Raw genomic sequence first — 51,790 nt, 5'->3', positions numbered from 1 at the left:
AGCGCGCCGGCGGCGCCGTCTGCGCGCTGGGCGCGACGGTGGCGCGCTCGCTGTTCGGCCGCCGCGATCCGTTGGGCGAGCGGCTGCGCATCAAGCAGTTCTCCTGCGTGATCGTGGCGCTGCTGGCGCCCAAGGGCCAGGGCGCGATGGGCAACGACCAGGACGACGTGGTGCTGCTGCCGCTGCACACGCTGCAGCGCCGCGTGACCGGCAACCAGCGCGTGAACACGCTGCTGATCTCCATGCAGGAGGGCAGCGACGCCACGGCGCTGCAGGCGCGCCTGCGGCTGTTGCTGCGCGAGCGCCGCAAGCTGGGCGCGGCCGAGGAGGACAACTTCAACATCCTCGACACGCGCCAGCTGGCCGAGACGATGTCCGGCGCCACCCGCGTGATGACCACGCTGCTGGCGGCGGTGGCGGCGGTCAGCCTGCTGGTGGGCGGCATCGGCATCATGAACATCATGCTGGTGAGCGTGACCGAGCGCACGCGCGAGATCGGCCTGCGGCTGGCCATCGGCGCGCAGGAGCGCGACGTGCTGCTGCAATTCCTGATCGAGGCCATGGTGCTGGCCGCGCTGGGCGGCCTGGCCGGCGTGCTGCTGGCGGCGCTGGCGACGGTGCTGATGGCGCGCGGCCTGCAGCTGCCGTACCTGTTCAATCCCGGCGTGAACCTGCTGTCCTTCCTGTTCTCGGCCGGGATCGGCGTGGTGTTCGGCTACGTGCCGGCGCGCCGCGCCGCGCGCATGGACCCCATCGAGGCGCTGCGCCACGAATAGCGGCGGGCCTACAAGGGCAACGCCGTCTCGTACTTCACTTCGCGCAGCGCCACGCTGGTGTTGACCTGCGCCACGCCGTTCAGCTTGACCAGCACATTGTGCAGGAAGTCGTGGTAGGCATCCATGTCCGCCACCACCACCTTGACCATGTAGTCCGAGCTGCCGGTGGTCTCGTAGCATTCCACCACCTCCGGGCGCAAGCGCATGGAGGCCTCGAACTGTTCGACCACGCCTTCTTCATGCCGCGCCAGCGAGATATGCAGCAGGCACACCACCGACAGCCCCAGTTTGCGGCGGTCCACCAGCGCGGTGTAGCGGACGATGTAGCCGTTGTCCTCCAATTCCTTCTGCCGCCGCCAGCACGGGCTGGCCGACATGCCGATCTTCTCCGCCAGCTCGTTCGACGAAATCCTGCCGTTTTTCTGCAGTTCCGCGAGGATTTTCACCGAGGCGGGGTCGATAGAAGTATTTTTCATGTTTTAGGTCAAATTTCGAAAGATTCTCGCCATTCTAGCCCCGCGCGCGGCAAAGATAGAAATAATTTTTCGATAGTCGCGGCATATCCTGTCTCATCAAAAAAAACATAACGAGACCATGAATACCTTGACCATTCCCGTGCCATTCCTGGCCGATCCGCACTACGCGCTGGACGACAACCTGACCCGCGCCGAAGGCCGCGTGTTCCTGACCGGCACCCAGGCGCTGGTGCGCCTGCTGTGCATGCAGAAGCTCAGCGACGAGGCGCGTCAACTCAACACCGCCGGTTTCGTCAGCGGCTACCGCGGCTCGCCGCTGGGCGCGGTGGACCAGGAACTGTGGCGCGCCAAGGACCTGCTGCAAGGCCACCACATCGAATTCCTCCCGGCGATCAACGAGGAGCTGGGCGCGACCGCCGTCATGGGTTCGCAGCAGGTCGAGGCCGACCCGACCCGCAAGGTCGATGGCGTGTTCGCCATGTGGTACGGCAAAGGGCCGGGCGTGGACCGCGCCGGCGACGCGCTCAAGCACGGCCACGTCTACGGCTCCTCGCCGCATGGCGGCGTGTTGGTGATACTGGGCGACGACCACGGTTGCGTGTCGTCGTCGATGCCGCACCAGAGCGAGCAGGCGCTGATCGCCTGGGGCATGCCAGTGATTAATCCGGCCAACATCCAGGAGTACATGGAGTTTGGCCTGTACGGCTGGGCGATGTCGCGCTACTCGGGCGCGTGGAGCGGCTTCAAGGCCATCTCGGAAACGGTGGAGGGCGGCGCGGTGGTCGAGCTGCCGCCGTTGCCGCGGTACGTCGTGCCCACTGATTACACCGCGCCGCCGGACGGCCTGCACAACCGCTGGCCGGACCTGCCGGGCCTCGCGCTGGAGCAGCGCGCCGCCGCCAAGCTGGAAGCGGTGCAGGCCTTCGCCCGCGCCAATTCCATCGACAAGCTGGTGGTGCCGGCGCCGCCCGCCACCATCGGCATCATCAGCGCCGGCAAGGCCTACCTCGATTTGCTGGAGGCGCTGGAGCGCATGGACCTGCCGCTCGAACGGCTGGAGCAGCTGGGCGTGCGCCTGTACAAACCCGGCCTGACTTATCCGCTGGAGCGCACCCGCCTGTCGGCGTTTGCCGAGGGACTGGCCGAGATCCTGGTGGTCGAAGAGAAGGGCGCGGTCATCGAGCAGCAGGTCAAGAACCTGTTCTACAACCTGCCGCACGAGCAGCGTCCCATCGTCATCGGCAAGACCGACCGCCATGGCGACGCGCTGTTGTCTGCGCTGGGAGAGCTGCGGCCGTCGCGCATCGCGCCGGCGCTGGTGCGCTGGCTGGCGCCGCATTTCCCGCAGCTGGACCTGGCGCGCATGCTGCCGGACTTCTGCGCCGCCGAGCTGCTGTCGAACGGCGCCGACGGCGTCAAGCGCACGCCGTATTTCTGCTCCGGCTGTCCGCACAACACCTCGACCCGCGTGCCGGAAGGCAGCCGCGCGCTGGCCGGCATCGGCTGCCACTTCATGGCGACGTGGATGAAGCGCGATACGAATTACCTGTCGCAGATGGGCGGCGAGGGCGTGAGCTGGGTCGGCTCCTCGCGCTTCGTCGGCGAGCCGCACGTGTTCCAGAACCTGGGCGACGGCACCTTCTACCATTCGGGATCGCTGGCGATACGGCAGGCCATTGCGGCGCGCACCAACATCACCTACAAGATCCTGTACAACGACGCGGTGGCCATGACCGGCGGCCAGCCGGTGGACGGCAGCCTGTCGGTGCCGCAGATCGTGCAGCAGGTGTGCAGCGAGGGTGCGAAGAAGGTCGTGGTGGTGACCGATGCGCCGGAAAACTACCAGGGCGTGACGCTGCCGGAAGGCGTGACCGTGCATCACCGCAGCGAGCTCGATGCCATGCAGCGCATGCTGCGCGAGATCGCCGGCGTGACGGTGCTGGTGTACGACCAGACCTGCGCCGCCGAGAAGCGCCGCCGCCGCAAGAAGAACAAGCCGGGCAAGGTGGTGTTTCCCGATCCGGCGCGGCGCATGGTGGTCAATCCCGCCGTGTGCGAAGGCTGCGGCGATTGCGGCGTGCAGTCGAACTGCCTGTCCATCCTGCCGCTGGAGACGGAGCTGGGACGCAAGCGCCAGATCGAGCAATCATCCTGCAACAAGGACTACTCCTGCGTCGAGGGCTTCTGCCCGAGCTTTGTCTCGGTGCTGGGCGGCGCGCTGCGCAAGCCGGAAAGCGTGAAGCTGTCGCTGGCCGACCTTGAGCAGGCGCTGGCCGCCTATCCGCAGCCGGCGCGCCACGCGCTGGCCAAGCCGTTCGAGATATTGGTGGCCGGCGTCGGCGGCACCGGCATCGTCACCGTCGGTGCGCTGATCTCGATGGCCGCCCACCTGGAAGGCAAGGGCGCCTCCACGCTGGACTTCATGGGCTTCGCGCAGAAGGGCGGCGCGGTGCTGTCCCATGTGCGCGTGGCCTCGTCGCCGTCGCGCCTGAACCAGGTACGCATCGACCTGCGCCAGGCCGACGCGGTGTTCGCCTGCGACCTGGTGGTGGCGGCCATGCCGGACAGCCTGTCCGTCATGCGCCACGGGCACACCAGGGTGGTGGCCAACGAGCGTGAAATCCCGACCGCCGAATTCACCCGCGAGCGCGACGCCTCCATCAACAAGGACGGCCTGCTGGAGAAGCTGGCCGCGTTGGCCGGCGCGGAGAACCTGTCGCAGCTCGACGCGCAGGAAACGGCGGCCCGCTTCCTCGGCGATCCGATCGGCGGCAACATCCTGTTGATGGGCTATGCGTGGCAACTGGGGCTGGTGCCGGTCGGCTTGGAGGCGCTGATGCGGGCGATCGAATTGAACGCCGTCGCCATCGACATGAACAAGCGCGCCTTCATGCTGGGCCGCCTGGCCGCCGCCGACCGCGCGGCGCTGGACCGCCTGGTGCAGCCGTCGCAGGTGATCCGGTTCGCCGCGCCGAAGTCGCTGGCCGAAACCGTGGCCTTCCGCGTCGACTGGCTGACCAAGTACCAGAACGCCGCCTACGCGCGCCGCTACTTCGATGCGGTGACCGCCGTCGAACTGCGCGAGATCGCGCTGGAAGGCAGCGGCTCGCGCAAGCAGTTGAGCAAGGCCGTGGCGCGCAACCTGTTCAAGGTCATGGCCTACAAGGACGAGTACGAGGTGGCGCGGCTGCATGCCGATCCCGCCTTCCGCGCGCAGATCGCCGCGCAGTTCGACGGCGACTACAAGCTGGCCTTCCATCTGGCGCCGCCGCTGCTGGCGCGCCGCAAGCCCGGTTCCGGCGTGCCGGCCAAGATGACCTTCGGCGCCTGGATGATGCCGGCCTTCGGCGCGCTGGCGCGGCTCAAGTCCCTGCGCGGCACGCCGCTCGACGTCTTCGGCTACACGCAGGAGCGCAAGCGCGAGCGCGCGCTGCGTGACCGCTACCTGGCCTTTGCCGGGGAACTGGCGTCCGGCCTGCGGGCCGACAACAAGGAGGTCGCGCTGAAGCTGGCGCAGTTGCCGGACCAGGTGCGCGGCTACGGCCACGTGAAGCTGGCGGCGCTGGACAAGGCCGATGCGCAGTGGACCGAACTGGCGGCACGCTTCCGCGCCGCCAAGGTGGTGGAACTGAAGCGCCAGGCCTGATCAGTTCCTGGCCGGGTCGTAGGACAGCTCGGCTTTGTAGCCTTCCGGCGCGATCGAGGTATCGAAAGGATAGCTGCCGTAGTTCTGCTGGTCGACCAGTCCGAGGTTGACCAGGATGGTGTGCGGCAGGTCCTTGCCGCGCCCTTCCAGCACGTTGACGGCGGCGTTGATCGCCACCCGCGCCTGGCTCACGCCCTTGGTGTCGGCGGCGGCGTAGATGTCGCCGCTGCGGATCAGGCGGGCGATTTCGTCGGTCAGGTCGAAGGCCACCACGCGCAGCTTGCCCTTCAAGCCGGCCGCCTTGACCGGCTGGACCGCAGCCGGCGCGCAGCCGGTGCAGCCGAGCAGGTAATCGAGCTTGGCGCCGTGCTTGGCCAGCATCTGTGTCGCCAGCTGCGCCTGGATCTTGCGGTCGCTGTCGCCGTAGCGGATGTCGATGATGTTAACCGGGATCGCCGCTTCCGCCGCGGCGATCCGCGTGCCGTCGACTTCTCCCTTGACCCAGCCCGCGCCCATCGGGCCGGGCAGCAGGCCGACGTTGACCGACTTCAGCCCGCGCCGCTGGGCGTCGCGCACCATCCAGCGGGTCGCCTCCGTCCCCATCGCGCGCAGCGAGGTGGTCACCTTGATCGCCAGGTCGTCGCTGCGGCTGTCGTTGGCCAGCTCGAACACCGGGATGCCGGCGGCGCGCGCCTTGGCGATCGAATTGTTATTGGCCGTCATGCCGATCGGCGAGATGACGATGGCGTCGTATTTGGCCGCGATGGCCTGGTCCATCTGCTGCAGCTGGCCTTTGATGTCGTCGTAGCCGGTGGCGGGCAGGATGTCGACCGCCACGCCCAGCCGGCGCGCCTCGCTGATGACGCCATAGCTGCAGCCGACCCAGTACGGATCCTTCAGATGCGGGAACAGGAAGGCGATGCGCCAATGCTTGCTGGCCTTGGGCGCCATCGCATAGCTGCCGGGGACCACGCGGCCGCTGGCCAGCGCGTCGTCGGCCGAGCCGTTGGCTTGCAGCGGGCGGAAGATCGATACCACCGGCACTGGCGCGAATTTGGCGACGGGCGCCGCCGGGGCTGCGATGGCGGGCAGGATGCCCAGTGCGCCAAGGCTGGCCAGTATTCGTAAACGGCGTTTGAACATACGATGTTTTTCTTCCGATTCGGCGGATGGAGCTTGTTTAGTACAATTCTAACCGCATCGGCTGGCCCGGGGGCCAAGCTGACAATTGTCATGTCAAAGTTGTGGCATTTGCGTCTGGTCCGCCGCCTGGTCTCGCGGCACACTGTCGTCATTCCAACCCGGAGACTTCAATGAAACCTGTATTTTCGACCATGCTGTTCGCCTGTGGCCTCGGCCTGACCCTCCCGGCGCTGGCCGACACCTGGCTGATACGCGACGCCCGCGTGTTCGACGGCGCGCAGATGCACGCCAAACGCTCGGTGCTGGTCAAGGACGACAAGATCGCCGACGCCGACTTCCACGGCGCGGCGCCGGCCGGCGCCCACGTCGTCGAAGGCGCCGGCCGCACGCTGCTGCCAGGCCTGATCGACGCCCACGTCCACGCCTACCGCCACCTGGAGCTGCCGCTGATGTTCGGCGTGACCACGCAGATCGACATGTTCACCGCTGTGGAAACGATGCAGGCGATGGGCGCGAAGATGCGCGCCAACGCCAACCATGGCCAGGCCGACCTGTATTCGGCCGGCACGCTGGCCACCGCGCCGGAGGGCCACGGCACCGAATACGGCGTGCCGATCCCCACGCTGACGCGTCCCGGGGAGGCCCGGGCTTTCGTCGACGCCCGCATCGCCGAGGGCTCGTACTTCATCAAGATCGTGATGGAGAGCGGTTGGCCCGGCCATCCGATGAAAACGCTGGACCTGCCGACGGTCAAAGCGCTCATCGAGGCTGCGCATGCGCGCGGCAAGCTGGCGGTGGTCCACATCAGCAAGCTGGCCGACGCCCGCGCCGCGCTGGACGCTGGCGCCGACGGCCTGGCCCACCTGTTCAATGGCCACGACATGAGCGGCGAGGAAGTGGCAGCCTTCGTCCGGTTGGCGCAGCAGAAGCACGCCTTCATCATCCCGACCCTGAGCGTGCTGGAAAGCGTCGCCGGCCTGCGCGAGGAGGACGTGATGGGGGATGCTGGCCTGGCGGCCCTGCTCACCAAGGAGCAGATGGCGCCGTTGAAGTCCCCGTACGGCGCCCAGCCCAACCCCGCGCTGATGGCGGCGCCGCGGCAGCTGGTGGCGGCGCTGGGCAAGGCCGGCGTGCCGGTGCTGGCCGGGACCGACGCCGGAAACGCCGGCACCCAGCACGGTGTGAGCCTGCTGCACGAAGTACGCTCGCTGGTGGAGGCCGGGCTGACGCCGCAGCAGGCGCTGGCCGCCGCCACGTCGGCGCCGGCGCGCGCCTTCAGGCTGGCCGACCGCGGCCGCATCGCCAAGGGCTACAAGGCCGACTTGCTGCTGGTGCAGGGCGACGCCGGCAGCGATATCGGTGCGCTGCACCACATCGTCGAAGTGTGGAAGGACGGCGACGCCGCCAGTCCGCTGCGCAAGGCACAGCAGGACAAGGTGGCGCAGGAGCTGGCGCCGCGCACGCAGCCTCCGGTGGCGTTGCCGGAAGGCGGACGTATCAGCCAGTTCACGGCCGACAAACTGGCCAGCCCGATCGGCATGGGCTGGATGCCGTCCACCGACCAATTCGCCGGCGGCAAATCCACCGTCGACTTGAAGGTGCGGGAGGCCGGCACGGTGGTGGTGAGCGCGAAGGTGGTGCCCGGCTTTGCCTATCCCTGGGCCGGACTGGCCTTCATGCCCGGCGCGCAGGTCATGCAGCCGGCCGACCTGCGCGGCGCCAAGGTGCTGCGCTTCCGCGTCAAGGGCGACGGCCGGCGCTACAATGTCGCCGTCCTGTCGAGCGGGTTGACCATCCCGGTCAACCAGGGCTTCGAGACCTCGGACGAATGGAAAGAGGTGGCGCTGCCGTTCGACCGCTTCAACGGCATCGACTTCGGCGCCGTGACCATGATCGCGTTCAACGCCGGCCCGGCGGTGGGCGACTACCAGTTCCAGATCGCCGACGTGCGGCTGGTGAACGAATGACAGAACGGGGGAGAGCTTGGGCATAGCACAGAATGTAGTGAACGCGCTGCGCGCACCATGGGTGCCGCCGGCCGTGGGCAAGGGCCCGTACCTATGGGCGTGGTCGTTCCTGTTCATCCTGTGGAAGTACGTCTACGTCGCGCCCAGCCCGGCCGAGGTGGTGTGGCTGGCGCTGACGGTGCTGGTGTTCTTTCCCGTGTATTTCCTCAGCTTCTGGCGCTGCAACCTGCAGGTGGTGCCGCTGCTGCTGTTCGTCGTGCTGCTCGGGGTGTTGTGGGCGCCGTACAATTCTGGCGCCAGCACCTTCTTCATCTTCGGCTGCGCCATGTGCTCGCGCTTCGAACGGCGCGGCTATTCCTACCTGGGGATCGCGCTGGTGCTGCTGTGCGCCTGCGTGATGACCCCTTATGTCACGTTGAAGATCAACTTCCTGGCGCCGGCGCTGATCGTCGGCGGTCCGGTCGGATTCGCCAGCGTCATCGAGGAAAGCATGCGGCGCTCGCGCGACCAGCTGGTGCGCAAACAGGAGGAGGTGGCGCACCTGGCGCGCATCGCCGAGCGCGAACGCATCTCGCGCGACCTGCACGACCTGCTGGGGCATACGCTGTCGATGATCGCGCTGAAGGCCGAGCTGGCGGGCAAGCTGCTCGAGCGCGACCCGGCGGCCTGCCGCGACGAGATCCGCGATATCGAGCAGGCCGCGCGCAACGCCTTGAGCGAGGTGCGCTCGGCGGTGACGGGCATCCGCCAGACCGGCTTCGCGCACGAGCTGGCGACGGCGCGCGCCAGCCTGGCGGCGGCCAATGTCGGCTTCACCGAGCAGGTGCAGCCTTGCGTGCTGCCGGCCGCGCTGGAGAACGTGCTGTCGCTGGCGCTGCGCGAGGCGGTGACGAATATCCTGCGCCACGCCGGCGCCTCGCACTGCGAGGTGAGCATGACGCTGGAGTCGGGCATGCTGCTGCTGCGGGTGCGCGACAACGGCCAGGCGCTGGAGCGGGGCGGCGCCATCGTCCACGGCTCGGGCCTGCACGGCATGAAGGAGCGCGTGACGGCGCTGGGCGGGCGGCTGGCGCTGCGGGTCGACCGCGGTCTGGCGCTGGAACTGAGTTTGCCGATGGGAGGAACAGCATGACGATGATATCCGTGGTGATCGCCGAAGACCAGGCGCTGGTGCTGGGCGCGCTGGCCGCGCTGCTCAAGCTGGAGGGCGATCTCGATGTGGTGGGCCGCGCCGCCAACGGCCAGCAGGCGCTGGCGCTGTGCGAATCGCTGCGGCCGGACATCCTGCTGACCGACATCGAGATGCCGCTGATGACCGGGCTGGAACTGGCCGCCGCGCTGGCCGCGCAAAGCCTGCCGACGCGGGTGATGATCGTGACCACCTTCGCCCGCAGCGGCTATCTGCGGCGCGCGCTGGGCGCCGGCGTGCGCGGCTACCTGCTCAAGGACGCCCCGGCCGAGACGCTGGCGGCGGCCATCCGCACCGTGCACGCCGGCGGCCGCGCCATCGCGCCGGAACTGGCGCTGGAGAGCTGGAGCGGCAAGGAAGATCCGCTCAACGAGCGTGAGCGGCAGGTGCTGCGGCTGGCCGGCGAGGGTTGCAGCAGCGGCGACATCGCGCGCCGGATCCACCTGTCCGAGGGCACGGTGCGCAACTACCTGTCGGAGGCGATCAGCAAGCTCGATGCCGGCAACCGCGTCGAGGCCTTCCGCCTGGCCCGCGATGCCGGCTGGCTGTAATAGAATAGCGCGACTTTTCCCCACCTTAGGAGTTTCCATGCATCGTCATCTCGCAGCGCTGCTGCTGGCCCTGGCCGCGCTCGACGCCGCCGCCAGTGAATCGGCCAGCGGCACCTTCACCGCGACCCAGTCCTGCGAGGCGTTCGCCTCCTTCGCCAAGCGCACCAATCCGGGCGAGGCCAAGGTCGCCGCCGGCACCGCCTACACGGTGCGCGAGATTAACAAGGTCGAATACGACTGGCTGCGGGTGGAGGTGCCCGGCGCCCAGCCGTCGTTGCGCTGGGTGCAGCGCAGCTGCGGCACGCCGGCGCTGGCCGAGCAGGCGGTCAAGGCGCCGTCCGGCGGCAACGGCGGCGGTGAGTCGTGCAGCATCGCCAACAAGCAGGACAGCTATGTGCTGGCGATCACCTGGCAGCCCGGGTTCTGCGAGCACGTGCCCTACAACGGCAAGAAGCCGGAATGCGACGCCATGAACAGCGGCGCGCTGGAAGCCAAGACCCTGAGCCTGCACGGCCTGTGGCCGAACAAGAAAGAATGCGGCACCCGCTACGGCGGTTGCGAGGGCCCGGCTTTCGCGCTGACCAAGGAAACCATCGACAAGGTGGCGCCGTGGATGCCCAACTTCTACTTCGAGCGCACGTTCGGCGCGTACGAGTGGAACAAGCACGGCAAATGCCAGGCGCTGCCGCCGGACGAGTATTTCGTCAAGGCGGTGTCGGCGGTCAAGGTGGTGAACGATTCGGAGGTCGGCAAGATCGTGCTCGGCAGCGCCGGCAAGAGCTTCCGTGTCGGCGAGTTCTTCGACCGCGTCAAGGCGCGCTATGGCGAGCGCGTGGCGGCCAGCATCACGCTGGTGTGCACCCAGCGCAAATACCTGCAGGAGATCCGGGTGGCGCTGCCGCTTGATTTCAGCACCGGCGGCGAGCTGCCGCAATTGGTCGGCAACGCCGCCCCGGCGGCGCCGCGCGAGATCGGCTGCGACGACCAGGTGCTGGTCGAGGCGGCTGGCAGGAACTAAAAGGCCAGGTCCGCGCTCAGGCGGCCGGCAATTCCTGCAGTCCGCTCCAGGACAGCGACGCCGCTTCCGTCACCAGCACCGAGACCCCGGGCTGGATGGTTTCCGCCAGGCGGTGGACGGCGTCGCGCACCTCGTTGATGGTTTCGCCGCCGTGGTACATGAAGGTGCCGGGCGGCAGGTGGTAGGCGCGCCCATCGTCGGCCCTGACGCCGGCCGCGATATTGTATTTCGACAACTCGTGACTCAGGCGCACGATGGTGTCGGCGGCGGCATCGGTGAAGGAGACTTGGATTATGTAGTTGATCATGGTCGGGCCTTGGTTGATGAAGTTGCATCATGCAGCAAGGCCCAGGCAAAAGCAATCCAAAGAAAAGCCCCGAGCAGGCGGGAAACCTGTCGGGGCTTATGTCAAGTGGCCGGAGAAAGCTTGTTGACTGAAGAGCATGATAATGGGGGATGCTTAAGATTGCCTTAATTGCCATTCCGGGCAGGGGCTTTGGCCGCGCGCGCGGATGGTGTAGCATGCGGGACGGCGATTTGGCCGGGCGCACAGGCGCCGGCCCGCCGGTATTTCGAGGACAATTATGCAAATCAAAATTAACGACGTGTTGCGCGGCTATATCGAGCCGCTGACCGAGGCCGAATATGCGGCCCTGGAGCGCAGCATCCTGGTGGAAGGCTGCCGCGACGCGCTGGTGCTGTGGGAAGACGTGCTGGTGGACGGCCACAACCGCTACCAGATCTGCCAGCAGCATGGCATTCCGTTCAAGGTCACGGAAAACACCAGCTTCCGCAACCTGGACGACGTCAAGCTGTGGATGATCGATAACAACCTGGGCCGCCGCAGCATCTCCGACTTCCAGCGCGGCGTGCTGGCGCTGCGCAAAAAGGAAATCGTCGCGGCCCGCGTGGCCGAGCTGGCCGCGCAGGCGGCCGCCGAGGACGCGGCCATCGCGCCGCCCGAGGGAGAGGCGCCCAAGGCCAAGCCGGCCGCCATGCCGCTGACCTCGCGCGAGGACATCGCCCGCGCCGCGCGCCTGAGCAGCGCCACCATCAGCCAGATCGAAAAGATCCAGAAGACGGCCACGCCGGAGCTGGTGGAGGCGGTCCGTTCGGGCACGATCTCGATCAACGCGGCCGCCACCGTGGCCTCGCTGCCGGAGGCGGACCAGGTGGCAGCGGTGGCCGGCGGCAAGAAGGAGTTGCAGAAGGCCGCCAAGGAGGTGCGTGAACTGCGCGCCGCCTCGCGTCCGGCCAAGGAACCGAAGGAGGGCGGCGGCGATTACGGCCGGCCGCTGACCGAGGTCGAGGAACTGCGCGCCGAGAACGCCTCGCTCAAGGAAAAGAACGCGGCGCTGCGGGCGGAAATCACCGCGCTGCAGCTGCGTATCTCGGAACTGGTCGACGCCAGCTGAGTTGTAGTTCCCACCACCGCCCGGAGTCCTGTCGATGCGTTCAAGCCTAGCCCTGATGTGTTGTGTTGCGATGAGTACGGCGGTGGCGGCGCCGCCGGTGGCCCAACCGATGGCCAAGGCGGAGGCCGCGCGCCTGAAGGCCGCCGCCCAGCGCGTGACCATCCTGCGCGACAAATGGGGCATCCCCCACGTCTACGGCAAGACCGACGCCGACGCCGTGTTCGGCCTGATGTACGCGCAGGCCGAGGACGACTTCAAGCGGGTCGAGCGCAATTACATCAACGCCATGGGCCGGCTGGCCGAAGTCGAAGGCGAGGCCGAGCTGTATCGCGACCTGCGCATGAAGCTGTTCATCAATCCGGCCGACCTGCAGGCGCAGTACAAGCAAAGCCCGGCATGGCTGAAGCAGCTGATGGTGGCCTTCGCCGACGGCTTGAACTACTACCTCGCCACCCACCCCGGCGTGAAGCCGGCGCTGATCACGCACTTCGAGCCGTGGATGGCGCTCAGCTTCAGCGAAGGCAGCATCGGCGGCGACATCGAGTCGGTGGACATCAAGCAGCTGCAGGAGCTGTACGCCAACGGCGCCAAGCTGCCGCTGGCGCCGCCGGTGCTGCTGTCGGCGCGCGGCGATGGCGTCGACCTGGACAAGGAGCCGGGCGGCTCCAACGGCTTCGCCATCGCGCCCGCGCTGACCAGGGACGGCCACGCGCTGCTGCTGATTAATCCGCACACCTCGTTCTACTTCCGGCCCGAGGTGCAGGTGCACAGCGAGCAGGGCCTGAACGCCTACGGCGCCGTGACCTGGGGCCAGTTCTTCGTCTACCAGGGCTTCAACGACCGGCTGGGCTGGATGCACACGTCCGGCGGCGGCGACGTCATCGACGAATACCTGGAGACCATCAGCGAGAAGGACGGCCAGTTCTACTATCAATATGGCCAGGAGCTGCGGCCGTTGAAGGCGGTCGACATCGCGCTTCCCTACAAGACGGCGGACGGCATGGCCGGCAAGACGGTCAGGGTCTACTACAGCCACCACGGCCCGATCGTGCGCGCAAAGGATGGCAAGTGGATCGCCGTGCGCCTGATGAACGAACCCTTGAAGGCGCTGACGCAATCCTACATCCGCACCAAGGCCCGCAGCTACAAGGACTTCTGCAAGGCCATGGAGCTGCGCACCAACTCGTCCAACAACACCGTGTACGCCGACGCCGACGGCAACATCGCTTACTTCCATGGGAACTTCATCCCCAGGCGCGATCCGCGGTTCGACTGGAAGCATCCGGTCGACGGCAGCGATCCCGCCACCGAATGGCAAGGCCTGCACGCGGTGAAGGACACCATCACGCTGTTCAATCCGAAGAACGGCTGGATACAGAACACCAACAACTGGCCCTACACGGCGGCCGGCGCATACAGCCCGAAGGCGCGCGACTATCCGGCCTATATGTCGATGAATCCCGAGAACCCCCGTGGCATCCACGCGGTGCGGGTGCTGGAGAACAAAAACAACTTCACGCTCGACAGCCTGATCGCCAGCGCCTACGACACGCAGCTGCCGGCCTTCGAGCCGCTGCTGCCGCAGCTGTTCGCGGCCTGGGACGAGCTGCCCGGCGGCGATCCGTTCAAGGCCGGCCTGGCGCCGCAGGTCGCCGCGCTGCGCGGCTGGAACATGCGCTACGCGCTGGATTCGGTGCCGACCTCGCTGGCGATCTTCTGGGCGCAGGACTTGACGGCGACCTACGGCCCGGCCGCCAAGGCGCGCGAGGTGCAGGTGCTCGACTACCTGCAGGCCGCGATCACGCCGCAGCAGCGCTTGCAGGCATTGGAGCGCGCCTCGGCCAAGCTGGCGGCGGACTTCGGCACCTGGCGGACGCCGTGGGGCGAGATCAACCGCTTCCAGCGCCTGACCGGCGACATCGTCCAGCCCTTCGACGACAACAAGCCCAGTTTGCCGGTGGCGTTCGCGTCGGCCAACTGGGGTTCGCTGGCGGCCTACGGCATGACGTCAAAGAGCCAGACCAAAAAGATCTACGGCGAGCGTGGCAACAGCTTCGTGGCGGCGGTGGAGTTCGGGCCCCGCATCAAGGCGCGCAGCATCCTGGCGGGCGGGGAGAGCGGCGATCCGGCCTCGCCGCATTTCAGCGACCAGGCCGCGATGTATGCGCGCGGCGAATTCAAGGACGTGTTGTTTTACAAGGCGGATGTGGAGAAGCACCTGGAACGCAGGTATCACCCCGGCGATTGAGGCTGTTCCTCGGGCGGCGCGGCTTGGGGGGCTTCCGGCGCCGGCACCTGGGCGGGCTCCCGGATCCATGCCAGGTTCTCGACCTTGTTGTTGCGCGGGTTGCCGTCCTTGTGGCGGACGTTCTTCAGGCCCGATGGATTGGGCAGGTGGACCTCGGCCACCAGGTCATGCACCAGGAATTCGCCGGTGCGCTGGCCGTTGCGCAGCTTGACCATCAAGCCTTCCGGCGTGACCTTGGGCCGCAGCGCCGTCACCTTGGGGCCGCCGGCGGCCAGCACGCGGCCATCCTTCGACACCTTGTAGAAGTCGCTGCCGGGCACCGGCTTGGCGCTGGCCACGCCAATCGAGTAGATGGCGCCTATGGCCACTACGCCAATGATGATTAAGAGGAATTCCATGAGCTCTCGGGCGAATTACGCAATGCCCGGATACTAGCACCTAAATCGCATCGAGCGAACGGCGAATATCGGCCTTTAAATCCTCTATATCCTCGATTCCCACCGACAGCCGTATCAGCCCGTCGCCGATGCCCAGCTTGGCGCGCTGCGCCGGCGGGATGGTGGCGTGCGTCATCAGCGCCGGATGCTCGATCAGGCTTTCGACGCCGCCCAGGCTCTCGGCCAGCGCGAACACCGAGCAGCATTCCAGGAAGCGGCGCGCGCCCGGCAGGTCGGTCTTCAGGTCGATCGAGATGATGCCGCCGAAGCCGTCCATCTGGCGCTTGGCCAGCTCGTGCTGCGGGTGCGACTCCAGGCCGGGGTAGTAGACCTTGCGCACTTCCGACTGCTGCTCCAGCCAGCGCGCCAGTTCCAGCGCGCTGCGGCAGTGGCGTTCCATGCGGATCGCCAGCGTCTTCACGCCGCGCAGCGCCAGGAAGCTGTCGAACGGGCCGGCGATGGCGCCCACCGAATTCTGCAGGAAGCCGAGCTGCTCGTTCCAGGCCTGCTGGTGCGGCTCGCCGCCCACCACGGCGATGCCGCCGATGATGTCCGAGTGGCCGTTCAGGTACTTGGTGGTCGAATGCACGACGATGTCGAAGCCGTGTTCCAGCGGGCGCTGCACCAGTGGGCTGGCGAAGGTGTTGTCGGCCACGGCGATGATGCCGCGCTCGCGGCAGATCTTGGCGATCGCCTTCAGGTCGGCCAGCTTGAGCATCGGGTTGGTCGGCGTTTCGACCCACACCATCTTGGTTTCGGGCTTGATCGCGGCCAGCAGGTTTTCCGGGTTGGTCAGGTCGACGTAGGTGAAGTCGTGGCCGGCGCTGCGGCGGCGCACGCGCTCGAACAGGCGGTAGGTGCCGCCGTACATGTCGTCGCCGGCGATGATGTGGCTGCCTGCGTCGGCCAGTTCCAGCACCGTCGAGATCGCCGCCAGGCCGGAGGCGAAGGCGTAGCCCTGCGCGCCGCCTTCCAGGTCGGCCACGCAGCGCTCCAGCGCCCAGCGGGTGGGGTTGTGCGAACGGCCGTAGTCCAGGCCCTTGTGCACGCCCGGGCTGTCCTGCACGAAGGTCGAGGTGGCGTAGATGGGCGGCATGATGGCGCCGGTCGATGGGTCGGGCGATTGGCCGGCGTGGATCACGCGCGTGGCCAGGGCGGCTTTTTTGTGCGGTTGGCTCAAGATAAAGTCCTTCTCAGGTGGTTCAGCAAATCGAAGCGGGTGATCAGGCCATAGAACGCGTCGGCGTCGGCCACCACGGCGGTCAGGCCGCGGTCCAGCGTGCTGCGCAGCGCCTGTACGCTGGCGCTCGGGTGCAGCGTTTCAAGGCGGGAGGTCATCGTCGCGCCGACCAGGCTGGAGAATTGTTCGGCATGGTTGTCGACCTTGAGCAGCAGGTCCGACTCGTCGATGATGCCGACCAGCTTGCCGTTCTCCAGCACCGGCAGCTGCGCCACGTCGGTGCTGCGCATGCGGTTGAAGGCGGTCAGCAGCGTGTCGCCGGGGGCGACGCTGACGACGTCGCCCTCGTCGTGGCGGCGGCCGATCAGGTCGCGCAGGTCGTGCAGCGGTTCGCGCCGCAGCAGGCCCTGGTCGTGCATCCAGCCGTCGTTGTAGACCTTGGACAGGTAGCGCGTGCCGGTGTCGCACACGAAAGTGACCACGCGCTTGGGCGTGGTCTGCTCGCGGCAGTACTTGAGCGCGGCGGCCAGCAGCGTGCCGGTCGACGAGCCGCCCAGGATGCCTTCGGCGCGCAGCAGGTTGCGGGCGCTGTCGAAGCTTTCCTGGTCGGTGATGGTGTAGGCCCTGCGTACGCCGCTCAGGTCGGCGATCGCGGGAATGAAATCCTCGCCGATGCCTTCCACCGCCCATGAGCCGCTGGTGTCGGACACGCGGCCGGTCTCGACGTATTCGGTGAGGATGGAGCCCTTGGGATCGGCCAGCACGAAGCCGACTTGCGGCGCGGCCTTGCGGAAGTAGCTGGTCAGCCCGGCCAGCGTGCCGCCCGAGCCGACGCCGACCACGATGGCGTCCAGCTCATGGCCCATCTGTTCCCAGATCTCCGGGCCGGTGGTGGTCTCGTGCGCCAGCGGATTGGCAGGGTTGTTGAACTGGTCCGCGAAGAAGGCGCCGGGCAGCTCGCGCGCCAGGCGGGCGGCGTAGTCCTGGTAGTAGTCGGGGTGGCCCTTGCCGACATCGGAGCGGGTGGTGCGCACCTCGGCGCCGAGCGCCTTCAGGTGCAGCACCTTTTCGGTGGACATCTTGTCCGGCACCACCAGCAGCACGCGGTAGCCCTTGAGGCGGCCGACCAGCGCCAGGCCCAGGCCGGTGTTGCCGGCGGTGGCTTCGACGATGGTGCCGCCCGGTTGCAGCCGGCCGTCGGCCTCGGCCGCTTCGATGATGGACAGGCCGATGCGGTCCTTGATCGAGCCGCCGGGGTTCTGCGATTCGAGCTTGAGGAACAGCTGGCAGGGGCCGGTGTCCAGGCGGGTGACCTGGACCAGCGGGGTGTTGCCGATGAGTTTGAATAATGCGGGGGTGGGCATACGATTCTCCTTGCGAACTGTCGGCACGGGAGGATTGTGTCCGCCCGTGCTTTTTTGTAAAGAGCGGATGGTAGGCCGCTCGATAAGCGCTGGAAACGAATGTTTTCGAGTTTCTATATGCGAAAAGGACAACGGCCAGTATGCGCCTTTTTGAAGAACGACGGTTTATAATCGCGCTCTTCAAAAGGGGCAGTAGTGGCTAAACTTTATTTCCGATATTCTGCGATGAACGCAGGCAAGTCCACCGCGATGCTGCAAGTGGCGCACAACTATGAAGAGCAAGGCCAGCAGGTGCGCCTGTTCACCGCCGCCATCGACAACCGCTACGGCGTGGGCCAGGTGACGTCGCGGCTGGGGCCGCAGCGGCAGACCGAGGTGTTCGATGCGGACACCAATTTCCTCGACGCCATCGACCGCAAGATCGCCTGCCTGCTGATCGACGAGGCGCAGTTCCTCAGCACGCGGCAGGTGCAGCAGTTGCACCAGCTGGCGCAGGTGCGCGGCATCCCCGTGATCACCTACGGCCTGCGCACGGACTTCCGCGGCGAGCCATTCCCCGGCTCGGCCTATCTGCTGGCGCTGGCCGACGATATCGAAGAACTCAAGAACATCTGCACCTGCGGCAAGAAGGCCACCATGAACATCCGCGTCGACGAGAACGGCAAGCGCCTGAAGGAAGGCGAGCAGATCAGCATCGGCGGGAATGAAAGCTACCGCCAGGCTTGCGGGCGGTGCTTCTACACCGACTGAGCGGATACCAGGCAGGCTCGATTATCCAATCGTGCTAGATAGATAACATTTCTGTGTTCTAATGCGGGTCTTGATTTTCCAAGACGCCGACATCACGCTCGAAGCGGCGACATCATGATTCACGGGCCAGCATGGCTGGAAGGGATATCCATGAGCTACGCACCTATGGACGCCGCACCTGATGCGGATGAGACAGAAGCCGACAGCGAGGCCTTCACCTGGGACATCGAAGAGATCAGCCTGGACGTGGCCAACGGACTCGTGCCCTTCCTGGGCCAGGCGATCAATATCTATGACACCATCACATGCATGATGACGCTCCACGAGAGCACGTCGGCGGAAGACCAGATGCAAGCCAAATTCGACCTGGTCCTGGCGCTGGTGGGGTGGACACCAGGTCCGGGCGGCGGCGTCAAGAAGACGATCCGTTATGTCAACAAGTATCCCGGGCTTTTTGCTCCAAGACTGTTCGACGCTCTGCGTATGGATTGCCACAGGGTCGGCATCCACACCAGTGCGGAACTCTTGCTCGACAAATTATTCGATCCGGTCGGCCTGAAAAACCAGTTGGGTACAATCCAGAGCGCGATCGAAGGTTCGTGGCTTTACGACGACCTGCCCGCCGAAGGACGGCTCGCCTTGAGCACCTGCATGAGCAAGGTGCGCGCCGAGTTGCCGGCTATGATGAAGCTGGTCACACTCAAGTTGGACCACTGGAAGACTGAGCAGCGCAACAATGCGGCGCAACCCAGGCCAGCCTCCGCTCCCGTTTTGCCAACGCTACCCAAGAGCGGCCAAACCACGCACTACGTCGAATTCAACCATCACTGGCCGGACCTGACGCCTGTCGCGGGCGGCGCGTACCGTGCCGAATTCGCTGACGGTACCGTACGTGTCGGCAAGCTGGATGCCAAAGGCCACGCCCGCCTGGAGAATATTCCGCATGGCGTGGTCAAGGTCTATTTCGGAGAAGACCCTACACCGTTCACGCCAGACAGCGTCAAGGACGTTGGAAAGACCACGTTGGAAAAGGTGTTGAACGAGTTGGAAAACCACGACTACGCCATCGAGCCAGACGATGTTGAGTCGCTGCTGTACTGCATGGCTGGAAAGGATGTCCAATCAGACCTGTTTAGGTGAGCTTCATGCAATTTCATGAAAAACGCAGACAACAATTTTTGAGTGAACAGTATTTTCAGGAGGATATTCGATTTTCTCTTGCCATAAGTATTCCAAGTCGATTGCAAGTTCTGCACGCCGCTGATAGCGATGCAGCGGATAGAAGCCGCGTTTCAGAGGATACCGCCTATATCATATGCAAGAACTTTTTCTTGTATTACACGGCAGGCGAGTCGATAGCGGTTTTGCGCGATAGCTTTATTTCGGTTGTTGAGGCATACGAATGTGCAGCACGATATTATCGTGAATATAGAGAAAGCGCTGATGCGCCACTTTTCGGATTTCAAGAAATGGATGATTTTGAACGAATCATTCAACTGGTTGGCTTGGCAATTTTATTGCATCGACGCGAACTCATTCCACGCATCCATTCTTTAATCGCCAATTCCACCTACGACGGCAAAGATGCGATGTATGAAGAATTAATTGGTCATGATTTGCCGGATCGTCCGTTTCTTGATGCCTGGTACCACCAATTGCCATATTTGCATCTTCTTAATGCGACGGACGAGGAAGATCTAGAAGCAAAGATCATTCAGATGGAGAAGTACCTAAAGGTTTGGTACACGTCTATGAAGAAAGCTGGCTGGCACGATAGTCACTTGGGCGTGACGGAAGAAGGTGGCGCCTATTTTGGCTATTGGGCAATCGAGGCCGCCGCAATTGTTTATCTCTATAATATCAATGACAGCAGTTTCCGTGACCACATAGTCTATCCAAAAGACTTGGCGGACTTTGCCAGGGAGTTCGATCAACATGCAATTCCATGAAAAACGAAGGCAGCAATTTTTAGGCGAAAATTACTATGATTTTTTTACGAATTGCATAGAAAAGACAATTTTGCACTGGCGTGATCATATACCGGCCATTGCTGGCTCGGACGTATTTGGTCGTGCGTTGGCAGCGGGTGATGTCGCGAGTCAGACATTTGATCTATTTATCCTTAGATACACTGGCGGTGAGCCGATAGATGAGCTTCGCGATGATTTTACCAAAGTGATTGAAGCTTTCGAGCTAAGTACAAAATGCGAACGGGAATATTCAAAGGATCCACATTTCCCGCCGCTTCGCTTTGCCGAAATCGACGAATACGAACGTGGGATGCAACTCATTGGACTATGCTACCTGTTGCATCGCCGTGACTTGTTGCCGCGATTGGCCGCGATGCTCGATGCGTTTGCGGCCAAAGATACGCTCTATGAAGACCTGTTTGCCTATGAGCTCAAGGACCGTTACGAAGTCGACGAGTGGTACCACGATAAGCCGTATCGCAACCTCATTAACAGCTTTTATCGAGACACGCCGGAAGAAAGTATTGTGGATGTGGGGAAGTATCTGAAGGCTTGGTACGAGTCAATGAAGAAAGCACCCTGGCACGACAGTCATTTTGATACTAGCGAGAATGGTGGCGGATATTGTGGTTATTGGGCCATGGAAGCTGCAGCAGCCGTGTATCTTTTGGACCTGGACGATCAAAGTTTCCGCGATCACATCGTGTATCCCAAAGACTTGGTGGACTACGCCAGAAGGCTCGATAATCAGCCGCCTGCCGTAATCCTCCGTGCGTGAAAATTTACTCGCCGACCATCAACACCTGAACCAGCTGGCTGCCTTCCGGTGTGGACCAGCTGCCCGCCAGCTCCGCGATCAGCTGATTGGTTGTGGTCAGCGTGACGCCGGCGCGCTCCATGCGGCGCAGCGCGATGTCGTCGGCCATCTTGGTCGGCGAGCCGCCCGCATCGGCAACCACCTGCACTTCGTAGCCCATGCCCACCAGGCTTAACGCCGGGTAGACCGTGCACACGTCATTGGTCACGCCGGCCAGGATCAAGCGCTTGCGTCCGGTGGCCTTGACGGCGGCGGCGAAGTGTTCGTCGTCCATCGCGTTGACGATGCCCTGGCGCTTGACGCGATTGGCAAACTCGGCCGGCAAGATGGCCTCCAGCTCGCTCAGCAGCGGACCTTGGGCGGCTTCCTCCATGCTGGAAGTCAGCACGGTCGGCAGCTTCAGGATCTTGGCCGCCTGGGCCAGGATCAGCGCGTTGCGTTTCATTTCGTCGAAGGTGGTGGACTTGACCCAGCCCATCGTGCCGACCTGGTGGTCGATCAGCAAAAGGGCGGCGTTGTCGCTGGTGAATCTCTGGAAGGTCATGGTGATTGCTCCTTGGGGTTGAATGGTGCTTACGCGTGATTTGCCGGCGCAATGGGAGAGTCCAATGTGCCGAAATCGCCGTGTTGATAAGCCGCGATGGCGGCGGCGAGCGCCTCGGGCGACGCGAGCGCCATCGGGCCTTGCCAGTGCACCGGCTGGCGCAGCGGCGCACCGGTGAACACCACGGCCTTGGCGCTGCCCCGAACGGCTGAGAGCGAGATCGCGTGCGGTGCCTCCTGCGCCGGAAACGCCGGCAGCGTGAATTTTTCGAGTTCATACGTTTGCCCGTTGACCGACAATTCGCCGTGGATCGGCATGACGAAGGCGCTCTGGCCGGCCGCAACCGGCACGGTCAATTCGGCGCCGTCGTCAAGGCTGATATCGAGCAGGGTGATCGCGGTCGGCGGGCGCAGCGGGGAGTGCGCCTCGCCGAAGCTGCCGAGCGGTACGCGCACCTTCGCGCCGGGCAGTTGCACGACCGGCACATCCTCCGGCGCCAGGCTGAGTGCGTGCGGCGCGTCGGCCTGGCGTTCGCGGGCGAGGTTGACGAAGATTTGCAGCATATGGACGGTCTTGCCGGTCTCGACGGGAACCTCTTCGTGCACCAGGCCGCGGCCGGCGGCGGTCCAGTGCACGCCGCCCGGCGCGATCAGGTTGCGGTTGCCGAGGGAATCCCGATTGTCGATGCCGGTTTCCGAGTCGAGGAACAAATACGAGACCGCCGAGAAGCCGGCATGCGGATGCGGCGGAAACGTGGGCGCGCTGACCCATGCATGATCGACGCCGAGGATGGGATCGATCGGCTCGGCCGCCGCGCCGCCCCGCAACGAGTACGCGCGGAAGTAGCTGCCGTGATTCATGGGCCGCAGTTGGCCGATGGTGGGCCGGGTCATGTGCTCCTCCTCAGTGATGGTGAGGCATCATCATGCATTGGTGCACATTCAATGTAAATGTGGGAAAATGGATATAACTGATCCATTTTTGACGCAATTTCCATGAAAATATTGAACGACATGGCGCTCTTCGTGGAGGTTGTTAAAGCGATGAGTTTTCGTGGCGCCACCGCCGCGACCGGTGTGCCCAATTCCACCTTGTCGCGGCGCGTCACTGCGTTGGAGAAGTCGATCGGGCTGCGGCTGCTGCATCGGACGACGCGCAAGATCGAATTGACCGAAGCCGGCCAGCTGTATTTCGAACGCTGCAAGCGCATCGTCGACGAAGCCAACCTGGCGCATGAACAGCTGGGCGAAATGCTGGCGCAGCCAAGCGGCGTCTTGCGCGCTTCGATGCCGGAAGGTTTCGCCAACATCTTCCTTGCGCCGTTGATCGCCGAGTTCGCCCGCAGCTATCCCGGCATTCGTTTTGAATTGGATCTGAGCTCGCGGCCGGTTGACCTGGTCACGGAGCCGGTCGATGTGGCGATCCGCATGGGCGAGCCGCCGAGCTCGAACTTGATCGCACGCCGGCTCGCCGTGCTGCCGCGCTATCTCTACGCATCGCCTGCCTACCTGGATGCGGCCGGAGAGCCAAGCCAGGTGGCCGACCTGGCGCGGCATGAATGCCTCAGGCTACGCGCCTCCGAGCCCGACAGATGGTCTTTGCTCCAGGGCGACAACCGGGAGGAGGTCGTGGTGGGCGGCCGCTTTTTGCTCAACAGCGTGAGCATGATTCAGCGCCTCGCCACGCGCGGCATGGGCATCGCCGTCCTGGCCAGGGATATCGCCGCTGACGACGTAGCGGCCGGGCGCCTGCGCCGCGTGCTGCCGGATTGGCAGGCCACGCCGATCCCCGTCTACGCACTGACGGAGACGCGACTGCTGCCAGCGAAGATTCAGCGCTTCATTGATTTCTTGCGGGAGCATTTATTAGCGTCGACGAACGGCTCTGCGGACAGCCTCTGAATCTTCATGTCTTGCCGACGCTTGGGGGGGGGGCAGTAAGATCCCTTATAAAGGAGTCTGCCATGACGTCTGCTACCATACGCCTCGATCTTCGCCTTGAGCCCCGCGAGAAGGACAGGATCGCCAAAGCCGCCGCACTGCGAGGTATGGCCGTGTCGGCCTTCGCACGGGATGCCTTACTACGCGAAGCGGATGCCACCATCGCGGCGGATAGCGTTGTCGTGCTGTCTGAGCAGGAGTCGCGCCGTTTTCTCGTCGCGCTGGATGAACCATTCCGGCCGAACGATCGTCTGAAGAAGGCAATGGATGTGGCGTCCGGTCTAAAGGGGCGCCTCGCGGTGTCTCAATCCGAACAAGGCAAGGGCTATGGGCACATGTATTTGCCTATCGGTTATCCTTGACAGCTTTTTTTGCATGAATCTACAATGTATCTACATTGGGAGGTTCTATGGAATTATCAATTCAGAAATGGGGCAATAGCGCAGCGGTGCGTTTGCCTACCGAATTACTGGCCATACTCAAGGTTACTTTGGGCGACAAGCTCAGCGTGAACGTGCAAGCTGAAGGAGTGCTGTTGAAAGCTGCACGTCCGTCGTTTTCGCTAGCTGATTTGGTGGCCCAGTGCGACCCTTCCGCGCCGGAGCCTGCGGATATGGCGGCGTGGTCCCAGGTCAAGCCAGTGGGACGTGAAGCATGGTGAGCCGCAGTAAATTCGGCCGCGGCGACGTCGTAATGGTCAACCTTGATCCGACTGAAGGGCACGAGCAGAGGGGCATGCGGCCTGCACTAGTGCTGTCTACAGCCGCATTCAATGCGCTGGGAGTCGTGCTGGTTGCGCCGATAACGCAAGGTGGCGACTTCGCCCGCCATGCGGGCTTTGCGGCGGCGTTGAGCGGTACAGGCACGAAGACCCAAGGTGTTGCATTGGTAAACCAGATCCGCATGCTGGACCTGGAAGCACGAAAGGCAAAGCGAGTCGAGACTGTACCGGAGTTTGTAGTTGAAGATGCGCTGGCTCGGCTGCGCGCAATTACTGACTAAAGCCGCCGCCAAGCCATTGCTGCATCAGTTAATATTCGTCGAGGGCAGTGGAGCGCCTGCGTCCGGCACCGCGCCGCCGATGTGGCGCAGCACCGGCGTCTTGAATTCGAAGCGCTTGATCTCGCCGACCATCAGCACGTAGCACAGCACGGTGACGGCGGCGTTGGCGCCGACGAACACCAGCGCGCCGGCGAACGAGCCGGTTTCCTGCAGGATGTAGCCGATCACGATCGGCGTGGTGATCCCGGCCGTGTTGCCGAAGGTGTTGAACAAGGCGCCGCTCATGCCGCCCGCTTCCTTGGGCGAGGTGTCGGCCACCACCGCCCAGCCCAGCGCGCCGATGCCCTTGCCGAAGAAGGCCAGCGACATCACCAGCACCACCAGCCAGTCGGCATCCACGTAGTTACAGACGATCATCGACATTGCCAGAAGCATGCCGCCGACAATCGGCGTCTTGCGCGCCATCGACAGCGACTTGCCGGACTTGATCAGGCGGTCCGAGATCACGCCGCCCAGCACGCCGCCAAGGAAGCCCGCCACCGCCGGCAGCGCGGCCACGAAGCCGGCCTTCAGGATCGTCATGTGGCGCTCGCTCACCAGGTAGACCGGGAACCAGGTCAGGAAGAAATAGGTCAGCGTGTTGATGCAGTACTGGCCGATGTACACGCCCAGCAGCATGCGGTTGCCCAGCAGCTGGCGGATGCAGGACCAGGTGTCGAGCCGGGTGGTGGCGACGGCCTTGTCCTTGCTCTCCAGGTCCACCAGCGCGCCGCCCGCTTCGATGTAGGCCAGCTCGGCCGCATTGATGGCCGGATGGTCCTTCGGCCCGTAGACGGTCTTGCGCCAGATGAAGGACATGACGATGCCCAGCCCGCCCATCACGTAGAACACGCTTTGCCAGCCGAAGCTGTGGACCAGCCAGCCCATCAGCGGCGCGAACAGCACCGTGGCGAAATACTGGGCCGAGTTGAAGATGGCCGCCGCCGTGCCGCGTTCGGCCGTCGGGAACCAGGCCGAGGACAATCGGCTGTTGCCGGGGAAGGAGGGCGCCTCGGCCGCGCCGATCAAGAGCCGCAGGCAGAACAGCGTCGAGACGGCGGCGGCGCCGGTCAGGAAGCCCACGGTGCCCATCAGCATGGTGAAGCTGGACCACAGGAAGATGCTGAAGAAATAGGTGCGCTTGGAGCCGAAGCGGTCCAGCAGCCAGCCGCCCGGCAACTGCGCCAGCACGTAGGACCAGGCGAAGGCCGAGAACACAAAGCCCATCTGCACCGGCGACAGGCCGAGCAGCTTCTTGAGCTCCGGCCCGGCGATGGCGATGGTGGCGCGGTCGGCGTAGTTGATGGTGGTGACGGCGAACAGGATGGCGAGTATCAGCCAGCGGACCCGGCTGGCCTTGGTCGGAAGAGGTGTCATGCGGTCTCCTTGCTATGGTGGTTTTGCAGCGATCATAACGCAGATGTCAGACATCGTACAACTTTAATCGGGACAATTGACGCGCTCCCGCCCCCGTGCGAGGATGCGGCCATGAGCAGCCTGTTTGAATGTAGTACGCTCGCGCCGGCGTGGTTTTGCCAGCATCGCGACATCTTGCTGTACCTGGCGCCGTCCATCGTGCTGGCGCTGCTGATCCGCGCCTTGTCGGCGCGGCATCCCATCTTTTTCCTGTTCACCGTGGCCGGCACCGTGTGCCATGAGCTGGCGCATTTCGTCGCCGGCATGCTGACCTGTGCGCGGCCGGCGGCCTTCACCGTGATTCCGCGCCGGGTGGGGCACGGCTGGGAGCTGGGCTCGGTCAGGCTGACGCGGGTGCGCTGGTACAACGCCGCGCCGTCCGCGCTGGCGCCGTTTGTGGTGGTATTGTTGCCGCTGGTGGTGGCGTGGTGGCGCACGCGCGCCGGCCTGCACTTCCAGTGGATAGACCTGGCGCTGGCGTTCGCCGTGGCGCCGCAGTTCCTGGCCTGCTGGCCGTCGACGGTCGATTGGAAAATTTCGCTGCGGTCCTGGCCTTACCTGCTGATCGCCGGCCTGCTGTGGTGGTCGCTGCGTTACTGGTGGCCGCTGCTGCAATCGCTGTGACGGCCACCATGCGCGCCTAGTGCGCCGCGTTCAGCGGCTTGACCACGGCGTCCACCACGACCTTGCTGCGGACCTTGTGCGCGTCTTCAAACTCCAGCGTCAGCGGGATCTTCTCGCCGTTGGACAGCGGCTGCTTCAGCTGCATCATCATCAGGTGGTAGCCGCCCGGCGACAGCTGGACCGGCTGGCCGGCCGGCAGCGCCAGGCCGTCGATCTGGCGCATGCGCATGACGTCGCCGACCATCTTCATTTCGTGTACCTCGACCACGCCGGCCGCCGGCGAACTGGCGCCGACCAGGCGGCTGTCCTGCGCGGAGGTCAGCGTCATGAAGGCGCCGGTGGCTTTTTGCGCGGCCACGGTGCCGCGCACCCAGGCCTCGCTGACGGTCACCTGCGCGAACGCGGGCAGGGCGGCGAGGAGCATCAGGTAGATCATGCGTTTCATGAGAAGAGTCCTTTCAGGAAGCTGGTTGCTTTTTTAGGTTGCATCAGTTGGCGCAGATCGGCTGCGCATTGCTGGGCGGTTTGCTCGTGCTTGAAGGCCAGGCGTATCTTGCCGGTGGCGTCGAACACGTAGGTGATGGCCGTGTGGTCCATCGTGTACGAGCTGCCGCTGGGGACTTTGCTGTAGAAGATCTTGAAGTCCTTGGCGGCCTTGGCGGTCTGTGCTGCGTCGCCGCGCAGGCCGATGAAGCCCGGGTCGAAGGCGCGCATGTATTCGGCCAGCAGCGCGGCGGTGTCGCGCTCGGGATCGACGGTGACGAACAGCACTTGCATCTTGTTGCCATCGGCGCCCAGCAGTTTCTTGATTTCGACGGCGCGCGACAGGGCGGTCGGGCAGACGTCCGGGCATTGCGTGAAGCCGAAGAACAGCAGCACGTATTTGCCTTTGAAGTCCTGCAGCGAGGCGGGCTTGCCGTCGCCGTAGAACAGGCGGAAGTCCGGACCGATGCTGCTGCCGGTGATGTCGATGCCGGTATACGGCGCGGCATGTGCCGCCAGCGGCAGTGCGGCCGCTGCGGCCAGCGCGGTGAGTAGGGTACGGCGTTGCATGATTAATCCTGTGATTCGTTGAACAGGCGCGGGCCAGCCGTCGCCGGTGCGGCGCGGTGGCATGCGGATTTAACGGGACATCAGGACAGCGTGGGCGGTCCGCGCGGCTGCGCGCTGGACCAGTTGAACAGCGGGGTGGGGGATTGGTAGTGCAGCGCCGGATAGGCGTCGTGGCCGCGCAGCACGGTCAGTGCGGACGACGGCGCGGGCGGCGGCGCGTAGGTGTCGGCGTGGGTGGCGCACAGTGCGCAATGCTTGATCGCGTGCGTGGCCGGATCGCCCGGCGCCGGCTTGGCCGGCGCGGCGCTGCAAATTTCCAGCGCCAGCGGACCGCCCGCCAGCGTGGCCATCGCGTGGCCGATCGCCGGGGCGAACAGGTTCAGCAAGATCGCCATGCAGACGATCAGGCTGTAGCCGCGCCGGTGCTTCAGAAATTTGCCCATGCCGGAATTATAAGACAAAGCCGGCGCCGGCGCTGCTTACCTCAGCGCGAGACGGGGCGCGGCCTGGGCATCGCCCAGCTTGAAGATGCGCACCACCTGCTCCAGGTCGGATGCCTGGTCCTGCAGCGCGTGGGCCGCGGCCGCCGCTTGTTCGACCAGCGCGGCGTTCTGCTGCGTGACCTGGTCCATCTGCGCGATCGCCTCGTGCACCTGGCCGATGCCGGCGCGCTGCTCTTCGCTGGCGCTGCTGATCTCGGCCATGATGTCGGTCACGCGGCGCACGCTGACCACCACTTCCTGCATCGTCGTGCCGGCCCGCGCCACCTGCTGGCTGCCGGTTTCGACCTTGCCGACCGAGTCGTCGATCAGCGCCTTGATTTCCTTGGCCGCCATGGCCGAGCGCTGCGCCAGGTTGCGCACTTCCGACGCCACCACCGCGAAGCCGCGGCCCTGCTCACCGGCGCGCGCCGCTTCCACGGCGGCGTTCAGCGCCAGGATGTTGGTCTGGAAGGCGATGCCGTCGATGACCGAGATGATGTCGACGATCTTGCGCGACGACTGGTTGATCGAGCCCATGGTGTCGACCACCTGCGCCACCACGTCGCCACCCTTGGCGGCGATGCTGGAGGCGGCCAGCGCCATCTGGTTGGCCTGGGCGGCGTTGTCGGCGTTCTGCTTGACGGCGCTGCTGAGCTGCTCCATCGAGGCGGCGGTTTCCTCCAGGCTGGAGGCCTGCTCTTCGGTGCGCGACGACAGGTCGAGGTTGCCGGCGGCGATCTCGTTGGAGGCGGTGGCGATCTGTTCGGCGCCCAGGCGCACCTGGCCGACCACGCCCGACAGGTTCTTGCTGATGCCGTTCAGGGCGCGCAGCACGCGGCCGATCTCGTCCTTGTTGTCGATGGCCAGCTGCACATCCAGGTCGCCCTGGGCGATGCGGGCGGCGGCCGCTTCGGCGCGGGCCAGCGGGCGGGTGACGTTGGCGCGCACCAGCAGGAACAGCACCACCGCGAACAGCGCCAGCGACACCAGGCCCAGCAAGGCGTAGCGGTTGCGCAGCTGGCCCGCTTCGTGGGTGATCTCCTCGGTGTAGGTGCCGCCGACGATCAGCCAGTTCCACGGCTTGAAGGTGTGGAACTCGACCATCTTGTCGCGCGGCGCGGCGCCGGCGCTGTCGGCCCAGCTGTAGGTCATCGCGCCTTTCTGCTGCGTCAGCATGTCCTTGATGAAGGGGCGGCCGTCGCTGCTCTGGCTGTCGATCAGGTTCTCGCCTTCCTTGGCCGGATGCACCAGCGCCGTGCCTTGCGCCTTGCCGGGCGCCGCGTTGAGCACGTAGATGTAGCCGGTCTCGCCGATCTTGATGGCCTTGATCTTCTCCTTCAGCATGGCCATGTTCTTGGAGATGTCCAGGCCGATGAACAGCACGCCGATGACCTGGCCGCGCTCGTCCTTGATGGGATCGTATTGCGTGATGTACTGCTTGCCGAACAGGGTGGCCAGGCCGATGTAGCTGCCGCCGGCGCGCAGCGGCGCGTAGCTCGGGTGGGCGTGGTCGAGCTGGGTGCCGACCGCGCGCTCGCCGTTCTCCTTCTTCAGCGAGGTGCTCACGCGCACGAACTCGTCGCCGTTGGCGGCGAAGATGGTGGCGACCACGCCGGTGTCGGTGGTGAACTTGTCGGGGATGGTGAAGTCCAGGTTCAGCGCGCGGCCATTGTGCTTGAGCGTGGGCGTGGGCTTGCCGCCGATGTCGACCGTGGCGCCGGTGTCCAGCGTGAACTTGCCCTCGCCGAAGCCGGCCGCGAACAGGCGGGCAAAGCTCGACGCCTCATTGGTCATGGCGGTGTTGAAAACCTCGACCGTGTTGGCGATGCCGCCCAAGGTATTGGCGACGTTGGCCTTGGCGCGCTCGGTCAGCATGGCCGACGTGCTCATGTTGATCAGGCTGAGCAGCATGGCCAGGACGACGGCGATCAGGCCGAAAGTGAAAACGGAAATCTTGGTGCCAACGCCCCAGTTGCGGACGTTCATAGTAAAGGTTTGCATGTATTTATCAGTTCAGGGTACTGCGGATTGAGGGCTCGAAGGCGAGCATGCTCCAGCGGAGCGACTGCGTGAGGACATCAGGACGCCCCACGGGTCGAGGCGTATCGGCGCTGCCGGAGTGGTGCTTGGCGGGCCGTCAAAAAACAACAGACCGGCATGATAGCACAGTTTTGCTGCATAGCAACATACATGTCGCCAGGGTATTTCAGGCCGGCTTAAGCTTGCGCGGGGACACTGCAAACTCCCAGCGCCTGTGCCAGGTGCTATCCTGTAGAATGGAATGGCAGGCAGGAGCGCTGCGCAGGACGATATTGATAACACTACGTTTCGGAGTAAGCCGATGAAGAAGCAAATGCTGTTGGTGGCCATATTAGCGGCGCTGTCGGCGCAGGCCGGCGCCGCCGTGCCGGAAAAAGCCGCGGCGGAGACCGCACTCAAACCCCAGCCGGGCCAGGCCCAGGCGGCCGTGTGGGCCTCGCGGGTGCTGACCAAACTGCATTACAAGTCCATGCCGCTGGACGACGCCATGTCGGAAAAGATCTTCGACCGCTATTTTAAATCGCTGGATTCGGAAAAACTGTTCTTCACCCAGGCCGACCTCGACCAGTACGCCATCGTGCGCACCCGCCTGGACGACGCCATCAACGGCGAGAACCTCAGCGTGCCGTTCGCCATCTACAACCTGTACCAGCAGCGCTTCAACGAGCGCATCGCCTACGCGCGCGAGCTGCTCAAGACCAAGCCCGACTTCAGCCTCGACGACAGCTACCAGTACGACCGCGAGAAGGCCGACTGGGTCAAGACCGACGCTGAAATGAAGGAGCTGTGGCGCAAGCGCGTCAAGAACGACTGGCTGCGCCTCAAGCTGGCCGGCAAGGACGACAAGGGCATCCGCGAGACGCTCGACAAGCGCTACGAGAACTACATCAGCCGCTCGCGCAAGCTGACCAACGAGGACGTGTTCCAGATCTTCATGAACGCCTACGCCATGTCGATCGAGCCGCACACCAACTACCTGGGCCCGCGCGCGTCGGAAAACTTCGACATCGCCATGCGCCTGTCGCTCGAGGGCATCGGCTGCGTGCTGCAGACCCGCGACGAATACACGGTGGTGCGCGAAGTGGTGCCGGGCAGCCCGGCCGGCTTGTCGGGCAAGATCAAGGTGGGCGACAAGATCCTCGGCGTGGCCAAGGACGACAATTCGCCGATGACCGAAGTGCTGGGCTGGCGCATCGACGACGTGGTCGCGCTGATCCGCGGGCCGAAGGATTCCACCGTGCGGCTCGACATCCTGCCGGTCGACGCCGGCGTCGACGGCAAGCACACCCAGGTGTCGCTGGTGCGCAAGAAGATCAGCATGGAGGAGCAGTCGGCCAAGAAGTCCATCCTGGAAGTCAAGGACGGCACGGCCAAGCGCCGCATCGGCGTGATCTCGCTGCCGACGTTCTACCAGGACTTCGAGGCCAGCCGCAAGGGCGACAAGGACTACAAGAGCGCGACCCGCGACGTGGCCCGCCTGCTGGGCGAGCTGAAGAAGGAAAAGGTCGACAACGTGCTGATCGACCTGCGCAACAACGGCGGCGGTTCGCTGGCCGAGGCGGTGCAGCTGACCGGCCTGTTCATCGACAAGGGCCCGGTGGTGCAGCAGCGTAACAGCGACAACAAGATCGAAGTCGAAAGCGACACCAACCCCGGCATGGCCTGGGACGGTCCGCTGGGCGTGCTGATCAACCGTGGCTCGGCCTCGGCCTCCGAGATCTTCGCGGCCGCGATCCAGGATTACGGCCGTGGCGTCATCATCGGCGAGCCGAGCTTCGGCAAGGGCACGGTGCAGACCATCTTCGGCCTGGACCGCTTCTCGCAGAACGCCCAGGTCCACTACGGCGAGCTGAAGATGACCATCGCGCAGTTCTTCCGCATCAACGGCGGCACCACGCAGCTGCGCGGCGTCACGCCCGACATCAAGCTGCCGACCATGGGCGATTCGGACACCTTCGGCGAATCGAGCTACGACAACGCCTTGCCGTGGACCTCGATCAAGCCGGCGGTCTACATCCCGGCCGGCGAGCTCAAGGAAATCCTGCCGCTGCTGGACAAGAAGCACGAGGCGCGCGTGGCCAAGGACAAGGACTTCCAGTACCTGGCCGAGGATATCGCGCTGGTCAAGAAGCAGCGCAAGGACAACCTGATCTCGCTCAACGAGGCGGTGCGCCGCAAGGAGCGCGACGCCCAGGAGGCGCGCGCCAAGCTGCGCGAGGCGCGCCTGCTGTCGACCACGCTGGGCGCGGATGATCCGGTGCTGATCCCCGATCCGAAGGACGCGCTGAACAAGGCGATCTCGGCCAAGCCGGCCAACGGCAAGCCCGCGCCATCGCCGAAAGTGGCGGCGGTCAAGGGCGCGCTGCGCACCGACGACGGCCTGCAGGGCGACGAGCGCTCGCTGACGGCCGAGCTGGACGCGGAAAAGGCCGCCAAGGCCGCCAAGGATGTGCTGCTGAATGAAGCGGTCCACATCCTGGCCGACGAGGTGGGCCTGTTGAAAACCGACACCCGCATGGCCTCGCGCGTGCTGCCGTACGCGGCGGACATCGGCAAATAAGGGGAGCATGCAGAGATATTCACGTTGAATATCTCTGCTATTGCCAATATAAATTGGACCTATATGCCGCGATGCAGCATCATTCACCTGTCTCCTCTATCTCCTCCAAGGAAATAGATTTAGCCCGCTAACTTAGCGGGCTTTTTTTTTGCCCAGGCGCGTTAGATCAGGTAAAATATTTTCTTTAAATCAACGTTTAGGCTCCTGCAACGTGACTCCCAGCCAATTCAAGTTAATTGCCGTCGCCCTGGCCGTGGGCGGCGCCTTGGGTGGGGGCGGAGCGGCCTACCTCCTGACGCATCCATCGCATCCAGAAGCAGGCCCGGCCCGGCAGGCCGCCCCGCAAGGGACGCAGCCGCACTGGCGCGCGCGCGTGACCAGCATCGCCGGCGACGGCATGCCGGGCGCCAACAACGGCCACGGCCGCAGCACGCGCTTCGCCGACCCGTTCGGCGTGGCGGTGGACGCCGCCGGCAACGTCTACGTGGCCGACGGCGGCGACAACAACCGCATCCGCAAGATCGCCCCGGACGGCACCACCACCACGCTGGCCGGCGCGGTCGAGGGCTATGCGGAAGGGGCGGGCAAGGCGGCCGCGTTCAATACGCCGTCCGGCCTGGCGATCGACGCCGCCGGCAACCTGTACGTGGCCGACACCGGCAACAACGCCATCCGCAAGATCACGCCCGACGGCACGGTCAGCACGCTGGCCGGCGACGGCCTGGCGGGCGACAAGGATGGCCGCGGCGCGGCGGCTCAGTTCAACGGCCCGGTCGGCGTCGCGGTGGACGCGGCCGGCGTGGTCTACGTGGCCGACACCTACAACGACCGCATCCGCCGCATCGCGCCCAACGGCGACGTCACCACCGTGGCCGGCGGCGGCCGCGCGGGCGATGTGGACGGTCCTGGGGCGCAGGCGCTGTTCAACGGCCCGACCGGCCTGGCGCTTGGCGCCGCCGGCGAGCTGTACATCGCCGACACCGGCAACCACGCCATCCGCAAGCTGGGCAAGGACGGCAGCGTGAGCACCGTCGCCCAGGCCAAGGACGGCGACCGCTCGCCGCCGCTGGAGTCGCCGATCGGGCTGGCGCGCACGGCGGACGGCTTCCTCTACGTGACCAGCAACGCCCACGGCCGCCTGGCGCAGATCACGCCGGCCGGCGAGGTGCTGGCGCTGGAAGATGTCGACCATCCGGCCCAGCCGGGCTATGGCGCCGACGGCGGCGTGCGCTTCTACGCGCCGCGCGGCCTGGCGCTGGCGCGCGACGGCTCGCTGTACGTGGCCGACAGCGCCACCTTCCGCGTGCATCGCGTGGCGCCGGCGCGGGACGGCGAGGAGGGAGCGCCCGACGAGCCCTTGTCCGGCATCCCGGCGCATGGCGCCACGATGCCGTGGCCGGTCAAGCCCCAGGACAAGCCGCACGAAGTGGTCGGCCTGATGGGCGAGGTGCGCGGCAATTTCGACGGCGAGAGCCGCGACCATTTCCACGCCGGCCTCGATGTGCAGGCCGCGATCGGCACGCCGGTGCTGGCCGTCACCTCGGGCAAGGTCAGCAACCCGCTCGCCAGCTGGGACTACGGCGAGCTGTCGGAGGGGCTGGCGCTGGACGGCATGCGCTACATCCACATGCGCGTGGGGCGCGGCGCCAACGACAAGCCGCTCGACCCGCGTTTCCAGGTACTGAAGGACGAGAAGGGCGTGCCGTCTGCGGTGCGCGTCAAGCGCGGCACCCGCTTCGTGGTGGGCGAAACGCTGGGCACCGTCAACCGCATGGCCCATGTGCACCTGGACTACCTGCCCAATGGCGACGCGCTCAATCCATTGTCGCTGCCGTTCGTGGACCTGGAAGACACCATCGCCCCGCAGATCCAGGGCATCACGCTGGCCGACAGCAGCGGCAAGCCGCTCAAGGACAAGGTCGACGGCCGCCTGATGGTGCCGCGCAGCCTGGGCGAAGTGCAGATCATCGTCGACGCGTTCGACCAGATGAACGGCAACCAGGCGCGCCGCCGCCTCGGCCTTTATAAGCTGGGCTACCAGCTGCTGAACGCGGACGGCGAGATCATCCCCGGGATGGAGCAGCCGCTGATCACGCAACTCTACGACCGCCTGCCGCGCAACCGCGACGCCGTCAAGCTGGCCTACTCGGCCACCAGCGGCATCACCGTGCACGGCGCGGCGGAGACGCGCTTCTCCTACGCCATCAACAACACGCTCATCCACGGCAAGCTGACGCCGGGCGGCTGGAAAGTCGGCGCCCTCGGCCCCGGCAACTACACGCTGCGCATCACGGCCGAGGACTATGCGGGCAACGCCGCCACCAAGGGGCGCGACGTCCTGATCACCGTAGACTGAGCCGCCCGCAGGGAAAACGCTATACAATTGCCACAAAAATAATTGAGGCATTTATGCAATTGCTGTTTTCCCTGCTGGGCACCGAGATCCTGACCGCGCTCGGCATGCTGTACCTGATGCTGGGCATGGCGTCGCTGGGCGTGGGCGTCAAGCTGCGCGCGCGGCCGCACAGCCAGCTGCGCGACCAGGTCAACGCCTGGTGGTGGATCTTCCCGGTGGTGACCGTCAGCCTGCTGCTGCATCCGCTCGGCGCCACGCTGCTGGCGATGCTGATCGGCCTCCTGGCCTTGCGCGAGCTGGCGCCATTCGCCGGACGCGGCTTCGTGGTGCCGGCCGCCATCGTGTTCGGCACGGCGCTGTTCCTGCCGGCGCCGGTGGCCTTGGCCGCGCTGCCGCCGGCCATCGCGCTGACGGCGGCGATCTACCTCCGCCAGCGCGGCGCCGCCGCGCTGGCATGGCTGCTATGGCTGGTGCTGTGCTACAGCTGCCGCTTCCTTCCGCTGTACGACAGCCTGTCGCTGGACGCGCATGCGCGGCTGGCATGGCTGTTCTACCTGTACGTGCTGACCGCGCTCAACGACGTCGCCCAGTTCATCAGCGGCACCATCTTCGGCCGCCACCGCATCGCCCCCGGCATCAGTCCGAACAAGACCTGGCAGGGCCTGCTGGGCGGCGTGGCGGTGACCACCGCATTGTCGCTGACGCTGGGCCGCTACCTGCACCTGGCCGGCGCCGCGCAACTGGCGATATGCGCGCTGCTGCTGTCGCTGGGCGGCTTCTGCGGCGACCTGATGTTCTCGGCCGCCAAGCGGGCGCTGGGCGTCAAGGATTTTTCGCAGCTCATTCCCGGCCACGGCGGCATCCTCGACCGGGTCGACAGCCTGGTGGTGACTGCGCCGCTGCTGTACTTCCTCATCACTCATTTCCTGGGACATTAAAATGAAAGTTGAACGCTCACTGGCATGGCGCACCACCGAATCCGGCTTCGACTGCAACGACGGCGTGCGCCTGTTCTACCGCGCCTGGCAGCCGCAGTCGCCGCGCCAGGATGGACCGCGGCGCGCGCTGGTGTTCCTGCATCGCGGCCATGAACACTCGGGCCGCATCCAGCCGCTGGTCGAGCAGTTCGGCTGCACGCAGGACTGGGCCTTCGCCTGGGACGCGCGCGGCCACGGCTACTCGCCCGGCGAACGTGGCGACGCGCCCAGCTTCGAGGCGCTGGTCGAGGACTTCGACACCTTCATCGCCCACATCGCCGCCACCTACGGCTTCGCGCCGGAGAACATCCTGGTGGTGGCCAACAGCGTCGGCGCGGTGATCGCCGCCACCTGGCTGCACGATTACGCACCGCGCGTGCGCGGCGTCATCATGGCCGCCGCCGCTTTCGACATCAACCTGTATGTGCCGCTGGCCAAGCCGGCGTTGCGTTTCGCCCGCCGCTTCAAGCCTGAGCTGTTCGTGACCAGCTACATCCGCCCCGGCATGCTGACCCATTCGGCGCAGGAGGCGGCCGCCTATGCCGCCGACCCGCTGATCGCCAAGGCCATCTCCGCCTGCGTGCTGCTTGGCCTGGCCGATACCGCCAAACGCATCGTGCAGGACGCAGCCGCCATCGATACGCCGGTGTTGATGCTCAGCGCCGGCAAGGATTACGTGGTCAAGGAAGGCCCGCAGCAGGATTTCTACCAGCGCCTGTCGTCGCCGCTGAAGCGCTACGTGCATCTGCCGGACGCCTTCCACGCGCTGTTCTACGAGCAGGACATCAGTGTGGCGCTGGAGGCCAGCCGCGAGTTCATCGAACAGTGCTTCGAGCGCGCGCCGCTGGCGCCATCGCACTACCTGAGCGCGGACCGCGACAGCCACAGCGCCCGCCAGTACGCGGCGCTGCAGGCGGGGCAGAGCTGCGGCCCGGTGGCCAAGGCGTGGTTCGGCATGCAGCGGGTGATGCTGGGGATGATGGGACCCGTCAGCAACGGCATGAAGATCGGCCTGCGGCACGGCTTCGATTCCGGCGCCTCGCTCGATTACGTCTACCGCAACCAGGCCGGCGGCCGCTTCCTGTTCGGCGGCATGATGGATCGCGGCTATCTGGACGCGGTGGGCTGGCGCGGCATCCGCCTGCGCAAGCGCCAGCTGCAGCAGATGCTGGGCGAACGCATCGCCGCGCACCGGGGCGACGCGCCGCTGCGCATCCTCGACGTGGCGGCAGGTTCGGGGCGCTACGTGCTGGAGACCATCAAGCGCTTCCAGGACCGCGAGATCGAAGTGACGCTGCGCGACTTCACGCAGCATAACCTCGACGAGGCGCGCGTGCTGGCGGACCAGCTGCAACTGCGGGCCAAGATCGACTACCAGCTGCGCGACGCCTTCAGCGCCGCCAGCTACCGCGCGGAGGAGGGCGAGTACGACATCGTCATCGTCTCCGGCCTGTATGAGCTGTTCAGCGAGAACGCGCCGGTGGCGGCGTCGTTGCAGGGCATCGTCAGCGTGCTGCGCGCCGGCGGCCATTTGATCTACACCGGCCAGCCGTGGCACCCGCAGCTGGACATGATCGCGCTGACCTTGACCAGCCACCAGGGCAAGCCGTGGCAGATGCGTCCGCGCCCGCAGGCGGAGATGGATGGCCTGGTGGCGCATGCGGGCTGCCGCAAGGTCGCCACCCGCATCGGACTCGAAGGGATCTTTACGGTGTCGCTGGCGCGGAAGCTCGCAGCGCCTGCCGCAGGCGATTGACGACGGTCCACGCCGACAAGGCGATCACCAGCGCCAGGATGCCGTTCATCAGCAGCGGGGCCGCGCCGTAGGCGATCAGCAGGCCTAGAAGGCCGAACCAGAAGGCGCGGTCGCTCTTGCCCATCGGGCCGTCGAAGCGGCGCGCCACGCCCACGCTGAGCGCCAGCACGCCGGCGAATTCGGCCAGCAGCGCGGCCGCCACGGCCAGCACCACCAATGGCGCGTGCAGCGCCAGCATGAAGGGCAGGTACAGCGCCACGTCGGACACCTGGTCGCAGATTTCGTTGAGCAGCGTGCCGAGGCGCGTCTTCTGGCCGGTGGCGTTGGCCAGCATGCCGTCAATGGCGTTGAGGGCCATGCGCAGCAGCAGGAACGCGGCGAGGCCGGCCCACAGGCCTGCGCGTTGCGGTTGCGCTGCGAGCGCGGTGCCGTAGGCCACCGACAGCAACATGGTCGTCAATGTGATCTGGTTGGGCGTGACGCGGCAGCGCACCAGCGCGCGCATCAACGGCTGCAGCAGTTGCTGGAATTGCGGTTTCAACTGGTAGATCGAAAAGCTCATTGCGGGTAGTGCTCCAGGTAGAGTTGGGCGATTTGGCGGCTGCGCCGATAGCCCATGGCGCAGTGCAGGTAAATGGCGCGGCCTTGTGCCGCATGCGCGCGGATGGCGGCCAGGATAGGGCGGGCCGATTGCGCATCCGGCGCATGCAGGTCGAGCAGCGGGAAGTGATGATAGCTGCGATTGCGCAGCGTGCGCGTCTCGCTCAATTCGTTGGACAAGTCGATGACGGCGCAATCGGCCGGCAGTTGCGCCGCTTCGGCGTCGGTCAGGCGGCGGCCCACCCACAGGCTTTCGCTGTGGCGCACGAAGGGCGGGCGGTGGCGCTCGCGCCAGCGCACCAGCTGCCATGTGAGCAGGTAGCCGCAAAGGTAGGGCGCGTACATCAGCCAGATCCACAGCGGATAGCGGCCGTCGTGCTTGTGGAGGAAGGCGGCATGGCGGCGGTGGTAGGCGCGCGCCACCAGCAGCAGGCTGGCCGCCAGGTACAGCCACCACGGGCCGCCGAGCGCGAACCAGGCCAGCACCGCCAGTCCCGCCAGCATGGTGTAGCAGAACGCCACTGGTTTGCGTACATCGCCATCGGCCGGAAGCAGGTACAGCGCCAGCGCGCCCAGCGCGGCGCCGCCGGCCACGTCGAGCGCGTGGTGCTGGTAGGTGAACACGGTGCTGGTCGCGACCAGCATCAGCCACGCGGCCAGTGCGGCGCGCAGGATCGCCGATGTGGTGGCGGTGCGCAGCGCGGCCCAGAAGATCAGGCAGTAGGCCACGTGCAGCGACGGCAGCTGGTTGTAGGGCTGGTCCATCGCGGCCAGTTGCGCGAACAGCCAGGCGGGCAGCGCGGCGTCGACGGCGGGGCGGGGCAGGGAGAAGCGCAGCGGCCACGCGGAGAAGACCAGGCAGGCGGCGATGGTGGCGAACGCGGTGCGGCGGCTCAGCGCGGACAGGCCGGCGCGGTCGCGCACCAGCAGAAAGCTCAGCACGAAGAACAGGCCGGACGTCATGTACGGCAGCACCATCCACGGCAGGAAGGGCAGCCCGGCTTCCCACGCCATCGCGACGTCGCCGATGTCCGGCCGCCGCTGCGCCAGGTGGTTGGCCAGCGGGTAGCAGATGCCGAACAGCGCGCCGTTGAGCGCTAGCTGGATGAGGCGCTGCGGCATGCCGGGCCGGTTCATTGTCGGACTGTCCTTGTTGATAACGATGTAATTGAGGCATTATGTCACGCATGACCGACGCTGCGCGAGACTCACGATACGAACGATGCATGGTGCTGGCCGGAGGCGGCTTCCGCTTCGGCTACTACCTCGGCATGCACGCGGCGGCCGTCGATGCGGGCCAGGAGCCGGACCTGCTGTTGGCCACGTGCGGCGGCGCGGTGGCCGGCGCCATCATCCGCAACCTGCCCGACAGCGCGGCGCGCAAGGCGTGGCTGGCGTCGCCGCAGATGTATGACTTTTTTCGGGGCCTGCGGTCCGGCCCACGCGCAACGCCGCTGCGCGCACTGGCCGGCATCGCGCTGCGGCGGATGAACGGCGCGCGGGCCGCGCGCATTCCCGATCTGTTCAACGACTACCTGTTCGAGATCCCTCCGGCGCTGCCGTTGCCGCCCGAGCCGGCGCCGACGCCCGAACCCGCGTTGGCCATTATCGGCGGCAGGCTGCTGTTCGGCCCCGATGAAGCGGGCCAGTTGCGGCAAGGCCGCGCCATTTATCGCGTCACGCTGTTTGGCGATGAGCGCATCGCCGCGCTGGCGGCCGGCCAGCCATCCGCCATCGGCCGCGATGGCTGGACCGACGCCGTCGCCCACGACCTGGCGATCGACACGACAATGCCGTTGGCCGACGCGGCACGCATCTCGATTGCGGACATGGTCTACTTTCGCTGCCAATCCGCTGGTGGCGCGGACTATACCGGCGGCGCCATCGACCTGTTCCCGATCGAGCTGGCGCGCTGCCTCGCGCGCCACGTCAGCATGGAAATGAAGCAGTCCTACGACCAGCAGACGGCCGTTCCCGCCCTGCGCGCGGTGTTCGGCATCGACGCCAATGCGCGCCTGCGCCACGTACACGGCCAGCCCGCCGACGTATGGATCGACACCTCCGACGTTAGCCAGGCCTTGCGCGGCACCGGCATCCAGAAGCGCATCGCCTGGCGCGCCAACCGCGTGCAGCTGGTGGCGCCGGCCACCTACGAACGCTACGTGGCCGACGTGGAAACCCAATGGCAGTATGGCTATCGGCGTGCACGGGAAGCCTGCGCGCTGGCCGAGCAAGGCCGCCAGCCCGCGATGCGCAACGCAACCCGACATAACAAGGCAACAGCATGAACGTGATGATCATCGGCGGCACCAGCGGCATCGGCCTGGGACTGGCGCGGCACTACTGGCGGCAGGGCGCGCGCGTCGCCATCTGCGGGCGGCATCCCGGCAAGCTGGAAGGCTCGCCGCTGCTGGCGGAGGAGCGCATCAGCGTACACGCCTGCGACATCGCCGACCGCGCCGCCGTCGCGCGCACCGTGGCCGCGTTCGCGGACCTGGACCTGCTGATCGTCACCGCCGGCCAGTACACCGACGCCGCCGCCATCGCCCGCGATCCCGCCAGCACCTTGCCGGTACTGCGCGTGAACGTGGGCGGCCTCGATCACGCCTTCAGCGCCGCCGCCGAAGCGATGATGGCGCGCGGGCGAGGGCAGCTGGTCGCGGTGGCGTCGATCGCCGGCCTGCAGCGGGACTATCCCGGCGGTTCGCTGTACAGTGCCAGCAAGCGCGCCGCCATCGCCATCTGCGACGCCTACCGCAAGGCGCTGGCGCCGTTCGGCATCGGCGTCACCGTGATCGTGCCCGGCTACGTCGACACGGCCCGCCTGCGTGAATTGAACAACGGCGACGCCAGCGGCAAACCCTTCCTCAGGTCCGAGCAGGAAGCGGTGCGGCGCATCGCCGCCGCCATCGAACGGCGCGACGAGCGCTGCGTCTTCCCGTGGCAGATGCATGCGCTGGTCGGCATCTTCAACTGCCTTCCGGCCTTCCTCCAACGCCTCCGTAAAAAGTAACCCCGCGCACGCTTGCCTGTCTTCGTTGACAAAAAATATTAATCAGAATATATTTTTAAGACGAAATTGGAATCGTTTCCAATTTCGTTTGGCGACAGCTTTCGGGCAAGCGGACCGCGCATCGTCCCATGCTCCCTGACCACAAGCGGAATAGCGCGGACCGGACGCCCGTCCGGTTCGAATGTGGAAGTTTGGATACGAGGAGACATGCATTGTGAAAAAACAGAAATTCGTTTTGTCCGCCGTGGCGGCTGGCATTCTGTCGGCGTACGGCCCGCAAGTATTCGCCAGCGTCACCAGTCCCGTGATCGGGCCGCTGTTGTGGTCCGAGGAGTTCAACGGCGCCGCGCTCAACACCTCGTTGTGGACGGCGGTGGACGGCAACGGCTGCCAGATCAACCTGTGCGGCTACGGCAACCAGGAACTGGAGTACTACAGCCCCAACAACGTCTCCATCGTCAACGTCCCGTTCGAGCCGAACACGCGGGCGCTGGCGCTCAAGGCGCAAAACCAGACGGTGGGCAGCAACGTCTTCACCTCCGGGAAGATCGGCTCCTTCGGCAAGGTGCAGGTGCAGTACGGCATGGTCGAAATCCGCATGGCCACGCCGCAGCTGGGCATCGGCCTGTGGCCGGCAGCGTGGATGCTGGGCGTGAGCCCGCAGGCGTGGCCGCGCAACGGCGAGATGGACATCGTCGAAATGGGCCACAAGGCCAGCAGCCGCGCGGCGGCCGGCACGCCGACGCCGGCGATCGACAACTTCGTCGGCTCCAACGTCATCACCTGGCAGCAAGCCGCCTGCGTGCCGGGCAACGAAAGCTGCGCCGCCTCCACCGCGTGGCAGACCAAGAACTGGTACACGCCGAGCCAGTCGCTGGCCAACCGCTTCGTGATCTACCGCCTGTACTGGACCGACACGCAGATGCGCTTCACCGTGGTGGACAACGGCGTCGAGCACGACCTGTACGACAACCCGCTGCCGGTCAACTCGACCGCGCTGCAGGCGCCGTTCTACCTGCTGTTCAACCTGGCCGTCGGCGGCAACTTCACCGACGCCGCCACGCCGGGGCAGGTGACCGCGCCGCTGCCGGGCACCATGTACGTGGACTACGTGCGCGTGTACCAGCTGGACGGCAAGGGCTCGGTCCAGCTGGGCAGCCAGGGCACGGCGGAGGTTGGCAAGTTCGGCGTCTTCACCGACAACACGGTGGTCAACAACAAGCTGGTGGCCGGCACCAGCTCCGACATCTTCGTGTGGAACAACGCCTCGGTCACGCAGGGCAACCTGCCGCCGTATGAGGGCAGCAATGTGATGGCGTGGAGCTTCAACACGCCGGGGCAGTGGTTCGGCGGCAGCGTCGAATCGCGCCAGGCGCGGGACATGAGCAACTTCCGCAACGGCACCATGAAGTTGAAGATCAAGATACCGGCCAACGTCGCCTTCACGGTGGGCGTGCAGGACACGTACACCAACCAGAACGCGGTCAAGTTCCCCGCGAACGCCACCACGTACGGCCTGGTGCGCAATGGCGACTGGGGCACGGCGACCATCCCGGTGGCCGACCTGGCGGGCAGCAAGATCGCCTTGCAGTCGATGCTGGACCTGTTCCAGATCGCCAGCGACAGCGCCGCGTTGCCGGGTTCCGCGTTCCAGATGGCGATTGACGATATCGTCTGGGACACCGGCACGCCGACGCCGACACCCACGCCGACTCCAACGCCGACACCCACCCCAACGCCCACGCCGACTCCGACGCCAACTCCCACGCCGACCCCAACGCCGGCCGCACAGCAAACCAGCGCGACGATGCTAAAGTTCTCGCTCAACACCAGCAGCTGGGCGGACGTGCACTACACCGTCAACGGCGGCGGCCAGCTGAACGTGCGGATGACGCAGAACTCTGGCACCAACAGCTACACCGCCAGCGGCCTGAAGATCGGCGACGTGGTGAACTACAGCTTCACCTACTGGGACACCGCCCATAACTACGCCGTCGACACCGCGCAGCAAAGCTACACGATGAAGTAGTCCGCAATGCTCCCCGGACGGCCGCCTCTCAAAGGCGGCCGTTATCATTTGCGGCACGCCTTCCGTGCGAAGGGTAGAATTTGCGCTCGACTCTACAGCCAGCCAGATGGAAATGCATAACTACGACAACGACTATTTTTTTCTGCAAAAAGCCGAGGCCGAGGGTTTTCCTTCGCTGACGCCTGATGAAGCCACAGTAGAGCGACACTACTCGTTTGAAATCCCATCTGATGACCTGTCGCCGTTTGTATTTTTTAACGGCGCAAGAGCGTACCAAATAAAAACCGGGGTTGATCCTGTAAAGGTCCCACCCGAGATTTTGTTCGACGGCACCAGCTTGGTAGTGAAGACGGCAATGCGGAATACGTTGGCCGACATGAATATCCCCGGCTTCTTTATGCACCCTATAATTTATACGGATGATGGTCAGCGGTACGAGGACTATTGGTTCTTGGCCTTCCCCGACCGGTTTGATTGTTGGGATCGTGAGCTATCTGATTGTTCAGACACGGTCATAGAGCTTGGTGGCTTTACGCTGCATAGCGTCCATAGCTATCGCCTCAATTCAAAAATACTGGACGATACGCCGCTGCAGCAACGCCTGCTATTCAAATTGGGCGGGACGCTCGATGCTTTTATTGTGTGCCACAAATCGATCGTGGCGCTATTTCAAGGGCTGAGCGGGGCCAAGATCGTTGGCATTTCTGATTTTTAGTTAGCCTTGGTGCCACTATGACATTTGAGAGATTCATGGAGCAGTACCAGGCCACCGGCAGCGTCAAGGCCGACGGTTATAGCCGCGACGTTTTCGAGGGACTGGATGCGGATGAGAAAGCGAGGGTGTTCGATTTGTTGACGACCGAACTTCCGTTTTCCGCTGAATGGCTATTTTTTCTGGATGCCGAGAAAGCGTTGATCGCTGCCAGGGACGAAGAACAGAAGTTGCGAGGCAACGGCTACGAGAGCGTCTACATGCTTCAGGAGCAGATGGTCAAATATTCAGGTGATCTACTCTACCAACGCCACATGATTGAGGACTATTCCGGCTATATCAGCAATCTGAAACCGCTGGTTGTCGATTCGATAGGCCGCACTCCGGTGAATCCTGCGATGGTTGACTTCCTCAGGCAGGTTATTTTGACGGAAGCGAATCCGAGCGCGGTCGCCAGGGCAGAGCGCAGGTTGTCGGCTGCGCTAAATACTCCCAGGAAGGTTGCAAGAATGTCGGGAAAATTTGTCGCGGTGAGCCAATTTGATGGTGCTGCCAATTTACTGAAGATGGACCTGGTTTCGAGGACAGGGGACATCGTCCCGGCCGACGCCGTGGCGGAAGACGACGTGGCGTTCGGCTTGTTCGAGATCGAAAAAAGCGCGCCTGGGCTGCACTACCTGGCCCTGCTGGCCACGCCCGACGGCCCGTTGCTGGTATTTAAGGACGGCCAGTATCATCCCCACCTTGAGCGGACCAGGATTGAGATCACCGATGACGGCAAGTGTTCCCATATCCGGATTGTTGATGATGGCGATATTGTTTTTGAAGTGTCCTATGAGGACAAGTTCGGAACCGGCCTTCATCCCTACAACCGCACGCGCGAGGACATCGATTTCTATTACTGGTTGAGCAGGAAGATCAACGATCCGAAATTCTATACGACCTTTACCAAGGACATCGCGTACATAGACTAGTAAGCTGGACGTGGCAAACTGGCGGCCCAGAACAGCAGGGCCGCCAGGCTGACCGCGCCGCCCAGCAGGCACACGCCGCTCCATCCCGCCAGCGCATAGACCGACGTCGCGGCGATCGCTCCGCCGCCGCTGCCGACCGCGTAGAACAGCATGTAGCAAGCGACCAAGCGGCTGTGCGTAGCCGTGCCGCCGCTGAAGATCATCTGCTGGTTGGTCACTTGCAGCGCCTGCACACCCAGGTCCAGCGCAAGGATGCCGGCCACCAGCGCCGCCAGCGACAGCGGTCCGCTGCCTTGCGCACCCAGCCACAACGGCAGCCAGGCCAGCAACATCAACAGCAGCGCGGCGGCGCTGGTACGCTGGCCCCAGCCTCGATCGGCCCATCGCCCGGCGCGCGCGGCGGCCAGCGTGCCGGTGCAGCCCACCAAGCCGAAAGCGCCGATGGCCGTGTGCGAGTAGTTGTGCGGCGGCGCCGCCAGCGGCAGCACCAGCGCGCTCCACAGGATGCCGAATGCGGCAAACATCAGCAAGGCGATCACGCCGCGCACTTGCAGCACGCGGTCGCTGCACAGCAAGGCAAACATCGAGCCGATCAGCGAGAGGTAGGGCAGTTGCGCCTTTGCCTGGTCTGGCGTCGCCAGCCGCGGCAAGCTGAGCCACAGCAGGGCGGACAGGGCGAGCATCGCCAGCGCCGAACCGCCGTAGACCGCGCGCCAACCGGCCATGTCGGCAACCCAGCCGGCCAGCGCGCGCGCCAGCAGCAGCCCGGCCACCACGCCGGCTTGCGCGGCGCCGACCACGCGGCCACGTTCGGACGCCGCGGACGCCGCCGCCGCGTAGGCGACCAGACCCTGCGTCATGGCGGTGCCGAGCAAGCCGATCGCCAGCATGCCCGCCATCATGGCCGTAGCGTCGCGCGCGCAAGCGACGCCCACCAGCGCCGCCGCCAGGACCAGCAGCTGAGCGAGCATCAGGCGCCGCCGGTCGATGCGGTCGCCCAACGGCACCAGCAGCAGCAAGGCCAGCACGCTGCCCGCCTGGGTCGCGGTGATCACGCCGCCGACCGCCGCCGGGCGAATGGCGAAATCGGCGGCCAGCGCGTCGAGCAGCGGCTGGGCGTAATAGACATTGGCGACACTGAGCCCGCTGGCGCAGGCAAACAGCGCCACCAGGGAACGGCGCATGGGCATATCCATCCTTAGACTGGTTTCAAAACAAAACCAGTTGAATTGTAGGTAATCCGGTTTTAAAATGCAACCAATTAATCGGGAGGCACAGGCATGGCAAAACGTAAGACGATGCAGGACGATCCCTGTCCGGTGGCGCGCTCGCTGGACTTGGTGGGCGACCGCTGGTCCATGTTGCTGGTGCGCGACGCCTTCGACGGCCTGCGCCGTTTCAGCGATTTCCAGCGCAACCTCGGCATGGCGCGCAACATCCTGTCGGATCGCCTGGCTGCGCTGGTCGGGGAGGGCATCTTCGCCGTCCAGCCTGCTTCAGACGGCACGTCTTATCAGGAATACGTGCTCACGACCAAAGGCGAAGCGCTGTTCCCGGTGGTGGTGGCGCTGCGCCAGTGGGGCGAGCGCCAGCTGTTCGGCAAGGGGGAGCCCCATTCGCTGTTGATCGAGAGCGAAACAGGCAAGCCGGTGGCTGTCATGTTGCCACGCGATCATGCCGGCCATGTGCTCAAGCCGGCTGGTGCCCGGGTGAAGAAAATCACCGACAAGTGAACAAACCTCGCCATTCTGTCGCCCTTTAAAAATGCCACAATGCGTGGCGGGATATCGGGTACAATTTCTTGAACGATCGTGCTTTTTTCGGGCGTGGTCATAAGAATACGGAGACAGCATGGATTTGAACTACACGGCGGCGGATCTGGCGTTCCGCGACGCGGCGCGCGCTTTCCTCGACGCTAACCTGCCGGGCGATCTGCAGAAGAAGGTCCGCAACCATCTGCGCCTGAGCCGCCAGGATTATGTGCGCTGGCATCAGATCGTCGCGAAGCAGGGCTGGGCCGCGCCGGCCTGGCCGGTCGAGCACGGCGGTCCGGGCTGGAGCGCCACACAGCGCCATATCTGGGAAGAAGAGTGCGCCCGCGCCGGCACGCCGCCGATCCTGCCGTTCGGCGTCAACATGGTGGCGCCGGTCATCATGGCCTTCGGTAACGAGGCGCAGAAGGCCCACTATCTGCCGCGCATCCTCAGCTGCGAGGATTGGTGGTGCCAGGGTTACTCCGAACCGGGCTCGGGCTCCGACCTGGCCTCGCTCAAGACCACCGCCGAACGCGTCGGCGACCATTACATCGTCAACGGCCAGAAGACCTGGACCACGCTGGCCCAGCACGCCGACATGATCTTCTGCCTGGTCCGCACCGACACCACCGTGCGCAAGCAGGAGGGCATCTCCTTCCTGTTGATCGACATGAAGACGCCGGGCATCACCGTGCGCCCCATCATCATGCTGGATGAGGACCACGAGGTGAACGAGGTCTTCTTCGACAACGTCAAGGTGCCGGTGCAGAACCTGATCGGCAAGGAGAACAAGGGCTGGACCTACGCCAAGTACCTGCTGGGCCACGAGCGCACCGGCATCGCGGCCGTGGGCCGTTCCAAGCGCGAGCTGCTGTTCCTGAAGAAGATCGCCTCCGAACACTACAAGCACGGCAAGCCGCTGCTGCAGGATCCGGTCTACGCGGCCAAGGTGGCCAGCCTGGAGATCGAACTGATGGCGCTGGAGACCACGGTGCTGCGCGTGATCACGCGCGAGTCGCACGCGCCCGGCCCGGAGGCCTCGCTGCTGAAGGTGCGCGGCTCGGAGATCCAGCAACTGCTCACCGAACTGATGGTCGAGGCGCTGGGCCCGGACGCGCTGCCGTTCGACACCGACTACCTCGAAGGCAAGGCCGACCACGCGGTGACCGGCGACGACGCCGCCGCGCCGCTGGCCGGCTACTACTTCAATTTCCGCAAGACGTCGATCTACGGCGGCTCAAACGAGATTCAGAAAAACATCATCACCCAGATGATCCTGGGACTGTGAGGGGCAGCGATGGATTTTAATTTGAAAGAAGAACAGCAGCAGTTCGCCGACGCCCTGCGCCGCTGGATCGACAAGGACTACGGCTTCGACGTGCGCCATCGCATCGTCCACTCGCACAGCGGCGTCTCGGACGTGGCCTGGAACACGCTGGTGGAGCTGGGCATGACGGCGCTGCCGGTGCCCGAGGAGCAGGGCGGCTTCAACGGCAGCGCGGTCGACCTGTGGGTGGTGATGCAGGAGATCGGCCGCGGCCTGGTGGTCGAGCCGTATTTCGCCACCGTGTGGGGCGCGCAGTTCCTCAAGCTGGCCGGCAACCAGCACCGCCTGCTGGAGGAAGTGGCCAGCGGCGAACTGAAGCTGGCCTGCGCGCTGGGCGAGAAGCATGCGCGCCATGAGCTGTCGGACGTCAAGACCATCGCCAGCATCAACGGCGAGGGCTACCGCATCGACGGCACCAAGACCGTGGTGATCCACGGCGCCCAGGCCGGCGCGCTGATCGTGTCGGCCCGCAGCGCCGGCGCCCAGCGCGACACCAACGGCATCAGCCTGTTCGTGGTGCCGGCCCACACGCCGGGCGTGACCGTGCGCGACTACCGCACCATCGACGGCCAGCACGCCGCCACCGTGCAGTTCAGCCATGTGGCGGTGCCGGCCTCGGCGCTGCTGGGCAAGCTGGGCGGCGGCTGGGACATGCTCGACGAGGCGGCCGACTACGGCGCCAGCCTGCTGTGCGCGGAGGCGGTGGGCGCGATGGACGCGCTGTTCGCCGCCACGCTGGACTACCTGAAGACGCGCAAGCAGTTCGGCGCGCCGATCGGCGGCTTCCAGGCGCTGCAGCACCGCATGGCCGACATGTACATCCACCTGGAGCAGGCCCGCTCGATGGCGATGCTGGCCGCGGCCCGCATGTCCTGCGGCGACGCCGAGGAGCGCCGGCGCGTGGTGTCGGCGGCCAAGGTGCGGGTGGGGCAGGCGTCCAAGTTCATCGGCCAGCAGGCGGTGCAGCTGCACGGCGGCATGGGCGTGACCGACGAGCTGCCGGCCGCGCACCACTTCAAGCGCATGGCCATGATCGAGCTGACCCTGGGCGACGTCGACCACCACCTGGAGCGGTTCATCGCCCAGCGCGGCTTCCAGCAGCACAGCTGATGCGCAGCTTCGCCAACCTGGCGGCCATGAAGGCCGAGATCGGCAACGAGGTGGCGGTGTCGGACTGGGTGGAGATCACCCAGGCCCGCATCGACCTGTTCGCCGACGCCACCGGCGACCACCAGTGGATCCACACCGACGCCGAGCGGGCCGCGCGCGAGTCGCCGTACGGCGCGACGGTGGCGCACGGCTTCCTGACGCTGGCGCTGCTGCCGGCGCTGCTGGTGAACGCGCTGCACATGGTGGACATGACGATGGGCCTGAACTACGGCCTGAACAAGGTGCGCTTTCCGGCCCCGGTGCCGGTCGGCAGCCGGGTGCGGGCGCGGCTGGCCATTGTCGCCATCGACGACATCGCCGGCGGCGCGCAAATCCTGTGGGGCGTGGTGATCGAGCGGGAGGGCGGCGACAAGCCGGTGTGCGTCGCCGAGTTCGTGATGCGGCGCTACTGAGTGCGCGTCAGGCCGCGCTGCCGCCGATCTCGGCCTGGTAGTAGCGGTTGCGGCCGTCCTGCTTGGCGCGGTACAGCTGGCTGTCGGCCATGCGGACCAGGGCGTTGCTGTCGACGCTGTCGAGCGGCGGCAGCGCCGTGCACACGCCCAGGCTGACCGACACGTACGGCACGGTCGGCGCGGCCGCGTGCGGGATGGCCAGGGCGCGCACTTCTTCCAGGATGCGGCGCGCCACCACCTCGGCGCCCGGCGCCGGCTCCTGCGGCAGCAGCAGGATGAATTCCTCGCCGCCGTAGCGGGCCAGCAGGTCCTGCGGCCGCGAGGCGCAGCGCGCCATCGCCAGGCTCACCTGCTGCAGGCACAGGTCGCCGGCCTGGTGGCCGTAGTGATCGTTGTAGAGCTTGAAGTGGTCGATGTCGATCATGATCACCGACAGCGGCAGGCCGGCGCGCGCGCAGCGCCGCCATTCGGCGTCGAGGGCGTCGTTGAAGCTGCGGCGGTTGGCCACGCCGGTCAGGCCGTCGGTCATGCTCAGTTCCCGCATGGCGTCGGCCTGGCGCTTGATGGTCAGCTGGCTGCGCACGCGCGCGCGCACCACGGCCACGTTGAACGGCTTGCTGATGAAGTCGACCGCGCCGGCTTCCAGCGCGCGGGTCTCGTCCTCCGGCTGGTTGAGCGCGGTGACGAAGATGACCGGAATGTCCTGCAGCCGGGGCGAGTTGCGCAGCGCGGCGCACACCGCGTAACCGTCCATGCCGGGCATGACGGCGTCCAGCAGGATCAGGTCCGGCTGCTGTTCCAGCGCCAGCTCGAGCGCCTTTTCACCGCTCAGCGCGAACAGCACCTCGTGCTCGTCGCGCAGCGCGTGGTGCAGGATCTGGATGTTTTCCATGGCGTCGTCAACCACGAGTATCCGTCCGTTCCTGGCCAGGTCGGTCCAACTCATGCACTATCCTTTCGATACAACATATCCGCCACGATGGCTTGCGCCGCGGTGAAATCGAGCGTCTCGACCGCCTCCGCCAGCGCCCTCCATCCGCTGGCGTGCTCCAGCGCCGGGCGCAGCTGGCGCAGCACGTCCATGGCTTTCAAGTTGTTATTCTGAAGCAAACTATGTAACTCCGCCAGCTTTTGCGGCAAGTCGTGCGCGATCGGGTTGCCTTGGGGAAGCGAGTTTGTCGAGACTGGCAACTGGCGGGCGTCGGCGGCCAGGCGTTGCAGGGCCCGGTCCAGCGCAGTCAGCGCGGCATCGAGCGCGGCCGGGTCGGGGTGGTCGCGGTGCAGGATGGCTTCGGCTTCGGCGGTCAGGCCGGCAACCTGCGTCGCGCCGAGGTTGGCGGCCACGCCGCGCAGGCGGTGCAGGCTTTGCGCTGCCTGGGGGCGCTGGCCGGCCGCCAGTTGCGCCCGGACCTCGGTCACGGTGCCGCCCTGCGTCTGGTCGAAGCGCTTGAACAGCGCCACCAGGGCGTCGCTGTTGCCGCCCAGCCGGGCTAGCGCGGCCTTTGTGTCGACTCCGGCCAGCGCAAGCAGGCTGGCCGGTGCGGCCACCTGTGCGGTGGAGGGGGACGGGGCGGGGGCCGCCGCCGGGCGCGGCGCCAGCCGGGTCAGCACGGCGATCATTTCCGCCACGTCGATCGGCTTGGCCACGTGGGCGTTCATGCCGGCCTGGTCGGCGCGGCGGCGGTCGTCCTGCATCACGTTGGCGGTCATGGCAACGATGGGCAGGCGCGCCAGCGGGCCGCCGGCGGCGCGGATCGCGGCCGTGGCGTCGTAGCCGTTGAGGACCGGCATCTGCACATCCATCAGCACCAGGTCGCAACGCTGCGGGTCGGCGCGCAACAGGTCGACCGCCAGCTGGCCGTTGGCCACCGTCTCGACCGTGGCGCCGGCGTGCAGCAGCATCAGTTGCGCCACCTCCTGGTTGATCTCGTTGTCCTCGACCAGCAGGATGCGCATGCCGTTCAACTGTCCGTCCAGCTGGCCGTGCGGGGCGGACGGCGCCGTGCCGGGACCGCCGCTGAACAGGCCGGCCACCCGCGCCAGCAGGCGCGCCGGCAGCACCGGCTTGGACAGCACGCCGGCC

48 protein-coding genes are annotated in these 51,790 nt (G+C 65.6%); 30 read left to right on the top strand and 18 right to left on the bottom strand.

Annotation, left to right across the window (positions count from 1 at the left end):
• A partial coding sequence (locus GTP90_RS22265; protein ID WP_217432021.1) for an ABC transporter permease occupies positions 1–776 on the top strand: 776 nt, incomplete at its 5' end.
• An 8-nt stretch (positions 777–784) separates the two neighbouring features.
• Here the strand turns inward: GTP90_RS22265 and GTP90_RS22260 are convergent.
• A complete protein-coding gene (locus tag GTP90_RS22260) occupies positions 785–1,252 on the bottom strand; it encodes an Lrp/AsnC family transcriptional regulator (protein ID WP_161085586.1) in 468 nt (155 codons plus the stop codon).
• Between the two features lie 118 nt (positions 1,253–1,370).
• On the opposite strand from GTP90_RS22260, the gene GTP90_RS22255 reads away from it, so the two are divergent.
• Positions 1,371–4,898 (top strand): indolepyruvate ferredoxin oxidoreductase family protein, encoded by a 3,528-nt coding sequence (locus GTP90_RS22255; RefSeq protein WP_161085585.1) that lies wholly within the window; start codon positions 1,371–1,373, stop codon positions 4,896–4,898.
• Here the strand turns inward: GTP90_RS22255 and torT are convergent, their stop codons facing one another.
• Positions 4,899–6,041 (bottom strand): TMAO reductase system periplasmic protein TorT, encoded by a 1,143-nt coding sequence (gene torT, locus GTP90_RS22250; RefSeq protein WP_254451994.1) that lies wholly within the window; start codon positions 6,039–6,041, stop codon positions 4,899–4,901.
• A 170-nt stretch (positions 6,042–6,211) separates the two neighbouring features.
• Between torT and GTP90_RS22245 the strand changes: the two genes are divergently transcribed.
• Genes GTP90_RS22245 through GTP90_RS22230 form a run of 4 tightly spaced genes read left to right on the top strand, consistent with a single transcriptional unit; the run spans position 6,212 to position 10,766 of the window.
• A complete protein-coding gene (locus GTP90_RS22245) occupies positions 6,212–8,008 on the top strand; it encodes a CIA30 family protein (RefSeq protein WP_254451993.1) in 1,797 nt (598 codons plus the stop codon).
• Between the two features lie 16 nt (positions 8,009–8,024).
• Entirely contained in the window at positions 8,025–9,140 is a 1,116-nt protein-coding gene (locus GTP90_RS22240; protein ID WP_254451992.1) for a sensor histidine kinase, read from the top strand.
• On the top strand, positions 9,137–9,748 hold the full coding sequence (locus GTP90_RS22235; RefSeq protein ID WP_217432019.1) for a response regulator transcription factor: 612 nt from the start codon (positions 9,137–9,139) through the stop codon (positions 9,746–9,748). The genes GTP90_RS22240 and GTP90_RS22235 overlap by 4 nt, the downstream gene beginning before the upstream one ends.
• A 37-nt stretch (positions 9,749–9,785) precedes the next feature.
• Positions 9,786–10,766 carry a ribonuclease T2 family protein gene (locus GTP90_RS22230; RefSeq protein WP_161085584.1) on the top strand — a complete coding sequence of 327 codons (981 nt, stop codon included), beginning with the start codon at positions 9,786–9,788 and terminating at the stop codon, positions 10,764–10,766.
• A gap of 16 nt (positions 10,767–10,782) precedes the next feature.
• On the opposite strand, the gene GTP90_RS22225 is transcribed toward GTP90_RS22230, so the two are convergent.
• Complete coding sequence (locus GTP90_RS22225) at positions 10,783–11,073, bottom strand: type V toxin-antitoxin system endoribonuclease antitoxin GhoS (RefSeq protein ID WP_161085583.1); 291 nt, start codon at positions 11,071–11,073, stop codon at positions 10,783–10,785.
• 277 nt (positions 11,074–11,350) lie between these two features.
• Here GTP90_RS22225 and GTP90_RS22220 point away from each other — a divergent pair, with 277 nt between their 5' ends.
• Both GTP90_RS22220 and GTP90_RS22215 read left to right on the top strand, forming a co-directional pair.
• A complete protein-coding gene (locus GTP90_RS22220) occupies positions 11,351–12,181 on the top strand; it encodes a ParB N-terminal domain-containing protein (RefSeq protein WP_161085582.1) in 831 nt (276 codons plus the stop codon).
• Between the two features lie 34 nt (positions 12,182–12,215).
• A complete protein-coding gene (locus GTP90_RS22215) occupies positions 12,216–14,429 on the top strand; it encodes an acylase (protein ID WP_161085581.1) in 2,214 nt (737 codons plus the stop codon).
• Here GTP90_RS22215 and GTP90_RS22210 read toward each other — a convergent pair.
• The 3 genes from GTP90_RS22210 to GTP90_RS22200 are packed head-to-tail and all read right to left on the bottom strand — an operon-like array spanning position 14,414 to position 17,410.
• The gene (locus tag GTP90_RS22210; protein WP_161085580.1) at positions 14,414–14,827 is read right to left on the bottom strand and encodes an HNH endonuclease; all 414 of its coding nucleotides are present in this window, start codon (positions 14,825–14,827) and stop codon (positions 14,414–14,416) included. The genes GTP90_RS22215 and GTP90_RS22210 overlap by 16 nt on opposite strands.
• Positions 14,828–14,867: 40 nt before the next feature.
• Entirely contained in the window at positions 14,868–16,046 is a 1,179-nt protein-coding gene (locus tag GTP90_RS22205) for a trans-sulfuration enzyme family protein (protein WP_161085579.1), read from the bottom strand.
• Positions 16,043–17,410: a pyridoxal-phosphate dependent enzyme gene (locus tag GTP90_RS22200; RefSeq protein ID WP_161085578.1), complete on the bottom strand. Its 1,368-nt coding sequence runs from the start codon at positions 17,408–17,410 to the stop codon at positions 16,043–16,045. Before GTP90_RS22200 ends, GTP90_RS22205 begins: the two co-directional genes overlap by 4 nt.
• 195 nt (positions 17,411–17,605) lie before the next feature.
• Between GTP90_RS22200 and GTP90_RS22195 the strand changes: the two genes are divergently transcribed.
• From GTP90_RS22195 to GTP90_RS22180, 4 genes are all read left to right on the top strand, one after another.
• Positions 17,606–18,160, top strand: coding sequence for a thymidine kinase (locus GTP90_RS22195; protein WP_161085577.1), 555 nt, complete (start codon positions 17,606–17,608; stop codon positions 18,158–18,160).
• Between the two features lie 150 nt (positions 18,161–18,310).
• Complete coding sequence (locus GTP90_RS22190) at positions 18,311–19,300, top strand: hypothetical protein (protein ID WP_161085576.1); 990 nt, start codon at positions 18,311–18,313, stop codon at positions 19,298–19,300.
• Positions 19,301–19,305: 5 nt separating this feature from the next.
• Positions 19,306–20,109 carry a PoNe immunity protein domain-containing protein gene (locus tag GTP90_RS22185; protein ID WP_161085575.1) on the top strand — a complete coding sequence of 268 codons (804 nt, stop codon included), beginning with the start codon at positions 19,306–19,308 and terminating at the stop codon, positions 20,107–20,109.
• Positions 20,096–20,908, top strand: a complete 813-nt coding sequence (locus GTP90_RS22180; RefSeq protein ID WP_161085574.1) for a PoNe immunity protein domain-containing protein — start codon at positions 20,096–20,098, stop codon at positions 20,906–20,908. The genes GTP90_RS22185 and GTP90_RS22180 overlap by 14 nt, the downstream gene beginning before the upstream one ends.
• A 4-nt stretch (positions 20,909–20,912) precedes the next feature.
• On the opposite strand, the gene GTP90_RS22175 is transcribed toward GTP90_RS22180, so the two are convergent.
• Together GTP90_RS22175 and GTP90_RS22170 are read right to left on the bottom strand one after the other, a co-directional pair.
• The gene (locus GTP90_RS22175; RefSeq protein WP_161085573.1) at positions 20,913–21,491 is read right to left on the bottom strand and encodes an isochorismatase family protein; all 579 of its coding nucleotides are present in this window, start codon (positions 21,489–21,491) and stop codon (positions 20,913–20,915) included.
• 29 nt (positions 21,492–21,520) lie between these two features.
• On the bottom strand, positions 21,521–22,384 hold the full coding sequence (locus tag GTP90_RS22170; RefSeq protein ID WP_161085572.1) for a pirin family protein: 864 nt from the start codon (positions 22,382–22,384) through the stop codon (positions 21,521–21,523).
• 102 nt (positions 22,385–22,486) lie between these two features.
• On the opposite strand from GTP90_RS22170, the gene GTP90_RS22165 reads away from it, so the two are divergent.
• The 4 genes from GTP90_RS22165 to GTP90_RS22150 all read left to right on the top strand — a co-directional run bounded on the left by GTP90_RS22165 (position 22,487) and on the right by GTP90_RS22150 (position 24,433).
• The gene (locus GTP90_RS22165) at positions 22,487–23,392 is read left to right on the top strand and encodes a LysR family transcriptional regulator (protein WP_161085571.1); all 906 of its coding nucleotides are present in this window, start codon (positions 22,487–22,489) and stop codon (positions 23,390–23,392) included.
• A 62-nt stretch (positions 23,393–23,454) separates the two neighbouring features.
• Positions 23,455–23,793, top strand: a complete 339-nt coding sequence (locus GTP90_RS22160; protein ID WP_161085570.1) for a type II toxin-antitoxin system TacA family antitoxin — start codon at positions 23,455–23,457, stop codon at positions 23,791–23,793.
• A 47-nt stretch (positions 23,794–23,840) separates the two neighbouring features.
• Positions 23,841–24,092, top strand: a complete 252-nt coding sequence (locus GTP90_RS22155; RefSeq protein ID WP_161085569.1) for an AbrB/MazE/SpoVT family DNA-binding domain-containing protein — start codon at positions 23,841–23,843, stop codon at positions 24,090–24,092.
• Positions 24,086–24,433, top strand: coding sequence for a type II toxin-antitoxin system ChpB family toxin (locus tag GTP90_RS22150; protein ID WP_161085568.1), 348 nt, complete (start codon positions 24,086–24,088; stop codon positions 24,431–24,433). Before GTP90_RS22155 ends, GTP90_RS22150 begins: the two co-directional genes overlap by 7 nt.
• Before the next feature lie 24 nt (positions 24,434–24,457).
• Here GTP90_RS22150 and GTP90_RS22145 read toward each other — a convergent pair whose 3' ends face one another.
• A complete protein-coding gene (locus tag GTP90_RS22145; RefSeq protein ID WP_161085567.1) occupies positions 24,458–25,849 on the bottom strand; it encodes an MFS transporter in 1,392 nt (463 codons plus the stop codon).
• Positions 25,850–25,960: 111 nt separating this feature from the next.
• Here GTP90_RS22145 and GTP90_RS22140 point away from each other — a divergent pair, with 111 nt between their 5' ends.
• Complete coding sequence (locus tag GTP90_RS22140) at positions 25,961–26,512, top strand: hypothetical protein (protein WP_161085566.1); 552 nt, start codon at positions 25,961–25,963, stop codon at positions 26,510–26,512.
• A 16-nt stretch (positions 26,513–26,528) separates the two neighbouring features.
• Here GTP90_RS22140 and GTP90_RS22135 read toward each other — a convergent pair whose 3' ends face one another.
• The 4 genes from GTP90_RS22135 to GTP90_RS22120 form a co-directional block, all read right to left on the bottom strand.
• Positions 26,529–26,957, bottom strand: coding sequence for a copper chaperone PCu(A)C (locus GTP90_RS22135; protein ID WP_161085565.1), 429 nt, complete (start codon positions 26,955–26,957; stop codon positions 26,529–26,531).
• Positions 26,954–27,565 (bottom strand): SCO family protein, encoded by a 612-nt coding sequence (locus tag GTP90_RS22130; protein WP_161085564.1) that lies wholly within the window; start codon positions 27,563–27,565, stop codon positions 26,954–26,956. The genes GTP90_RS22135 and GTP90_RS22130 overlap by 4 nt, the downstream gene beginning before the upstream one ends.
• Positions 27,566–27,645: 80 nt before the next feature.
• Positions 27,646–28,008 carry a DUF2946 domain-containing protein gene (locus tag GTP90_RS22125; protein ID WP_161085563.1) on the bottom strand — a complete coding sequence of 121 codons (363 nt, stop codon included), beginning with the start codon at positions 28,006–28,008 and terminating at the stop codon, positions 27,646–27,648.
• 36 nt (positions 28,009–28,044) lie between these two features.
• Positions 28,045–30,048, bottom strand: coding sequence for a methyl-accepting chemotaxis protein (locus GTP90_RS22120; protein WP_254451991.1), 2,004 nt, complete (start codon positions 30,046–30,048; stop codon positions 28,045–28,047).
• 340 nt (positions 30,049–30,388) lie between these two features.
• Here GTP90_RS22120 and GTP90_RS22115 point away from each other — a divergent pair, with 340 nt between their 5' ends.
• The 4 genes from GTP90_RS22115 to GTP90_RS22100 all read left to right on the top strand — a co-directional run bounded on the left by GTP90_RS22115 (position 30,389) and on the right by GTP90_RS22100 (position 37,736).
• Positions 30,389–32,647 (top strand): carboxy terminal-processing peptidase, encoded by a 2,259-nt coding sequence (locus GTP90_RS22115; protein ID WP_161085562.1) that lies wholly within the window; start codon positions 30,389–30,391, stop codon positions 32,645–32,647.
• A 211-nt stretch (positions 32,648–32,858) separates the two neighbouring features.
• Entirely contained in the window at positions 32,859–35,003 is a 2,145-nt protein-coding gene (locus GTP90_RS22110) for a gluconolaconase (protein ID WP_371875108.1), read from the top strand.
• A gap of 53 nt (positions 35,004–35,056) precedes the next feature.
• Positions 35,057–35,941 (top strand): phosphatidate cytidylyltransferase, encoded by an 885-nt coding sequence (locus GTP90_RS22105; protein WP_161085561.1) that lies wholly within the window; start codon positions 35,057–35,059, stop codon positions 35,939–35,941.
• A 1-nt stretch (position 35,942) separates the two neighbouring features.
• Positions 35,943–37,736 (top strand): bifunctional alpha/beta hydrolase/class I SAM-dependent methyltransferase, encoded by a 1,794-nt coding sequence (locus tag GTP90_RS22100; RefSeq protein ID WP_161085560.1) that lies wholly within the window; start codon positions 35,943–35,945, stop codon positions 37,734–37,736.
• Here GTP90_RS22100 and GTP90_RS22095 read toward each other — a convergent pair.
• Together GTP90_RS22095 and GTP90_RS22090 are read right to left on the bottom strand one after the other, a co-directional pair.
• Positions 37,687–38,298, bottom strand: a complete 612-nt coding sequence (locus GTP90_RS22095) for a CDP-alcohol phosphatidyltransferase family protein (RefSeq protein ID WP_161085559.1) — start codon at positions 38,296–38,298, stop codon at positions 37,687–37,689. The genes GTP90_RS22100 and GTP90_RS22095 overlap by 50 nt on opposite strands.
• Positions 38,295–39,473: a phosphatase PAP2 family protein gene (locus GTP90_RS22090; RefSeq protein WP_161085558.1), complete on the bottom strand. Its 1,179-nt coding sequence runs from the start codon at positions 39,471–39,473 to the stop codon at positions 38,295–38,297. The genes GTP90_RS22095 and GTP90_RS22090 overlap by 4 nt, the downstream gene beginning before the upstream one ends.
• Before the next feature lie 89 nt (positions 39,474–39,562).
• On the opposite strand from GTP90_RS22090, the gene GTP90_RS22085 reads away from it, so the two are divergent.
• The 5 genes from GTP90_RS22085 (at position 39,563) to GTP90_RS22065 (ending at position 45,064) form a co-directional block, all read left to right on the top strand.
• Positions 39,563–40,624, top strand: a complete 1,062-nt coding sequence (locus tag GTP90_RS22085) for a patatin-like phospholipase domain-containing protein (protein ID WP_161085557.1) — start codon at positions 39,563–39,565, stop codon at positions 40,622–40,624.
• Positions 40,621–41,349, top strand: coding sequence for an SDR family NAD(P)-dependent oxidoreductase (locus GTP90_RS22080; RefSeq protein ID WP_161085556.1), 729 nt, complete (start codon positions 40,621–40,623; stop codon positions 41,347–41,349). Before GTP90_RS22085 ends, GTP90_RS22080 begins: the two co-directional genes overlap by 4 nt.
• Before the next feature lie 214 nt (positions 41,350–41,563).
• The gene (locus tag GTP90_RS22075; protein ID WP_161085555.1) at positions 41,564–43,378 is read left to right on the top strand and encodes a glycoside hydrolase family 16 protein; all 1,815 of its coding nucleotides are present in this window, start codon (positions 41,564–41,566) and stop codon (positions 43,376–43,378) included.
• Between the two features lie 112 nt (positions 43,379–43,490).
• A complete protein-coding gene (locus tag GTP90_RS22070; protein ID WP_161085554.1) occupies positions 43,491–44,093 on the top strand; it encodes an AFG2-interacting ribosome maturation factor family protein in 603 nt (200 codons plus the stop codon).
• A 35-nt stretch (positions 44,094–44,128) separates the two neighbouring features.
• Complete coding sequence (locus GTP90_RS22065) at positions 44,129–45,064, top strand: hypothetical protein (protein ID WP_161085553.1); 936 nt, start codon at positions 44,129–44,131, stop codon at positions 45,062–45,064.
• Here the strand turns inward: GTP90_RS22065 and GTP90_RS22060 are convergent.
• Positions 45,061–46,248 (bottom strand): MFS transporter, encoded by a 1,188-nt coding sequence (locus tag GTP90_RS22060; RefSeq protein ID WP_161085552.1) that lies wholly within the window; start codon positions 46,246–46,248, stop codon positions 45,061–45,063. The two genes, GTP90_RS22065 and GTP90_RS22060, sit on opposite strands and share 4 nt — an antisense overlap.
• A gap of 96 nt (positions 46,249–46,344) precedes the next feature.
• On the opposite strand from GTP90_RS22060, the gene GTP90_RS22055 reads away from it, so the two are divergent.
• From GTP90_RS22055 to GTP90_RS22040, 4 genes are all read left to right on the top strand, one after another.
• Positions 46,345–46,797 (top strand): winged helix-turn-helix transcriptional regulator, encoded by a 453-nt coding sequence (locus tag GTP90_RS22055; protein ID WP_161085551.1) that lies wholly within the window; start codon positions 46,345–46,347, stop codon positions 46,795–46,797.
• 118 nt (positions 46,798–46,915) lie between these two features.
• Positions 46,916–48,106 carry an acyl-CoA dehydrogenase family protein gene (locus GTP90_RS22050; protein WP_161085550.1) on the top strand — a complete coding sequence of 397 codons (1,191 nt, stop codon included), beginning with the start codon at positions 46,916–46,918 and terminating at the stop codon, positions 48,104–48,106.
• Between the two features lie 9 nt (positions 48,107–48,115).
• Positions 48,116–49,255 carry an acyl-CoA dehydrogenase family protein gene (locus tag GTP90_RS22045; protein WP_161085549.1) on the top strand — a complete coding sequence of 380 codons (1,140 nt, stop codon included), beginning with the start codon at positions 48,116–48,118 and terminating at the stop codon, positions 49,253–49,255.
• Positions 49,255–49,707, top strand: coding sequence for a MaoC family dehydratase (locus GTP90_RS22040; RefSeq protein WP_161085548.1), 453 nt, complete (start codon positions 49,255–49,257; stop codon positions 49,705–49,707). The genes GTP90_RS22045 and GTP90_RS22040 overlap by 1 nt, the downstream gene beginning before the upstream one ends.
• Before the next feature lie 7 nt (positions 49,708–49,714).
• Here GTP90_RS22040 and GTP90_RS22035 read toward each other — a convergent pair whose 3' ends face one another.
• Positions 49,715–50,653, bottom strand: coding sequence for a diguanylate cyclase domain-containing protein (locus tag GTP90_RS22035; protein WP_161085547.1), 939 nt, complete (start codon positions 50,651–50,653; stop codon positions 49,715–49,717).
• The coding region (locus tag GTP90_RS22030; RefSeq protein WP_161085546.1) for a response regulator at positions 50,650–51,790 on the bottom strand (1,141 nt) is incomplete at its 5' end. The genes GTP90_RS22030 and GTP90_RS22035, both read right to left, overlap by 4 nt.

Origin of the sequence: Duganella vulcania, from assembly GCF_009857655.1 — a bacterium.
GTDB lineage: Bacteria > Pseudomonadota > Gammaproteobacteria > Burkholderiales > Burkholderiaceae_D > Rugamonas > Rugamonas vulcania.
Note: the sequence above shows the minus strand (reverse complement) of the source record. Positions and strands in the feature narration are given on the sequence as shown.

Bases quoted from the DNA above. Each gene is read 5' to 3' on its own strand.
- GTP90_RS22260 (WP_161085586.1), bottom strand. From the start codon at position 1,252: ATGAAAAATACTTCTATCGACCCCGCCTCGGTGAAAATCCTCGCGGAA.
- GTP90_RS22255 (WP_161085585.1), top strand. From the start codon at position 1,371: ATGAATACCTTGACCATTCCCGTGCCATTCCTGGCCGATCCGCACTAC.
- torT (WP_254451994.1), bottom strand. From the start codon at position 6,041: ATGTTCAAACGCCGTTTACGAATACTGGCCAGCCTTGGCGCACTGGGC.
- GTP90_RS22245 (WP_254451993.1), top strand. From the start codon at position 6,212: ATGAAACCTGTATTTTCGACCATGCTGTTCGCCTGTGGCCTCGGCCTG.
- GTP90_RS22235 (WP_217432019.1), top strand. From the start codon at position 9,137: ATGACGATGATATCCGTGGTGATCGCCGAAGACCAGGCGCTGGTGCTG.
- GTP90_RS22230 (WP_161085584.1), top strand. From the start codon at position 9,786: ATGCATCGTCATCTCGCAGCGCTGCTGCTGGCCCTGGCCGCGCTCGAC.
- GTP90_RS22225 (WP_161085583.1), bottom strand. From the start codon at position 11,073: ATGATCAACTACATAATCCAAGTCTCCTTCACCGATGCCGCCGCCGAC.
- GTP90_RS22220 (WP_161085582.1), top strand. From the start codon at position 11,351: ATGCAAATCAAAATTAACGACGTGTTGCGCGGCTATATCGAGCCGCTG.
- GTP90_RS22215 (WP_161085581.1), top strand. From the start codon at position 12,216: ATGCGTTCAAGCCTAGCCCTGATGTGTTGTGTTGCGATGAGTACGGCG.
- GTP90_RS22210 (WP_161085580.1), bottom strand. From the start codon at position 14,827: ATGGAATTCCTCTTAATCATCATTGGCGTAGTGGCCATAGGCGCCATC.
- GTP90_RS22200 (WP_161085578.1), bottom strand. From the start codon at position 17,410: ATGCCCACCCCCGCATTATTCAAACTCATCGGCAACACCCCGCTGGTC.
- GTP90_RS22190 (WP_161085576.1), top strand. From the start codon at position 18,311: ATGAGCTACGCACCTATGGACGCCGCACCTGATGCGGATGAGACAGAA.
- GTP90_RS22185 (WP_161085575.1), top strand. From the start codon at position 19,306: ATGCAATTTCATGAAAAACGCAGACAACAATTTTTGAGTGAACAGTAT.
- GTP90_RS22180 (WP_161085574.1), top strand. From the start codon at position 20,096: ATGCAATTCCATGAAAAACGAAGGCAGCAATTTTTAGGCGAAAATTAC.
- GTP90_RS22175 (WP_161085573.1), bottom strand. From the start codon at position 21,491: ATGACCTTCCAGAGATTCACCAGCGACAACGCCGCCCTTTTGCTGATC.
- GTP90_RS22170 (WP_161085572.1), bottom strand. From the start codon at position 22,384: ATGACCCGGCCCACCATCGGCCAACTGCGGCCCATGAATCACGGCAGC.
- GTP90_RS22165 (WP_161085571.1), top strand. From the start codon at position 22,487: ATGAAAATATTGAACGACATGGCGCTCTTCGTGGAGGTTGTTAAAGCG.
- GTP90_RS22160 (WP_161085570.1), top strand. From the start codon at position 23,455: ATGACGTCTGCTACCATACGCCTCGATCTTCGCCTTGAGCCCCGCGAG.
- GTP90_RS22155 (WP_161085569.1), top strand. From the start codon at position 23,841: ATGGAATTATCAATTCAGAAATGGGGCAATAGCGCAGCGGTGCGTTTG.
- GTP90_RS22150 (WP_161085568.1), top strand. From the start codon at position 24,086: ATGGTGAGCCGCAGTAAATTCGGCCGCGGCGACGTCGTAATGGTCAAC.
- GTP90_RS22145 (WP_161085567.1), bottom strand. From the start codon at position 25,849: ATGACACCTCTTCCGACCAAGGCCAGCCGGGTCCGCTGGCTGATACTC.
- GTP90_RS22140 (WP_161085566.1), top strand. From the start codon at position 25,961: ATGAGCAGCCTGTTTGAATGTAGTACGCTCGCGCCGGCGTGGTTTTGC.
- GTP90_RS22135 (WP_161085565.1), bottom strand. From the start codon at position 26,957: ATGAAACGCATGATCTACCTGATGCTCCTCGCCGCCCTGCCCGCGTTC.
- GTP90_RS22130 (WP_161085564.1), bottom strand. From the start codon at position 27,565: ATGCAACGCCGTACCCTACTCACCGCGCTGGCCGCAGCGGCCGCACTG.
- GTP90_RS22125 (WP_161085563.1), bottom strand. From the start codon at position 28,008: ATGGGCAAATTTCTGAAGCACCGGCGCGGCTACAGCCTGATCGTCTGC.
- GTP90_RS22120 (WP_254451991.1), bottom strand. From the start codon at position 30,048: ATGCAAACCTTTACTATGAACGTCCGCAACTGGGGCGTTGGCACCAAG.
- GTP90_RS22115 (WP_161085562.1), top strand. From the start codon at position 30,389: ATGAAGAAGCAAATGCTGTTGGTGGCCATATTAGCGGCGCTGTCGGCG.
- GTP90_RS22105 (WP_161085561.1), top strand. From the start codon at position 35,057: ATGCAATTGCTGTTTTCCCTGCTGGGCACCGAGATCCTGACCGCGCTC.
- GTP90_RS22100 (WP_161085560.1), top strand. From the start codon at position 35,943: ATGAAAGTTGAACGCTCACTGGCATGGCGCACCACCGAATCCGGCTTC.
- GTP90_RS22095 (WP_161085559.1), bottom strand. From the start codon at position 38,298: ATGAGCTTTTCGATCTACCAGTTGAAACCGCAATTCCAGCAACTGCTG.
- GTP90_RS22090 (WP_161085558.1), bottom strand. From the start codon at position 39,473: ATGAACCGGCCCGGCATGCCGCAGCGCCTCATCCAGCTAGCGCTCAAC.
- GTP90_RS22085 (WP_161085557.1), top strand. From the start codon at position 39,563: ATGGTGCTGGCCGGAGGCGGCTTCCGCTTCGGCTACTACCTCGGCATG.
- GTP90_RS22080 (WP_161085556.1), top strand. From the start codon at position 40,621: ATGAACGTGATGATCATCGGCGGCACCAGCGGCATCGGCCTGGGACTG.
- GTP90_RS22070 (WP_161085554.1), top strand. From the start codon at position 43,491: ATGCATAACTACGACAACGACTATTTTTTTCTGCAAAAAGCCGAGGCC.
- GTP90_RS22065 (WP_161085553.1), top strand. From the start codon at position 44,129: ATGGAGCAGTACCAGGCCACCGGCAGCGTCAAGGCCGACGGTTATAGC.
- GTP90_RS22060 (WP_161085552.1), bottom strand. From the start codon at position 46,248: ATGCGCCGTTCCCTGGTGGCGCTGTTTGCCTGCGCCAGCGGGCTCAGT.
- GTP90_RS22055 (WP_161085551.1), top strand. From the start codon at position 46,345: ATGGCAAAACGTAAGACGATGCAGGACGATCCCTGTCCGGTGGCGCGC.
- GTP90_RS22050 (WP_161085550.1), top strand. From the start codon at position 46,916: ATGGATTTGAACTACACGGCGGCGGATCTGGCGTTCCGCGACGCGGCG.
- GTP90_RS22045 (WP_161085549.1), top strand. From the start codon at position 48,116: ATGGATTTTAATTTGAAAGAAGAACAGCAGCAGTTCGCCGACGCCCTG.
- GTP90_RS22040 (WP_161085548.1), top strand. From the start codon at position 49,255: ATGCGCAGCTTCGCCAACCTGGCGGCCATGAAGGCCGAGATCGGCAAC.
- GTP90_RS22035 (WP_161085547.1), bottom strand. From the start codon at position 50,653: ATGAGTTGGACCGACCTGGCCAGGAACGGACGGATACTCGTGGTTGAC.